The sequence below is a fragment of the Kitasatospora sp. NPDC087271 genome, assembly GCF_044744605.1.
In the GTDB taxonomy this organism is placed as follows: domain Bacteria; phylum Actinomycetota; class Actinomycetes; order Streptomycetales; family Streptomycetaceae; genus Kitasatospora.
Map to the genome: position 1 here is coordinate 1 of NZ_JBIUYQ010000040.1, position 52002 is coordinate 52002.

Annotated in this window: 47 protein-coding genes and 5 pseudogenes; 30 read left to right on the forward strand and 22 right to left on the reverse strand. The window is 71.2% G+C overall.

The genetic code is table 11. From position 1 onward, the window contains the following. The first annotated feature begins 354 nt into the window (after window positions 1-354). Window positions 355-1794 (forward strand): M14 family zinc carboxypeptidase, encoded by a 1440-nt coding sequence (locus tag ACIO9K_RS36105; protein WP_400336078.1) that lies wholly within the window; start codon window positions 355-357, stop codon window positions 1792-1794. Window positions 1795-1844: 50 nt separating this feature from the next. Here ACIO9K_RS36105 and ACIO9K_RS36110 read toward each other — a convergent pair whose 3' ends face one another. Next, window positions 1845-3506, reverse strand: a complete 1662-nt coding sequence (locus ACIO9K_RS36110; RefSeq protein ID WP_400336079.1) for an FAD-dependent monooxygenase — start codon at window positions 3504-3506, stop codon at window positions 1845-1847. Between the two features lie 86 nt (window positions 3507-3592). Here ACIO9K_RS36110 and ACIO9K_RS36115 point away from each other — a divergent pair, with 86 nt between their 5' ends. Next, a complete protein-coding gene (locus ACIO9K_RS36115) occupies window positions 3593-4201 on the forward strand; it encodes a TetR/AcrR family transcriptional regulator (RefSeq protein WP_400336080.1) in 609 nt (202 codons plus the stop codon). A gap of 306 nt (window positions 4202-4507) precedes the next feature. Further along, window positions 4508-5053: a hypothetical protein gene (locus ACIO9K_RS36120; protein WP_400336082.1), complete on the forward strand. Its 546-nt coding sequence runs from the start codon at window positions 4508-4510 to the stop codon at window positions 5051-5053. A gap of 146 nt (window positions 5054-5199) precedes the next feature. Here ACIO9K_RS36120 and ACIO9K_RS36125 read toward each other — a convergent pair whose 3' ends face one another. Then, on the reverse strand, window positions 5200-5937 hold the full coding sequence (locus tag ACIO9K_RS36125; RefSeq protein ID WP_400336083.1) for a hypothetical protein: 738 nt from the start codon (window positions 5935-5937) through the stop codon (window positions 5200-5202). Window positions 5938-6180: 243 nt separating this feature from the next. Continuing rightward, a complete protein-coding gene (locus tag ACIO9K_RS36130; RefSeq protein WP_400336085.1) occupies window positions 6181-6696 on the reverse strand; it encodes an AAA family ATPase in 516 nt (171 codons plus the stop codon). A gap of 313 nt (window positions 6697-7009) precedes the next feature. Here ACIO9K_RS36130 and ACIO9K_RS36135 point away from each other — a divergent pair, with 313 nt between their 5' ends. The 4 genes from ACIO9K_RS36135 to ACIO9K_RS36150 all read left to right on the forward strand — a co-directional run bounded on the left by ACIO9K_RS36135 (window position 7010) and on the right by ACIO9K_RS36150 (window position 12136). Further along, a complete protein-coding gene (locus ACIO9K_RS36135) occupies window positions 7010-8221 on the forward strand; it encodes a hypothetical protein (RefSeq protein ID WP_400336086.1) in 1212 nt (403 codons plus the stop codon). A gap of 178 nt (window positions 8222-8399) precedes the next feature. Further along, window positions 8400-10166: an amidohydrolase gene (locus ACIO9K_RS36140; RefSeq protein ID WP_400336087.1), complete on the forward strand. Its 1767-nt coding sequence runs from the start codon at window positions 8400-8402 to the stop codon at window positions 10164-10166. Window positions 10167-10194: 28 nt separating this feature from the next. After that, complete coding sequence (locus tag ACIO9K_RS36145) at window positions 10195-10971, forward strand: LuxR C-terminal-related transcriptional regulator (protein WP_400336088.1); 777 nt, start codon at window positions 10195-10197, stop codon at window positions 10969-10971. 463 nt (window positions 10972-11434) lie between these two features. After that, the gene (locus ACIO9K_RS36150) at window positions 11435-12136 is read left to right on the forward strand and encodes a hypothetical protein (protein WP_363623807.1); all 702 of its coding nucleotides are present in this window, start codon (window positions 11435-11437) and stop codon (window positions 12134-12136) included. A gap of 305 nt (window positions 12137-12441) precedes the next feature. On the opposite strand, the gene ACIO9K_RS36155 is transcribed toward ACIO9K_RS36150, so the two are convergent. Next, window positions 12442-13389, reverse strand: a complete 948-nt coding sequence (locus ACIO9K_RS36155) for an amidohydrolase family protein (RefSeq protein WP_400336090.1) — start codon at window positions 13387-13389, stop codon at window positions 12442-12444. A 488-nt stretch (window positions 13390-13877) separates the two neighbouring features. Here ACIO9K_RS36155 and ACIO9K_RS36160 point away from each other — a divergent pair, with 488 nt between their 5' ends. Further along, window positions 13878-14915 (forward strand): NAD-dependent epimerase/dehydratase family protein, encoded by a 1038-nt coding sequence (locus ACIO9K_RS36160; RefSeq protein ID WP_400336092.1) that lies wholly within the window; start codon window positions 13878-13880, stop codon window positions 14913-14915. A gap of 315 nt (window positions 14916-15230) precedes the next feature. Here the strand turns inward: ACIO9K_RS36160 and ACIO9K_RS36165 are convergent, their stop codons facing one another. Next, the gene (locus ACIO9K_RS36165) at window positions 15231-16439 is read right to left on the reverse strand and encodes a phospholipase (RefSeq protein WP_400336094.1); all 1209 of its coding nucleotides are present in this window, start codon (window positions 16437-16439) and stop codon (window positions 15231-15233) included. Between the two features lie 385 nt (window positions 16440-16824). On the opposite strand from ACIO9K_RS36165, the gene ACIO9K_RS36170 reads away from it, so the two are divergent. Further along, window positions 16825-18114, forward strand: a complete 1290-nt coding sequence (locus ACIO9K_RS36170; RefSeq protein WP_400336096.1) for a hypothetical protein — start codon at window positions 16825-16827, stop codon at window positions 18112-18114. A gap of 252 nt (window positions 18115-18366) precedes the next feature. On the opposite strand, the gene ACIO9K_RS36175 is transcribed toward ACIO9K_RS36170, so the two are convergent. Beyond that, entirely contained in the window at window positions 18367-18912 is a 546-nt protein-coding gene (locus tag ACIO9K_RS36175; protein ID WP_363587107.1) for a hypothetical protein, read from the reverse strand. A gap of 237 nt (window positions 18913-19149) precedes the next feature. Between ACIO9K_RS36175 and ACIO9K_RS36180 the strand changes: the two genes are divergently transcribed. Further along, the gene (locus ACIO9K_RS36180; protein ID WP_363587106.1) at window positions 19150-20283 is read left to right on the forward strand and encodes a DUF6528 family protein; all 1134 of its coding nucleotides are present in this window, start codon (window positions 19150-19152) and stop codon (window positions 20281-20283) included. Window positions 20284-20498: 215 nt separating this feature from the next. Here ACIO9K_RS36180 and ACIO9K_RS36185 read toward each other — a convergent pair whose 3' ends face one another. Beyond that, window positions 20499-20813 (reverse strand): hypothetical protein, encoded by a 315-nt coding sequence (locus ACIO9K_RS36185; protein ID WP_400336098.1) that lies wholly within the window; start codon window positions 20811-20813, stop codon window positions 20499-20501. Between the two features lie 586 nt (window positions 20814-21399). On the opposite strand from ACIO9K_RS36185, the gene ACIO9K_RS36190 reads away from it, so the two are divergent. The 5 genes from ACIO9K_RS36190 (at window position 21400) to ACIO9K_RS36210 (ending at window position 29129) form a co-directional block, all read left to right on the forward strand. Beyond that, window positions 21400-22842, forward strand: coding sequence for an MFS transporter (locus ACIO9K_RS36190; RefSeq protein WP_400336100.1), 1443 nt, complete (start codon window positions 21400-21402; stop codon window positions 22840-22842). 324 nt (window positions 22843-23166) lie between these two features. Then, window positions 23167-24150, forward strand: coding sequence for an ABC transporter permease (locus ACIO9K_RS36195; RefSeq protein ID WP_363587103.1), 984 nt, complete (start codon window positions 23167-23169; stop codon window positions 24148-24150). A gap of 175 nt (window positions 24151-24325) precedes the next feature. Beyond that, window positions 24326-25186, forward strand: coding sequence for an ABC transporter permease (locus ACIO9K_RS36200; protein ID WP_400336145.1), 861 nt, complete (start codon window positions 24326-24328; stop codon window positions 25184-25186). Then, a complete protein-coding gene (locus tag ACIO9K_RS36205) occupies window positions 25183-27345 on the forward strand; it encodes a dipeptide ABC transporter ATP-binding protein (protein WP_400336103.1) in 2163 nt (720 codons plus the stop codon). The genes ACIO9K_RS36200 and ACIO9K_RS36205 overlap by 4 nt, the downstream gene beginning before the upstream one ends. Before the next feature lie 50 nt (window positions 27346-27395). Continuing rightward, on the forward strand, window positions 27396-29129 hold the full coding sequence (locus ACIO9K_RS36210; protein WP_400336105.1) for an ABC transporter family substrate-binding protein: 1734 nt from the start codon (window positions 27396-27398) through the stop codon (window positions 29127-29129). A 384-nt stretch (window positions 29130-29513) separates the two neighbouring features. Here ACIO9K_RS36210 and ACIO9K_RS36215 read toward each other — a convergent pair whose 3' ends face one another. Together ACIO9K_RS36215 and ACIO9K_RS36220 are read right to left on the reverse strand one after the other, a co-directional pair. Next, on the reverse strand, window positions 29514-30833 hold the full coding sequence (locus ACIO9K_RS36215) for an ALF repeat-containing protein (protein ID WP_400336107.1): 1320 nt from the start codon (window positions 30831-30833) through the stop codon (window positions 29514-29516). A gap of 297 nt (window positions 30834-31130) precedes the next feature. Beyond that, on the reverse strand, window positions 31131-32270 hold the full coding sequence (locus ACIO9K_RS36220) for an alpha/beta hydrolase family protein (RefSeq protein WP_400336109.1): 1140 nt from the start codon (window positions 32268-32270) through the stop codon (window positions 31131-31133). A 487-nt stretch (window positions 32271-32757) separates the two neighbouring features. Between ACIO9K_RS36220 and ACIO9K_RS36225 the strand changes: the two genes are divergently transcribed. Further along, window positions 32758-32907, forward strand: coding sequence for a hypothetical protein (locus ACIO9K_RS36225; RefSeq protein ID WP_363623781.1), 150 nt, complete (start codon window positions 32758-32760; stop codon window positions 32905-32907). Window positions 32908-33038: 131 nt separating this feature from the next. On the opposite strand, the gene ACIO9K_RS36230 is transcribed toward ACIO9K_RS36225, so the two are convergent. Next, window positions 33039-33548 (reverse strand): hypothetical protein, encoded by a 510-nt coding sequence (locus ACIO9K_RS36230; protein WP_363623780.1) that lies wholly within the window; start codon window positions 33546-33548, stop codon window positions 33039-33041. Between the two features lie 551 nt (window positions 33549-34099). Further along, window positions 34100-35539: an alkaline phosphatase family protein gene (locus tag ACIO9K_RS36235; protein WP_400336111.1), complete on the reverse strand. Its 1440-nt coding sequence runs from the start codon at window positions 35537-35539 to the stop codon at window positions 34100-34102. Between the two features lie 402 nt (window positions 35540-35941). Here ACIO9K_RS36235 and ACIO9K_RS36240 point away from each other — a divergent pair, with 402 nt between their 5' ends. Further along, window positions 35942-36382, forward strand: a complete 441-nt coding sequence (locus tag ACIO9K_RS36240; protein ID WP_363623778.1) for a hypothetical protein — start codon at window positions 35942-35944, stop codon at window positions 36380-36382. Window positions 36383-36672: 290 nt separating this feature from the next. Here ACIO9K_RS36240 and ACIO9K_RS36245 read toward each other — a convergent pair whose 3' ends face one another. Beyond that, window positions 36673-37797 (reverse strand): FAD-dependent oxidoreductase, encoded by a 1125-nt coding sequence (locus ACIO9K_RS36245; protein WP_400336113.1) that lies wholly within the window; start codon window positions 37795-37797, stop codon window positions 36673-36675. A 95-nt stretch (window positions 37798-37892) separates the two neighbouring features. Between ACIO9K_RS36245 and ACIO9K_RS36250 the strand changes: the two genes are divergently transcribed. The 3 genes and pseudogenes from ACIO9K_RS36250 to ACIO9K_RS36260 all read left to right on the forward strand — a co-directional run bounded on the left by ACIO9K_RS36250 (window position 37893) and on the right by ACIO9K_RS36260 (window position 39882). Continuing rightward, window positions 37893-38618: a TetR/AcrR family transcriptional regulator gene (locus ACIO9K_RS36250; protein ID WP_400336115.1), complete on the forward strand. Its 726-nt coding sequence runs from the start codon at window positions 37893-37895 to the stop codon at window positions 38616-38618. Window positions 38619-38626: 8 nt separating this feature from the next. Next, a pseudogene (locus ACIO9K_RS36255) lies at window positions 38627-38788 on the forward strand (Tn3 family transposase); the annotation flags it as partial. A 98-nt stretch (window positions 38789-38886) separates the two neighbouring features. Continuing rightward, entirely contained in the window at window positions 38887-39882 is a 996-nt protein-coding gene (locus ACIO9K_RS36260; RefSeq protein ID WP_400336117.1) for a tyrosine-type recombinase/integrase, read from the forward strand. A 31-nt stretch (window positions 39883-39913) separates the two neighbouring features. Here ACIO9K_RS36260 and ACIO9K_RS36265 read toward each other — a convergent pair. Together ACIO9K_RS36265 and ACIO9K_RS36270 are read right to left on the reverse strand one after the other, a co-directional pair. Next, window positions 39914-40423 (reverse strand): annotated as a pseudogene (locus ACIO9K_RS36265) (transposase); the annotation flags it as partial. Next, window positions 40399-40995 (reverse strand): winged helix-turn-helix domain-containing protein, encoded by a 597-nt coding sequence (locus tag ACIO9K_RS36270; RefSeq protein ID WP_400336119.1) that lies wholly within the window; start codon window positions 40993-40995, stop codon window positions 40399-40401. The pseudogene ACIO9K_RS36265 and the gene ACIO9K_RS36270, both read right to left, overlap by 25 nt. Before the next feature lie 20 nt (window positions 40996-41015). On the opposite strand from ACIO9K_RS36270, the gene ACIO9K_RS36275 reads away from it, so the two are divergent. Genes ACIO9K_RS36275 through ACIO9K_RS36285 form a run of 3 tightly spaced genes read left to right on the forward strand, consistent with a single transcriptional unit; the run spans window position 41016 to window position 42105 of the window. Continuing rightward, window positions 41016-41300, forward strand: coding sequence for a hypothetical protein (locus ACIO9K_RS36275; RefSeq protein WP_400336121.1), 285 nt, complete (start codon window positions 41016-41018; stop codon window positions 41298-41300). Next, window positions 41294-41647 carry a hypothetical protein gene (locus tag ACIO9K_RS36280; RefSeq protein WP_400336123.1) on the forward strand — a complete coding sequence of 118 codons (354 nt, stop codon included), beginning with the start codon at window positions 41294-41296 and terminating at the stop codon, window positions 41645-41647. The genes ACIO9K_RS36275 and ACIO9K_RS36280 overlap by 7 nt, the downstream gene beginning before the upstream one ends. Beyond that, on the forward strand, window positions 41644-42105 hold the full coding sequence (locus tag ACIO9K_RS36285; protein ID WP_400336125.1) for a hypothetical protein: 462 nt from the start codon (window positions 41644-41646) through the stop codon (window positions 42103-42105). The genes ACIO9K_RS36280 and ACIO9K_RS36285 overlap by 4 nt, the downstream gene beginning before the upstream one ends. Window positions 42106-42142: 37 nt before the next feature. Here ACIO9K_RS36285 and ACIO9K_RS36290 read toward each other — a convergent pair whose 3' ends face one another. Next, window positions 42143-42664, reverse strand: coding sequence for an NUDIX hydrolase (locus ACIO9K_RS36290; RefSeq protein ID WP_400336127.1), 522 nt, complete (start codon window positions 42662-42664; stop codon window positions 42143-42145). Between the two features lie 114 nt (window positions 42665-42778). Between ACIO9K_RS36290 and ACIO9K_RS36295 the strand changes: the two genes are divergently transcribed. Both ACIO9K_RS36295 and ACIO9K_RS36300 read left to right on the forward strand, forming a co-directional pair. Continuing rightward, the gene (locus ACIO9K_RS36295; protein ID WP_400336129.1) at window positions 42779-43030 is read left to right on the forward strand and encodes a tyrosine-type recombinase/integrase; all 252 of its coding nucleotides are present in this window, start codon (window positions 42779-42781) and stop codon (window positions 43028-43030) included. A gap of 26 nt (window positions 43031-43056) precedes the next feature. Continuing rightward, window positions 43057-45123, forward strand: coding sequence for a tyrosine-type recombinase/integrase (locus tag ACIO9K_RS36300; protein WP_400336131.1), 2067 nt, complete (start codon window positions 43057-43059; stop codon window positions 45121-45123). Between the two features lie 16 nt (window positions 45124-45139). On the opposite strand, the gene ACIO9K_RS36305 is transcribed toward ACIO9K_RS36300, so the two are convergent. Beyond that, entirely contained in the window at window positions 45140-45613 is a 474-nt protein-coding gene (locus tag ACIO9K_RS36305; protein WP_400336133.1) for a hypothetical protein, read from the reverse strand. Window positions 45614-45767: 154 nt separating this feature from the next. Here ACIO9K_RS36305 and ACIO9K_RS36310 point away from each other — a divergent pair. Beyond that, window positions 45768-45987: pseudogene (locus tag ACIO9K_RS36310) on the forward strand (Tn3 family transposase); the annotation flags it as partial. A 43-nt stretch (window positions 45988-46030) separates the two neighbouring features. On the opposite strand, the gene ACIO9K_RS36315 reads toward ACIO9K_RS36310, so the two are convergent. The 6 genes and pseudogenes from ACIO9K_RS36315 to ACIO9K_RS36340 form a co-directional block, all read right to left on the reverse strand. Next, window positions 46031-46549, reverse strand: a complete 519-nt coding sequence (locus tag ACIO9K_RS36315) for a pyridoxamine 5'-phosphate oxidase family protein (RefSeq protein WP_400336135.1) — start codon at window positions 46547-46549, stop codon at window positions 46031-46033. Window positions 46550-46566: 17 nt separating this feature from the next. Beyond that, window positions 46567-47091, reverse strand: coding sequence for an MFS transporter (locus tag ACIO9K_RS36320; RefSeq protein ID WP_400336137.1), 525 nt, complete (start codon window positions 47089-47091; stop codon window positions 46567-46569). A gap of 37 nt (window positions 47092-47128) precedes the next feature. Continuing rightward, window positions 47129-47245, reverse strand: a pseudogene (locus ACIO9K_RS36325) (hypothetical protein); the annotation flags it as partial. Between the two features lie 16 nt (window positions 47246-47261). Next, window positions 47262-47675 (reverse strand): annotated as a pseudogene (locus ACIO9K_RS36330) (MFS transporter); the annotation flags it as partial. Further along, window positions 47672-48130 carry an SRPBCC family protein gene (locus tag ACIO9K_RS36335; RefSeq protein WP_363587086.1) on the reverse strand — a complete coding sequence of 153 codons (459 nt, stop codon included), beginning with the start codon at window positions 48128-48130 and terminating at the stop codon, window positions 47672-47674. The pseudogene ACIO9K_RS36330 and the gene ACIO9K_RS36335, both read right to left, overlap by 4 nt. Beyond that, window positions 48130-48480, reverse strand: coding sequence for a metalloregulator ArsR/SmtB family transcription factor (locus ACIO9K_RS36340; RefSeq protein ID WP_363623773.1), 351 nt, complete (start codon window positions 48478-48480; stop codon window positions 48130-48132). Before ACIO9K_RS36340 ends, ACIO9K_RS36335 begins: the two co-directional genes overlap by 1 nt. 138 nt (window positions 48481-48618) lie before the next feature. Between ACIO9K_RS36340 and ACIO9K_RS36345 the strand changes: the two genes are divergently transcribed. From ACIO9K_RS36345 to ACIO9K_RS36360, 4 genes are all read left to right on the forward strand, one after another. Next, the gene (locus tag ACIO9K_RS36345; RefSeq protein WP_400336139.1) at window positions 48619-49167 is read left to right on the forward strand and encodes a SixA phosphatase family protein; all 549 of its coding nucleotides are present in this window, start codon (window positions 48619-48621) and stop codon (window positions 49165-49167) included. 991 nt (window positions 49168-50158) lie between these two features. Further along, window positions 50159-50470, forward strand: a complete 312-nt coding sequence (locus ACIO9K_RS36350; protein WP_400336141.1) for a transposase — start codon at window positions 50159-50161, stop codon at window positions 50468-50470. Next, the gene (locus ACIO9K_RS36355; protein ID WP_400336143.1) at window positions 50467-51132 is read left to right on the forward strand and encodes an IS3 family transposase; all 666 of its coding nucleotides are present in this window, start codon (window positions 50467-50469) and stop codon (window positions 51130-51132) included. The genes ACIO9K_RS36350 and ACIO9K_RS36355 overlap by 4 nt, the downstream gene beginning before the upstream one ends. 14 nt (window positions 51133-51146) lie before the next feature. Then, window positions 51147-52002 (forward strand): transposase (locus ACIO9K_RS36360; protein ID WP_400336147.1); only part of this gene is annotated, 856 nt, incomplete at its 3' end.

Genomic DNA, 52002 nt, shown 5'->3' on the forward strand with positions numbered 1-52002 from the left:
CCGCAGGCGGTCAGGACGAGTCCGGCGCCGACGGCGAGGACGGCGGTGACGAGCAGCGGGTGACGGCGGCGGACGGACATGGTGGCTCCCCGATGACGGTGCGTGCTGGCTTGCTGGACATCCACCATGACGGTCGGTCAGTGGCTTTCGGTGGCATGCGCGGCGTCACAATCACCAGGACATCGCGAGGACCGGACTGTGACAATCGGTCGGGGCGCCGCGGGTTGACACGGCGTACTTCGGGCCGGTCAGAGCCAGCCGTGCTGGGCGGCCTTGATGCCGGACGGGTAGTGATCAGTGCGAGCCGGCCGCCGTTGGCGCGAGGCCGGGACGAGCGTACAAGGGAGGGCACCGATGTTGACCGATACGTCGACCAGCGCCGGCAGGGCGGTCCTGCTTCACGACCGGTACCCCACGCTGGAAGAACTCGCCGACACAGCACACCTGCTGGCCGCCAGACACCCGGAACTCTGCCGCGCGCGCACCGTCGGAACCTCCCGCGCCGGCCGGCCGCTGGTGCTCCTGACGATCGGCCACGCCACCGCCACCGCCGACGTGCTGATCGTGACGGGTGCGCACGCCGACGAGTTCTCCGGCCGCGCCGGCATCGTGGAACTGGCCCACCGCGTCCTCGCGCAGCCGTCTCTGCACCAGGCGGTGACCTGGAACTTCCTGCTCTGCCTCGACCCCGACGGGGCACGCCTCGCAGAGGCCGGCGCCAGCACCCGAAGCCTGCCCGAGTACTTCGAGCACTACTTCCGCCCCGCCGCCGAGGAACAGCCCGAGTGGGCGCCGGCGATCGGCGGGAAACTTCCCGAGAGCCGGATCCTCCTCGACCTGATCGACGACCTCCGGCCGTCCCTCCAGTTCTCCCTCCACAGCGCCGACGTCGGCGGGACCTTCCTCCAGTCGACCTGCGATCCGGCCGGCCTCGCCGAGCCGTTCGCGAACTCCGCCGCCGGACTGGGGATCCCGGTCGAGACCGGCCCCTACGACGCCTTCTGGCTGCGCGAAGCGGGCCCGGGCGTCTTCATGATGGCGCCGCACCACATCGACCAGCAGGAAAGCAGCACCGGAATGCTGGCGCCACCTCGCCCCGGCCAACCTCGCCCCGGCCAACCTCGCCCCGACCAACCTCGCCCCGACCAACCTCACACCGGCCAACCTCGCCCCGCCCAGTCCCAGCAGGAGACAGGAGGCGTCCGCGCCACCACCTGGTTCGCCCCCCAGCGCTACGGCGGCGAGACGGTCATCGTCGAGACGCCGGCCTGGGCCGGCGCCCACCTCGGGGACACCCGCCCGGCCGACGACCCCCACACGCGCCTGACCGCCTGCGCCGACCAGGTCCGAGAACGAGGGCGCCTGCTCACCGACCTGATGGACGAAGCTCTGCCCCACCTGGACGACACCGCCCTGCTCCGGGCCGCGCGCACGCCGCTGACGGCAGCGCGACAGCTGGCCCACGCATGGGACCCGCAGGCCGCCGGACAGCGCCTCCTCCACCCGACGCCCATGACGGAGGCGAAACTCGCCGGCATCGAACTGTGGGCCCACCGGATCCCGGTCCGCGCGGCCGCGCTGCTCCGCCGCGCCGCCGAGGCGGCCAAGGCACCCACCACACCGGCCACCGCCCGACTCGACCACCTCCTCCAGGACTGGTGCGCCCAGTACCAGCGGCGCTTCCAGCCGACCTGGCTGCCCGTCGCCCGCCAGGCCGAGCACCAGGCGAACACCGTCCAAGCCGCCGTGGCGCTCAGCCGCCCGACGACGCCCGGCGCTCGGCGCGACCGGTAGAGCACTCCGCTGCCTCGGCACCGTGGTTGCGGCCGCCGGTCGAAGCCGCCTCAGCGTGCTGAGGGGCGGTCGGCTCCCAACGCCCGTCGCGTGGCGGCGGCGAGGACTGTGAGGGGGTCCGGGGCGGCGTGGGCGGTGCGCCAGGCGATCACGTGGTCGGGACGGACCAGCAGGGCGCCGTGGTCGCCGATGCCGCAGGTGTCGGCGGGCCGTTCCGTTGCCGGGGCGATCCGGCGGGGCAGGAGTGCCGTGTCGAGGAAGGCGTTGTGCGGGTCCAGCTCGCGTGCGGCCCGGATCCAGGGGTGTCCTTCGGGTCCGGCGAGAACCAGGTAGCGGCCGGCGCGGACCAGGTCGAGCGTGGAGCGGGGCCGGTCCGTGTCGGGGAGCGGCAGGTGCGGCAGCCGGGTGCCGGGCTCGCCGTGCCAGCGTTCCGGCTCGTCGGCCGCCGGGAGGGCGGCGGCCGGGTCGTCGCCGGGGACGGGGTAGCGGTAGCCGATGGCCACTGCCGCCTCGCTGAGCAGCGGGCGGTCCTCGATCGGGACCCGGGCGCGGTCGCGGGCGCGCAGGAGTGCCTGGTCCACGGTGATCCGGCCCACTGCGCGGCGCTCGGTTTCGTAGTCGTCCAGCAGCCGCGGGTCGGCGTGGCCGCGCAGGACCGAGACGAGTTTGGTGGTGAGGTTCCAGGCGTCCTGGATGCCGGTGTTGGCCCCGAATCCGCCGGTCGGCGGGGTGACGTGGGCCGCGTCGCCGAGCAGGAAGACGCGGCCGGCGCGGTAGGAGTCGGCCAGCCAGCCGCCCATCTGCCAGGGCCGGTGTCCGGTGAGCGTGAAGTGCGATGGCGCCAGGCCGAGCGCGCGCGAGACGATGCCGCGGCAGCGCTGGACGTCGAACGCGGCTGGATCCGTGGTGTCGGGGTCGTAGGTCACCGACACCGTCCCGCGGTCCTGCGCCGTGTTCCAACTCAGGAACGCGTGCTCGGGCGGGCCGGTGAAGGCGAGGGCGAGCCGGCGGCCGTCGAGCACCTGGCGCAGGTCGGCTTCGAAGCCGATCTCCATGACGTGCGCGACCACCTCGGTGCCGCTGCGGCCGATGCCCAGGTGCTCGCGGACGGCGCTGCCGTTGCCGTCCGCGGCCAGCAGGTAGTCGGCGGCCACGGTGTAGGTGGCGCCGTCGGCGCCGCGGATCCGGGCCACGGCGTGGTCGTGGTGGCGGCGCAGTTCGAGAAGGCGGTGGCCGAGGCGCAGGTCGGCGCCGGCCGCAAGGGCGTGGGCGCGGACGACCTCCTCCAGGTCGGCCTGTTTGACGAAGGCGCTGGGGCAGGGCGAGAGGCGGCTGAAGTCCGCTGCGGCCGGTAGCCGCCAGCGCCGCAGCTCCGGGCCGTTGAGCGAGGCGACCACCGCGGCGTGGTCGGCCGGTGGAAGTCGGTGCTGGACGGCGTAGACGTCCTGGTCGGCCCCGACCGAGCGGTAGGCCTCCATCGTTCGCGGATAGAACAGCTTGGCGCGCAGCCTGGTCGAGACCGCGGAGTGCTTCTCGACCAGGACGGGGGTGATGCCCCGGGCCGCGAGGAACAGGGCGGCCGAAGCCCCGACGATGCTGCCGCCCACGATCAGGACGGGGACGCGTGCGGGCGGTGGCGGCGGGGCGGCAGCGGACGAAGCGGTCTTGCTGTCGGCCCTGGTGGCGGGAGCGATGGGACCTGGCACAGGCATGGACCCTCCAAAGGAAACAGAACAGCTCTGTTCCATTATTGCCTGCTGGCGGCCCCCTAACGCAACAGGCCTGTATCGTTACCGGCGTGACCACGGAACTCCCCGGCCGCCGCGGGGGCCGGCAGCGTGACCCCGCCACCGACACGGCCATCATCGATGCGGTCCTCGGCATGGTCGCCTCGGGCGCCACCCTCACCGGCCTGTCGCTGGTGACCATCGCCAAGCAGGCCGGGGTCTCACGCAACAGCGTCTACCGGCGCTGGAAGACCAAGGACGAGCTCTACCTCGACGTGCTGGAGACGATCAACGAACCGCGGCCCTTGCCGACCGGCGCCGACACCCGCGCCGACCTCGCGGTCCTTCTCCAGGCCCTGGCCGAGCGCGTCGTCGACGAACGGGCCAGCAGCATGCTGCGCGCTCTCAACGCCGAGGCGGCAACCTTCCCGCGGCTGCACAGCCGTTACTTCGAGGAGATCGTCACTCCCCGCCGGAATGCCATGAACCATGTCCTGCGACGCGGCATGGAACGAGGAGAGATCCGCCCCGACATCGACCTCGACCTGGTCTCCGAACTCCTCGTGTCCCCCCTCCTCGCCCGCATGGCATCGGGCAGCACCGACCAGCTGGACCCGGAACGGGCAAGCCGGCGGATCATCGACCTCGTCCTCGACGGTGCGGCGCCCGCGCCGAGCTGAGGAGAAGAGCGGACTGGGCCGCTGCCTCCGCCGCACCGACACCGCCTCCACGTGCGTACGGGCGCGCCCGTCCGGCACCGCGTCGTTCACCGGCATCGGGTGCCGCCGGGCCGGGGTGGGGCATTGCGCGCCAACTGCCTTGCTGACATCCTCAGTTGGCCGTACGGGCCCCGGCGGTCGGGCAGGCCCCGCACCGCGGGCGCGGCTCGTGCGGCTCGTACGGCTTCGTGGCGGGGGCGGTGGGCGCAGCAGCAACAACGGTGGGCGGCGGTCGTGGTGCGTGCGCGGGGAGGCGGCGTGTGGGGTGTGGCAGCGCGTGCGGCGGTGCGTGTGGCGGCGGGGATGCTGGCGGCGGCGCTCCTGACCGGGGCGGTGTGGCTGGCCTGGTGGCTGAGCGCGGAGCGGATGGGCGCGGCCATGGGGCTGGGCCCGCCGGACGGCGTGGTGCTGGTGGACCGCTGTTACGAGGTGTCCGACAGCGAGGGCAACAGCGACGGCACCGACTGCCAGGGGCGGTTCACGCCGGCCGGCGCCTCCGCGGGCGAGGCCCGCCCGATCGTGGTGAACGGCACGACCGGCAAGCACCGGGCCGGCACCCGGCTCCCGGTGCGGTTGGTGCGGGGCGTGGCCTACGAGCCGTCGTCGGCGCCCGCCGTGAAGTACGGCATCGGCGCGGGCATGATTCTCGTACTGGGCGCGGTGCCGGCCGGCTGGCTGCTGGTCGGAGTCCGGCGTGGTGAGGCCCCGGAGGCCATGACCCTGGTGGTCGGCCTCCTCATCGGGCTTACGGCCGTGGCGGTCCTGGGCATCGTCGTCGGCTTGCTCGCAGGCCTCGTCGAACTGGCGCTCTGAGTGGGGCCGGCGGGTGTCCCGTCCCGCCGAAGGCCGGGCCCGCGCCCCGGTGGTCGGTGCCCCGTCGGCTCGTTCTCCTCGGAGGCTATGGCGCGCGGGCCGTGGTCATTCCCCCCGTGTACGGGGCCGGGCCGTCGACGCGGTGCTCACCTGGTGATGTCGCCGTCCGGCACGTCCCGGACGGTGACCTCCTTGCCCTGTCGGCCCAGGATCTTGGCCACCACGTCACCGATCCCCTTCGCGTCGCCCGTCGGCTCGGGGACCGACCCGTCGGTGTACCGCTCGATGGCCTTCTGAAAGTAGGAGGGGTTCCAGGCTCCGACGGCCCCGCTGACGTCGACGGCCGCCACCCGTCGGCCACCGACGGCACGCTTGATGGCCGGCAGGACCTCGTCCGAGTAGTACTTCCCCGGGACCTGGAACAGGCTGGCGTGGCCGCCGACCTTGCCGCCGTCCCGCAGGTAGACGGTGACGACCAGGCAGCTGGTCACCGACGGGTAGGTGATCGTCCCGTGCGGACCCACCTCGCCGACCTCGCCCTCCGTGATCGAGAGGGTGGTCGCGGGCGCACCGGCCTGCCGGACCTCGGCCACCGGGCCGGACGCAGCGCCGGGCCCGGCGAGGTCCATGGTCCCGGCAGCCCTGCCGAACGCGGCCCTGACGGCCCTGACGGCCCTGACGGAGCCGACGGAGCCGACGGAGCCGACGGAGTTGAGGGAGTCGACCGCCTCGGTGGGGGCTGGGCCGTACGCCTGCTTGCCTGCCCCCGACCAACCGGCCGACGCTCCATCGCCCCCGCCTACCGCGCAGGCCGCCAACACCAGCACCGCGCCGACGGCCGGCCCGATCCTTCCAGCGCACCGCTCGGACACCACGAACCTCATGACCCCACACCCCACGAATCCGGTCTGCACACACCCGCGCACGCACGCGGCGACACATGCTCCCGGGCACGAACGATCTCGTCAACCCAACACCCAACACCCAACACCCAACACCCAACACCCAAGACCCAACAACCGACGGCCGACGGCCGGGGGTCACCGCCGCCGGTCGTGCAGCCGCCGGCAGCGGTCGCCGTGGTCGACCCGGCCGGGGGAAGGGAATCGGCTCCGATCGTCGCCGGGTCAGGCGTTGGGGGAGTCGGTGATCCACCGCAGGACGTCCTCGGCGACCTCCGCCGGGGCACGGTCGGAGCTGGTGAAGGCCATGGGGACGAGTTCGCGCAGTTCGTCGGCGTCCTGGACGGCTTCCTCGACCTGCTCCGCGCTCCAGCCGCGGGCGGCCAAACGGACGCGGCGGTCGTGGTCCGCGCAGTCCAGCCGCGCCCAGACGACCTCCGGGGCGTCCGGCACATCGGCCGCGGCGGCCTCCCACTCGGCCGGGGTGATGGGGCAGGACACCAGGACGGGCCCGCCTCCCCGCGCGAGCATGCCCGCGATCCGCACCCACAGGCGGTTGTAGTCGGGCCAGATGCCGGACGCGTCCGGGGAGGTGATGTCGATACCGAGCAACCGACCGTCGTCGTCGGGCAGTTCGTCGAAGTCGACCACCGTGACCGGCCGTTCCCGCAGCCGACCCAGAAGTGTCGACTTGCCCGCCCCCGGTGCCCCGGTGATCAACCGCACCACAGACCTGACCATGACGATTCCAGCCCCGCTTCCGTCGATGACCGGTACCCCGGATCCCGAGTGCCCAGCCGACCATAGCGGGACACCTGCCCCTCGTCCCTCAGGATCCGGCCGCAAGCCGCCCTCCGGTGCCGCAACATCCGTGTTCTGTCGGCGAGTTCGCGTTGATCCGGTGACGAACCGGTCGGGGGCAAATCACCGATCGGGCTGCGCGTCCCGGCCGGGCTGGCGGAGACTGGTGCGCGGCACGGGGGCGGGGAAGCGGCGTGCCATCGGCTCGGCGGTGCCTCCGTGACGTCAACGAGAGACAGGAGCTGCACATCCCATGAGCAAGCGCACCTCTCGCACAGTCGCGGCGGCCGTCGTCGCCGCCACGGCCGCGGCCCTGGCCGTGGGTTCGGCACCGGCGGCGGCCGCCAACCCTTACCCCGGGGGTATCTCGGTCGGGTCGCCGCCCATCGAGCCCGGTACCTACTCCAGTGAGCTCAAGGCCGCCAACGGCAACGGGGACAGCGTCTCCTTCGTCATCGTGGGGGACCTCACCCGTAACGAGAACATCAGGACGTACATGTTGCTCTGGAGGGCGGACTGGTCGACCGAACCACTCGCGCTGCTGCCGGGGGACGCCGGTGGTAGTCCGGTCGGGATCAACAACGCCCGTACCGTGGTGGGGACTTCCGCCGCGCAGGTCGGGGGCCGGCAGCACGCGGTGCGATGGACTTCCCCGTCCACACCGACCGAACTGCTTCCGCTGCCCGGCGACACGACGGCGGCCCCTGCCGCGATCGGTGACAACGGCACCGCGGTGGGTTCCTCCTGGGGCGCGGCGGCCGCGAAGCACGCCGTTGCGTGGCCGCCGAGCGGTGCCCCCGTCGTCCTGCCGCCGCTGCCGGGCGACACCGAGAGCGAGGCCGTCGCCGTCAACAGCTCGGGTACGGCGGTCGGCTACTCGTACCCGGCCGGCGGCATCGTCTCCCGGCGGGCGGTGGCGTGGAGCCCCGATGGGACCGTCACCGCGCTCGACGTGCCGGCGGGCTACGTGACCAGCAGCGCGGCCCGCATCACCGACTCCGGCGTCGTGATCGGGGCCGGCCGACCGGGCGGTGAGCCGGGCGCGGACCACGCCCTCGTCTGGAACGCCGCCGGCGCCGTCTCCGACCTGGGTGCGGGCAGCCAGGCGAAGGCCGTGAACAACGCGGGCACGGTGGTGGGCGGCCTGGGAGGACAGGCAGCGCGCTGGGCCGTCGACGGCACGCCTCTGCCGCTCGCGCCGACCACGCTCACGAGCGTCGCCACCGGCATCAACGACCAGGGCGTCATCGTCGGGTACACCAGTGACCCGTGGCCGGCCCGCGCCCAGCTCTACGCGCAGCGCTGGAACCCCGACGGGTCCGTCATCGCGCTTCCCGCGTGGTCGAAGGACTTCCCGTACTCCATGCCGTTCTTCGTCACCGACAGCGGAATCGTCCTGGGTGAGCTGCTCCTTCGAGGCCTCGCGGGCTACGGCAAGCCGTTGACCATCCGCTGGACCATGTAGCTTGCACGGCCCGGTGCCGTCCTGACCTGACCCGACCGCCGTGGGGCGTCACCCCGCCACCGGAGGAGCGTGTATCGGTGGGATGACCGATGTGCGAGGGACGGGTGCCCGGACATAGTCCTCGGGAGAGCGTTTCCGGGCGGCCGTGGTGCGCCCGGTCTTCGAAAGGGGCCTTTCTGTGCACACGTATGCGGACCTGGTGTTTCTCGACGGGAAAGTGGTCACGGTCGACGCGGAGTTCTCCGTCGCCTCGGCCCTGGCGGTGACCGGCGGGCTCATCAGTGCCGTCGGCGGGCGCGACGACGTCGCACCGCTCATCGGACCGGGCACCCGGGTCGTCGATCTGCGGGGGGCGACGCTGCTTCCCGGCATCAACGACTCGCATCTGCACGGATGCGCCTTCGGCATGGCGTCGCCGCCGCTCTCCCTCCACCTCGGCCACCCCGCCGTGCCCTCCCTCGCGGACGTGGCCGAGGCGGTGCGGGAGGCCGTCGGCCGGGTCCCGGACGGGCAGTGGATCACGGGGCACGGCTGGGACACCGGCTACCTCGACGAGTGCGTCGCCGATCCGTCGCGGCTGCCCTCGCGGCTCGATCTCGACGCCGTGAGCCCGGACCACCCGGTCGTCCTGTACTCCTTCTCCGGGCACGCCACCTGGGTCAACTCCAAGGCGCTGGAGCTGATCGGGATCGACCGGCACACCGTCGCGCCGCCCGGCGGGGCCATCGTCGTGGACGAGGCGGGGGAGCCCACCGGGCTGCTCCACGAGGGCGCCCAGGACCTCGTCCAGAACGCGCTGCCGGCGCTCAGCCGACAGGAACGGACCGACGCGGTCAGGTCGGCCCTCGCCACGCTCGCCCGGCTCGGCGTGACCAGCTACACCGAGCCCGGGCTCGGCCCCGGCGGCGACGGCATCATGCGGGGCGCGCTCGGCACGGAGACCCTCGACGTCTACCGCCGGCTGCTGGCCGACGGTGAACTGACCGCCCGCGTCGGCGTCCTGCTCCTGCCCACCGGAATGGCCAGTACCACCGAGGAGTTCACCCGCGGCCTCGCCGTGCTCACGGCCCTCGGCGAACCCGGCGAACCCGGCGGGTCCGGCGGGTCCGGCGAACCCTTCGAACCCGCCGCCCCCGGCGGCGCCGATCCGCGCCGCCTCGCGATCCACGGCGTCAAGGTCTTCGCCGACGGTGTCGTGCCCAACAAGACGGCCTGGATGCACGAGCCGTACGTCGGCGGCGGCTGCGGCTCGCTGTGCGTCGGCGGCCGGAGCGACACCGAGCGCAGCGCCGAGATCGCCGCCATCATCCGCCACGCCCACGCCGCCGGGCACCAGGTGGGCGTCCACGTCACCGGCGACCGGGCCATCGACACCGTCGCGGACGCCTTCGCCGCGGCCATGGCCGAGCACCCGCGGCCAGACGCCCGCCACTACGTCATCCACGGCGACTTCCTCACCGCGTACGGCATGAAGGTGCTGGCCGCGCACGGCTTCGGCGTCAACATGAACCCCACCATCAAGTGGACCGTCGCCGACATGGAGGAGGACTTCGTCGGCGCCGAGCGGGCCGCCTACGCCTGGCCCTACCGGGACGCCATCGACGCCGGGGTGCGGGTCGCGAGCGGGTCGGACGCCCCGGTCACGTTCCCGGACTGGCGCCAGGGCGTGGCGACCATGGTGCTGCGCGAGTCGAAGGCCGACGGCCGGGTCAGCGGTCCCGAGCAGCGCATCGGTCTGGCCGAGGCGATCCGCACCTACACCATCGACGCGGCCTGGCAGGACTTCGCCGACGACTGGAAGGGCTCCCTGGAGGTGGGCAAGGTCGCCGACCTCTGCGTGCTGGACGGGGACCTGCTCGCCGCCGATGCCCACGACATCCCGGCGATGCCCGTCGTCCTGACCGTCGTGGACGGGCAGATCGTGCACGACACCCTGCGCGATTGACGCAACCCGGGCACATGATCATCCTTGGATGATGGCAACACGGCGCGGCGGTGCGGACATCCTGGAGGCGGCCCTGCGCGTGCGCGAGGCCGCCAGGAGCGCCACGAGCGGTGCGGGCGGCGTCGACGCGGTCCTGGCGGCGCTGTCGGAGGTGGTGGAGTACGACCACGCCTCCCTGACCAGGTGGGATCCGCTGCGCCGGCGCCACACCACCCTGGCCGGGAGCTACCCGGACGACGCCACGGCCTACATCGAGACCCGCCTGCACCGCGACCCGGTGTTCCCGGTGCTCCGCAGGCCGGCCCGGGGCGCCCTGTGGCTCGGGGACGTTCCCGGGCGGCTCCTGGCGGCATCCCCGGGCTTCCGGGAGGTGCTGTGCCCCCTCGGTATCGAGGACGGCGTGGCCCAGTGCCTCTTCGCCGCCGACGGCCGGTACGTCGGCATGCTGAACGTCAGCACCCGCGGGCCGCGGCGCGCGCCCGATCCGGCGCGCGCCGTGGTCACCCTCCTCACCGAGGCCCTCGCGGCGGCCGTCACCGCCCACGCGGGCCCGCCACCCGAGGCGCTCGCCGCGCCCGGCCCGGCCGCGAACGCGCCCCGGCCCGGCGGGCTCTCGCCACGCGAACTCCAGGTGCTGGCCGAACTGACCGCCGGCCGCACCAACCGGCAGATCGCCGAGCGCCTGCACATCACGCCCCGCACGGTGGGAACCCACATCGAGCACATCCTCGCCAAGCTCGACCTGCCCAACCGCGCGGCCGCGGCCGCCCGGGCCGCCGCCTGGGGCATCGGCCCCTCCCGCTGACACGGCCCCACCAGCACGAACCGCCTCACCCGCCCCGCAGACGCACGCCCGCCCCAGCCGGGCCAGGCCGGGCGGACGTGTGCCTACGGCCGGTACTGCTCGGCGAGGTCGCCGTAGCCGCCGGCCGTCCAGACCGCCTTGCGGAAGTCCGCGAGGACGAGTGCCTGGGTGCCCTGCCCGGCGGTGGGCGGGAAGTGAGCGGTGTCGCACCGGGCGCAGTACCAGGCCTGCTTCCAGAGCCGCTCGGCCTGCGGCCGGCCCTCCAGACGCCGCCGTCGGCTGAGGAAGAGCGCGGTCGCGCCCGCCAGCAGGGCGATCGCGGCGGCCAGGATCAGGCACGACCCCCAGAGCGGGACCAGGGCGTCGTTCGCGTCGGCGAGCAGGGCCGTCCCGGTCGACCGCGCGACACCTCAGCCCGAAAGAGCCGTTCTTGAGTGCCGCTCACCCCCTGACGCGCCTTGCCGTGACCGCAGCGACCCTCGCCGTCCTGGCCAGTTGTTCGTCCTCGCACGGCAAGGAGCCGCACCGGCCCGGAGTCGAAGCCGCCACTCGGCTCGGCCCAGGCGAAGGCCCGGACCTACCGCCCCCGGCTGGCACGGCAGCACCCTCCAGCGCCGCCCCGAGCGTGGGGAGTCCGGCGGACTGGCCCACCGAGCCGGTGGCCGCCGCCGAGGCTCCGACGGTCAGGAGCCAGGTGATCGAGCCCGGGTACACCGGCGAGTCGTATCTGAACCACCTGGCCACCACCTGGGGCATCGCCATGAAGGCCCGGGAGAAGGTCGACTTCCCCGGCCGGCCGACGGTCTGGCACGCCTCGGGCGTCAAGCAGGACGGGAACACCGCGATGTGGATCGCCGCGGCGTGGACCATCGACGGCGACTTGACGACCTGGTCCTGCCACGTGACGGCCACCGCCGCGAAGCAAGCCGATTTCCTCCATGATTGCGCCGGCCTGGATCACCCAGGAGCGGAACCGGAGTCCACCAAGACCTGGCTGGACGCCATGAAGCCCCGAGTGGACACCGCCTTCGCCGCCGGCCGGGCCCCCATCGACAGCCCGCTCCACCGCTCCGGCCCGGTGGCCTTCATGCTCCAGAAGGGACCCGACGGCACGTACAGCGGCGACTACTACGAACTGCGGACCTTCGGCGTCGGTTCGAGCTGATCGGTTGACTCGGTGTGGAGGAAGCGGGTGTACCGGGGATCGGAGGCACTCTCCATTGAGCGGAGCGCGCGCGGCGTCGGGCCTGCGGGGAACCGCCCGGGCAGGACGCCGTTCTGGTGCCCGGCGCCGTGCCCGCCTGCTGTTTTGCGGTCTGCGCGGTCTGCTCACGAGTGGCGTGCCGCCCCTGGTGTTTCGGTGGTGGGTCACTTGCATGAGGCGCCCTCGTGTTTGGTCGAAGGGGATGGGTGGAGAACCCGTGCTGGCGCCGCGTCAGCCACTGCCACCTGGAAGGGCGACATCAAGTCTCAGATGTTGAACAGGCGTTCAGCGTTGGTGTGCGCGATCTTGTCGCGGTCCTCGGGGCTGAGCGGAGCGGTTTGCAGGAACGTGGCGTGTTGGACGGGGTCTCCGAAGGGATAGTCCGTGGAGAACATCAGCCGGTCGGCTCCGAACACCGTCAGTGCACATTGCAGGGGAGCGACGGTGGTGTACCCGCTGATCGTGAGGTGGACGTGGGAGCGCACCGTGTCGGCGACGGACTCGTGCCCCGGCCGCAGACGGCTGAGGACCTCATCGGCACGCAGCAGGGAGAACGGCAGGTTCTCCCCCATGTGCCCGACAATGACCTGCAGACGCGGGTGCCGGTCGAACACACCGCCCAGCACCATGCGCAGGACGTGCATCCCGGTCTCGGCGTGCCAGCCCCACCCTGCTGTCACCAACAACGCAGCGACAGCCGGGTCGAGACCTGCTCCGTATGCCTTGATGACAGCAGCCGGCGGATATGTCGGGTGCAGGTATACGGGGACCCCGAGCTCCTCCGCCGCCGCGAGGACCGGTTCGAACTCGGCGCTGTCGAGGAATCGGCCACCGGTATGGCCGTTGATGATGACTCCGCAGAACCCCAGATCGCGCACGGCACGGAAGGCTTCGACTGCGGCGGCTTCAGGGACGGGCATGGGCAGACTCGCCAGCGCGCGGAATCGCCCCGGGTACTGTCGGATCGCCTCTGCCGCCCGGTCGTTCAGCGCTCGCGCCAGGTCAACCGCACGCGGACGAGGTACTTCCTGAGCGGCCGGAGCGACCACCGACAGCACCTGGACATCGATGCCGGCCGCATCCATGACCGCTATCCGACCCGCGCCGAGATCCGCCAACGGGCCCGCCGCAGCGGGTGGCAGGCCATACCCGGCCATCACCTCCTTTCCGTGCTCGGACGGCAGGAAGTGCTCTTCGACGGCGATCAGTCGCATGGGTTCCTCGTTTCCTCGACGACGGCGGCCGCGCAGGCCCGCGCCGGCCCGCGCCGGCTTGCGCACCGAGTATCCGGATCGGCCCGGATCGGTCGCAACGAGTCCGCGGGCGTATGCCGGATACCGCGCGAGAGAGAGCCCGGATGCATGGAATCCATCGACTCCACCCGCGCACTCGCCGCCGACCCCGGCCCGGACCTCGAACTGCGCGCCGAGCTGCTTCGGGAACTGGCCTCCTGCACCTCGCCCGTGCCGGGCTCTCCTCTCCCGGCCCCCGGACCGTTCCCAAGCGATCCCCCCTGCCGCTGACCACCGCCCCCCCCGCAGTGCGGCGACGAGCTCGCCCACGGACACGGCACGCGTCACCGCCGCTGCCACGGCTACGGCCCGGCCCGGCCCGGCCCGGGCCTCGGCCACTCAGCGGGACCGGGAGAACCCGCCGGATGCCGCACGGTTCTGCGGCACGGCCTCCGGGGCACGATCGTCACATGCGAATCCTCGTTCTCGGCGGGTCGGTGTTCCTCGGCCGCGCCTTCGTCACGGAGGCCCTGGCCCGGGGCCACGAGGTCACCGTGTTCAACCGAGGCCGTTCCGGACCCGACCTGCCGGGCACCGTGACGGTGCGCGGCGACCGCCACAACGCCGGTGACCTGGCCGCGCTGGTCGAGCGGGCGCCGGGCCCCGACCGGGCCTGGGAGGCGGTGATCGACACCAGCGGCCAGCAGCCGCACGCCGTCGCCACCTCGGCCCGGTTGCTGCGCGAGCACGCGAGCCACTACGTCTTCGTCTCCTCGGTCCACGCCTTCGCCCGCTGGCCCGACCGGCCGGTCGACGAGGACTCGCCGCTGCACGACTGCCCGGCCGACTCGCCACCCGGCCTGCCATTCAGCACCGCGCTCAAGGCGGGCTGCGAGCGGTCTGTGCTCGAACAGTTCGGCACCGATCGATCGACCGTCCTCAACTGCGGTCTGCTGATCGGCCCGCACGAGAGCATCGGGCGGCTGCCCTGGTGGTTGGAGCGGACGGCGCGCGGCGGGCGCGTGCTGGCCCCCGGCAGGCCGGACCTGCCGATCCAACTGGTCGATGCCAGGGACTTCGCCGCCTTCGGGCTGGACCTGGGGGAACGCGGCGTCGGCGGCCGGTTCGTGACCACCTCGCTGCCGGGGTCGAGCACCTACGGCGAACTGCTCACGGCCTGTGCGGCGGCCAGCGGTTCGAACGCCGAACTGGTCTGGGTTGAGGACCAGCGGCTGCGTGCGGCAGGCGTCCGGCCGTGGAGCGAACTCCCACTCTGGTACCCGGAGTTCGATGACAACGGGAGCGCCGGCGCGATCTGGCGGGCGGACTCCCGGGCAGCTGCGGCGGCCGGGCTGCGCTGTCGCCCGCTCGCCGAGACGGTGCATGACACCTGGGCCTGGCTGCAGGAACGCGGCCCGCGCGAGGAGCCCTACACCCAGGGTCTACAGGGCGACGTGCTCGGCATCGATCCGCAGAAGGAGCGCCGGATCCTGGCGGGCGAACTCTGACGGCGAACCCTGGCGGGCCCGCCGAATTCCCATCGCGGCGGCGGCCCGGGCCTGCCATGACGGCCCGCCATGGCCTACGAACTGTTGCTCATCGGTGGTGGTGCGGGCGTCGGAAAGACGACGGTCGGCTGGGAGGTGTCGGCAGTGCTGCAGGAGACGAGCACGGCGCACTGCCTGATCGAGGGCGACTTCATGGACACCCGGTGCCGAGAACTGACACCGGGCACCCCGCTACGACGTCGGCAGGACCGTCCGGCGCCCCGAGGTGCTGAGACGTCGGCGGCCCCGGAAGATCCTGACGGACGGAGAACGCGCTCAGTTCGGGCAGATGCCGCGGGTGTGGTCGACGGTGGCGGTGGCCTGCGAGCAGCGCCACTCGGGTGCCAGCAGGTTCGCGTCGAGCTGGGCGGCCGCGTCCGGGCTCTCCACCAGGTAGCCGAAGTCCTGCAGCCAGGCGGGGTAGAGGTTCTTCGAGCCGACGAAGAACGCCGAGCCGTCGACCGCGACGACCTTGTGGTGCAGTGCGTACGGGTGACCGTCGGCCCAGGTCGCGGTCGGCGCCGCGAGGAAGGAGGCGAGCTGGAGGTTCCGGCACATGGTGGCCCTCGCGCCGGACGCGTCGCCGGTCCGGGCCGCCAGCCGGGCCTGGAGCGCGTCGCTGATCTCGGAGGGGGATTTGATCTGCGAGTAGCCGCCGCTGCCGACCGTGCCGCGGTTGGCCGGGTCGCTCACCACGATGCGCACCTTCACGTCGGCGGCGAGCTTGGCGGCGAGCAGGTCGTAGAGGCGCAGGTCGTAGCGCGGCAGCGGCGGGCAGGTGCCGTTCAGGTCCTGCTGGGAGATCTCGATGTGGCTGGTGGCGCCGGCCACCAGGGCCCGGAGCGCGCTCTCCTCGGGGTTGACCGTCTCGTAGTCGCGGTCGTCGTTGGTGTTGTCGTGCAGGGCGACCAGGCCGCACCTGGCGTCGGAGGCGGCCGGCAGGTCCGGCTGGTGGGTGGAGGCCGGGTCTGCGCTCCGGATGCCGACGCCCAGGCCGCCGATCGCGAACACCGGCAGGTTGCCGGTGGCCGGCACCGGGCCGGGGTTGGCGTCCTTCTCCAGGTTCGGCAGGCAGGGCGCGCCGTTGCTGGAGGCGAACCAGGTGTTCGACAGCACTCCGGTGTTCTTGCAGGTCCAGCCCCACAGGGTGTCGAGGTAGGAGCCGGCCGAGGCGGCGGCGGGGCCGGTCAGCGCGAGGTCGACGTCGGACACCGGGTGGGTGGTGTCGATGTAGTCGTCCTTCCAGTTGTTGATGCCGCCGGTGATCACGCTGCGGCCGTCCACCACCAGCAGCTTGGAGTGGTTCCAGGACAGGGCGGTCCTTGAGGTGGTCATCGAGGCGACGTTCAGCGTGACGCCGGCGGCGGCGGCCGGGCCGAGCCGGGCCAGCAGGTCGTCCCGGTAACTGGTCGGCAGCGCGGTGATGTTGTAAAGGGGGGCGGCCCCCACCAGGACCCGCACGGTCAGCTTGTTGCCCGCCGCCACCGAGGCCTTCAGGCCCGAGACGATCGCGTCCTGGAACGCGCCGTCGGGGAACGGCGCGAGGGTGGAGATGTGAGGCCCCTTAAAAATGCCCGATAGTAACTTGAGGGTGTGTCAGGGGCCTGTCGGGATCCGCCCGCTGGGGCTGACGGCCCGGCTGCGCCGAGATCGCTCGTCGTCGGCAGTGTCCGGAGATGGGGAGGAACTTCTTTCCGACCGCCTGCAACCTTTGGCCGGGCTCCACGTCTATGACAGTGAGAAGCGGGGCCGTGGTCGCCCCCCCCGGCCGCACACAAACCTGCTGCGGCCCGCTCGCCATCAGTCATTCAGTCATCAGTCATCAGCGCGCTGCTGCGGCCTGCCCGCAGAACGGTTTCAGGGGAGAACTGTGTCCGCCATCGTTCATGTTCGTCGTACCCGTCGTGCCATCGTCGTCGCCGCCGCCCTCGGCGTCGCCGCAGTCTGCGGATCGGTCGTGGCCGCCGCCCCGGTGGCCTTCGCGGGAGAGCCGTCGCACACCTCGCTCTCCGTCCAGGCCCCGGCCTCGGTCGGATTCGCCGGTGGGCCGGTCGAGTTCACCGAGGACATCACCAACTCGGGCCAGGAGAGCACCGGTTACAACCTGGAGCTGCAGACCGTCACCGACGTCGGAACGCCGTCGGACGCGATCGTCATCGACTTCAGGGACCCGGCCGACGGTACGTGGAAGTCGGTGCCCCTGGTGATGACCGGCACCTCCGGAGGCGTCGTGTACGACGGGACGGTGCCCGGGCTCACCGTCCCGGCCGGGCGGACCCTCAGGGTCGACCTGCGGATCGGCGCGCCGATGGGCCTGCCCCACAACGGCGCCACCAACGGCGGCTTCCGGTCCATCGCCCTGCATTCCGCCGTCGTCGTCGACCCCCACGAGCCGGCGCAGGCCGAGGTGACCAGCACGATCAAGGTCACCTCGATCACGAGCTCGCTCGACCACGTGCCCGCCACCGTCGTCGCGGGCGGCGCGCCGGTCGAGTTCGACGCCACCCTCGACAACCCCACGCCGTCCGACTACACCAACCTCGGCAACGTCCTGTTCGTGGACCGGTACGCGACCGTGCAGGTGCGTACGGCGGACGGGGCCTGGCGGACGCTGGACAAGGTGGCCGGAATCGCGCCCGACGACCCCTACGGCGTGTACCTCCAGGGCCGTGACTCCAGCCTCCGGTCGGGTGGCAAGGCCGTCGCCCGGGTGCGGGTGTCGTACGACGCGAAGACTCCGGCGGGCACCACCACGCTCGGCCCGTGCGTGTTCGTCAACGAGGGCCAGCCGTTCCGGGGAACCACGAACTGCGGTACCCGCTCGACGATTCAGGTGCTGCCCGCCGCCACGAAGGCGCCCGAGCCGAGCCCGTCCTCCTCCTCGGCGCCGTCGGCCCCGGCCGGCGCCGCCGTGCCGGTCTCCGCGTCCTCCCCGAGCGCCCCGAGCGCCTCGGCTCCGGCGGGCCCATCCACCACCTCCACCGCGCCGTCCATCCAGCAGGCCCGCGTCGCCGACGTCGCGCAGCCTGCCGCGCCGTCATCCGTCCAGCTCGCCTCCACCGGGACCGACCACACCGCGGGCCTCGCCTTCGGCGGCCTCGCCCTGACGGCCGCCGGGGCCGGCGCCCTCTGGCTGCGCCGGGTGCTGCGCCGGGCCTGAGCACGCACGGCGAGCCCGAACGCGAAGGAGCCCGCCATCCTCCCCGGGTGGCGGGCTCCAGCCGCGGGCGGCCCGTCGGGCGCGCGGCGTCAGCGCCGGCGCGCGGATGCGGGTGCTGGCCAGTACCCGCCCACCGAGGAGGCCCAGCCGGAGCTGCGGGCCGCTCTCTCCCGCCCGGATGCCGACGACCGGTCCGCCGCATGGGCGGCCCCGTTCCGCGGGAACGGGGCCGCCCGGGGGAGCCGGTCAGCGTCAGTCGCAGTGCGGCAGGGACTCCTGGCTGCTGTCGTAGCTTCCGTTGGAGAAGTTCCACGTGACGGTCTGACCGTTGCAGTTGTGGCCGCCGGCGGTGAAGTTCCAGTTGCCGTGGTAGAGGCGGGTGTTCGAAACACCGGTCACCGGAATGTATCCGGAGTCCCACCACCACGAGCCGACGTTCGGCTGGGGCGAGCCCGTGTTCGAGTTGTAGTTCGAGCTGGACTTCACGTCGATCAGGCCGCCGTGCCAGTTGCCGTTGACGTAGTTGGTGTTCCAGAGGTTGATCTCGGTGTAGGCCTGCTTGCTGCAGGAGTTCCAGGCGAGGTAGGCCCGACCGATCGACTGGCCGCCGGCCACGATGGTGCGGGCAGGTCCGAGCACCTGGCCGCAGTCGGCCGCGCTGGCGGTTCCCGCTCCGACCGTGGCGAACGTGAGGCTGCCCGCGCTGGCGGTTCCCGCTCCGACCGTGGCGAACGTGAGGCTGCCCGCGATGACGGTGAGCACAGCCGAGGCCGCGCGCATGCGCGTGCTGATCCGCATGACTCTCCTTGGGGAGAACTTCGAGGTGACTGTAGGTCACCCGTTGGCACCAATGCTTCCACCGGACGCGCGCGCGGTCTATACGGATGACGTCAAGGGCCCGCTGGGGCGAGTTCACCCGGACGCCGCGACGAGGATGACGCCGGGCCGGGGCGCCGGGACGCAGAGTGGAAAGTCTGAAAATAATCTCGCGAAAGGGACGCGGCAGTGTGCGCAAGAGCCGGAGCGGGCCTCAGGGTGGGATCCGTCCTGGGCGGCCTGATGCTGACGGCGTGTTCGACCCCCGCCCCGCATGCCGTGGACGGCAGCGGCGGAGAGCCCCGCGGCAGTGCGGTGGTCATCGCGGCTGATCAGGAGGCCGGGCGGGCACCCGTGCCGGGTGGTCCGCCGCTCGCTGCGGCCGACCCGGGGCCCGGGCAGACCGACCCGGGGTCCGGGCAGGCCGGCGTTCGGGGCAGTGCGCTGATCGTCGCGGTCGATCAGGCGTCCCGGCAGGTTCTCGTCCTGGACGGCGAGACGGCGCGGGAGGCCGAACCCGAGGCCGACCGGTTGCCGGTGGTGTGGTCGTGGACCGCTGACGGCGACGATCGGCTGGCCGACCTGGAGCCGGCCCGCAGCTGGGCCAGGCCCACCGAGGCCAGGGACGTGGTGCTCGACGGTGAAGGCTCCCTCCTGGTCACCGCCTCGGGTGGCCTGGCAGCCCTGGTCGACACGGCGACCGGCACGCCGATCTGGGCCACGGACCTCGGCACCTCCGTCAACCCCCACAGCGCGGAGCTCCTACCGGACGGCAACGTCGCCGTGGTCGCCAGCACCGGTGGATGGGTGCGGCTGTACGCGGCCTCGGAGGGGCCTCGCAGCACCACCTATACCGAGCAGGAACTCGACGGGGCCCACGCCGTGCAGTGGGACGAGGGCGCGGAGCTGCTCTGGGTGCTCGGGGACGACACCCTGCTGGCCCTCCGGGTCGGTGGCACGCCCGACATCCCGTCCCTCACCCCCGAACGCAGCGTCCCCCTTCCGGAAGTCGGGGGACACGACCTCGCACCTGTGCGCTCCGTGCCGGGGACGTTCTGGGTCAGCACCGGCGACCGCCTGTGGCGCTACGACTCACACCTCGACCGCTTCGAAGCCGTCGGGCTGGGCGCGGAGGACTCGGCCCGCGGGATCAAGAGCGTGGGCAGTGAGCCCGTCACCGGTCGCCTGCTCACCGTCACGCCCGATCACGCGGGGCCCTGCTCCTGGTGTACCTCCGCCGTCACCTTCCACCACCCCGACGGGACGCTCGCCCTGACCGGAACCGAGCTGTACAAGGCCCGCTGGTGGACCACGCCGCTTCCAGGTCTGGGCCCGACGAACCGACCCCGGTAGCGCGGTCCTCCGGCAGCCGCGGGCCACGCTCGACGCCGAGGCGGGGCCTGCGGCGTCCTCGCCGGTGCGGCGGCCGGCGCGGGCGTCCGACCTGGCGGCAGTCCGACCCGCAGCAGTCGCCGTGGTCGTGCCGCGGGTGTGCGGGTCCTCAGCTCCGCGGCTCCTCAGCTGATGTACACGGCGGCCCCGCCCCGGCTTGCCGCGCCTCGCCCGTGTCAGCGGGGGAGAACGGACTTCACCAGGTCGTTCGCTGAAATGAGCCCCAGCCCCGGGACGGCGTCCCGCAGCACCTTCACGGCCCGGACCGGGTCCAGCACGGGGTCGACGTCCGCCGCGGACAGGATCCGGCTCGCCCACCGGCGGACACGCTCCTCGTCCGCCACGATCATCTGGCGATCCACCACACGCAGGGCTGCCTCCAACCCGGGTCGCTCCGCCGCGCCCGCCGTCTGTATTTCCGCCAGGAGCTCGGCGCGGACGTCGTCCAGGTCGTGCAGGACCACGACGGGGTGTGTGTTGTTGGTGAACACGCGAGTTCTCCGATCAGAGCACGAAGCTGAGCACGAAGCAGGGCAGGAAGCAGGGCAGGAAGCAGAGCGGGAAGCAGGGCTGGAGGCGGGCGACTGCTTGGTGGGCTCTCGTGTGTTGGACCTGTCGCCGGCTCCCCGTGGATTCCAACCTAAACCACCATGCGAACCTCCCGCTGCTGCGCCAGTGGCAGACTTCCTCGCCACGGAAACGGCCAGATCATCCGCACCACCGCGAAGTCGGTTCCGGTGAACTGATGTTCCCTCAGCTTGCAAGTCCCATATCCTCGCGTACGAGGGGAGGCCAACGGACCGTCATGACCGCCTCCCACCTCCGCACACCGCCGTCGCACCACTGCGCGACACGAATCCACTCGAACGAACCACGCCGTCAGCCGTGCAGGCCTTGGTCCGGCGTGCGCCGTGCGCCGTGCGACGCCTCGTCCCGCCGCCGTCACCTTCGTCGACCACGTCGCCGACGTCCTGGGCGAGTCCTCCACCAGCGATGAGACCGCGACCCCGGATGCCGCCACGCTGTCGCCCGGGCGCCTCGCCGAGTCTCTGCGACCACCATGTACTGGAGATTCCGATGCCAGCCCCCGGACCGACGACCAACGCCCCTCCGGTGAACGGGATACCGCCCGGGCGTCCGTTCTCCTGGCGATTCACCACCCCGTTGTTCGTAGGTTCGGCGCTCAACCCGATCAACAGCTCGCTGATCGCCACGGCCCTCGTACCGATCGCCCACGGACTCGGCGTGTCGATCGGGCAGACCGCCGCGCTGGTCACGGCCCTGTACCTGGCCAGCGCGATCGCCCAGCCCACCGCGGGCAAGGCCGCCGACGTGTTCGGCCCACGACGGGTGTTCCTGGCCGGAATCGGACTCGTCATCGTCGGAGGACTCATGGGCGGCGCCGCCGACAGTCTTCCGATCCTCCTGATCAGCCGAGTACTGATCGGGTCGGGCACCTCGTGCGCCTATCCGACGGCCATGCTGCTGATCCGCCGCCGCGCCGAGGACGCCGGTCTGGACAAGCCGCCGGGCGGAGTGCTGGGCGGCCTGCAGATCGCCGGCATCGCCACCGCCTCGCTCGGGCTGCCCCTGGGCGGTGTTCTGGTGGCCGCGCTGGGCTGGCGGTCCGTGTTCTTCATCAACGTTCCGGTCGCACTCGTCGCGCTGGTCACGACAGTGGCCTGGGTCCCACCCGACAGCCCACCGGACAGCCCGTCCGACAGCCCACCGGACCGCAGCCGACGCGCCCGTGACGTCGCGGCCGCCCTGGATGTGATCGGCATCGCCGGGTTCGCCGCCGCGATGATCACGCTGCTGCTGTTCCTGTTCGCCCTGCCCGACGCCCACTGGTACCTGCTGGCGATCTCCGCCGTGCTGTGGATCGCCCTGGTGCTGTGGGAGCTGCGAGCCGGCACCCCGTTCCTCGACCTGCACCTGCTCGCCGGCAACCGGGCCCTGACCAGCACCTATCTTCGCTACGGCCTGGTCCTGGTCTGCGCGTACGTCGTGCTCTACGGCGTCACCCAGTGGGCCCAGAGCGTCCGGGGCCTGTCCGGGACCGAAGCCGGACTGCTCCTGTTGCCCATGACGCTCATGTCCGGCCTGGTGATCTCGCTCGTCTCCCGGCACAACCCGGTGCGCGGACCGGTCATGGCAGCGGCCCTGGCCTGCCTCATCGGATCCGCCGGCGTACTGCTGCTCAGCACCTCGGGCTGGATCGGATGGGTCGTGGTGGTCACGCTCATCTTCGGCGTCGCCATGGGCACGTCCGGCGCGGGCAACCAGACCGCCCTCTACGAACACGCTCCCGCCGAACAACTCGGCACCGCCTCCGGCCTGCTGCGCACCTTCGGCTACCTCGGCTCGATCGTCGCTTCCGCAATCACCGGCATCGTCTTCCGCACCCACGTCTCCGACCGCGGCATGCACCTCATCGCCTGGATCATGGTCGGCGTCGGCGTCGTCCTGGTCCTGACGACCCTCGCCGACCGCACCCTGCGCACCCGGCCCGCCCCCTGAGCAGGTACCTGTGCTCCATGGCCCCACAGGTTCGCTCGACTTGTGTGTGGGGGGAGTCGAGGTGTTTCGGGAAGACGTCGTCGACCCGGCCACCTGCGAATGTGAACGGGGGAGTGGGTTCAACGCCTCTTTGCTGCGGGGGTGTTTCGTTCCCATGTACATATGCCCAGATCACTGGCGTCGCGCACCAGTCGTACACAGACTCGCATCTGCACGATCGTGCACCCGGCTCTCGCCCCAGAAGGTTTCCACCTGCATGCGTACCTCCTCCAGACCCGACGTTCCCCAGGCGCACCCGCCGCACCTGGTGGGGAGGTGCCGCCCGTGCTCCGGTACGTGACACGCAGGGCGGCGGGCTGGTTCCTGGTGATCGCCATGGCCACCAACGCCACCTACTTCCTCGCCAGTTGGTTCCTCGACCCGCGCTCGAACTTCAAGGAACTGCGTCCGGTCCGCACCGAGGAGCAGATATCCCGGGCCCTGGCCCCCTACAACCTCGACCCGCACGAGCCGCTGCTCCACCGCTGGTGGGACTGGCTGACCAGCGTGGTCCTGCACTTCGACTGGGGCCGCTCCCCGGTCGGGGTCCAGGTGAACGGGGAGATCGGCTACCGCTCCCTCGTCAGCGCCGAACTGGTGATCGGCGCGACGGTCCTGTCGGTCGTCGTCGGTGTCGCCCTCGCGGTCCACACCGCCTCGCGCCAGTACGGCTGGAGGGACCGGGCCGCCCAGGCCCTCTCCATGGCGCTGTTCAACGTCCCGGTGTCCATCGCCGCCCTCGCCCTGGTGCTGCTGGCCATCCGGCTGAACGAGCAGGCCGGTTGGCACTTCCTGTACGTCGCGGGGGAGAACTCGCCCGGCGTGGAAGGGTTCTGGGCGACGGTCGGTGACCGGCTGCTGCACCTGATCCTGCCGACGCTGACGCTCACCCTGACGGGCTACGTGGGCTACCACCTCACCCAGCGCTCCCTGCTGCTGGACGTCATCGGTTCCGACTTCGTGCGCACCGCCCGGGCCACCGGGCTCACCCGTGCCCAGGCGATCCGCCGGCACGCCCTGCGCACCGCCCTGATCCCCACCGCACAGTCCGTGGCCTTCAGCATCCCGGCCGTCTTCACCGGCGCGGTCCTCACGGAGACGATCTTCGGCTGGAACGGCATGGGCCAGTACTTCATCCAGACCATCGGCAAGAACGACGTGCACGGCACCGTGGCGACCGCCGCCTTCGCCGCCGCCCTGACCGCGATCGGCGCGATCCTCGCGGACATCGCCACCGTTCTCCTCGACCCGAGAGTGCGGGTGAGCTGAGATGGGCACCCCTGTGAGCCCCGACGCGACCTCCGAAGGCGTACTCGCCATCGCACCCGCGCAAGCCGCCGATCCGCCGCCCACCGGGCCCACCGGGCACGCCGGGCACGATGGGCGCGACAGGCATGACGGGCACGACGGGCACGACGGGCACGACGGGCACGACGGGCACTATCTGGGCCGGCGCCGTCTCTACCTACGGCGCTTCCTGCGCAACCGGATCGCCGTCGCCGGCGTGGTGATCTTCCTGCTGCTCGTGCTGTTCAGCGCGCTCGGCGACCTGTTCACCCCGTACGGCTACGCGGACGCCGACTTCTCGGCACTGACCCAGGCCCCCAGCGCCGAGCACTGGTTCGGCACCAACCAGGGCGGCAACGACGTCTACGCCGCCGCCGTGCACGGCCTCCAGCGCTCGCTGGTGATCGCGGTGAGCGTGTCCGTGCTGACCGTCGCCATCGCCGCGGTCGTGGGCGCGGGCGCGGCCTACTTCGGGGGCCGGGTGGAGAAGACCACCCTCGCCGTCATCCACTTCCTGCTGATCGTGCCCTCCTTCCTCATCCTCGCCCTGGTCTCGCACCGGCTGGCGGGCGACTGGCGGGTCCTCATCCTCGTGCTGACGGTGTTCGGCTGGATGTCCACCGCGCGCGTGGTCTGGTCGGTGTCCACGTCCCTGCGCGAGCGCGACTACGTGCGCGCCGCGGAGTACATGGGCGTGCGCCCCCTGCGCATCGTGGTGCGCCACATCATCCCGAACCTGGGCTCCCTGCTCATCGTCAACCTCACCCTGGGCGTGGTCTCCACCGTGCTCAGCGAGACCGCCCTGTCCTTCCTGGGCTTCGGCGTGCAGACCCCGGACGTGTCGCTGGGCACGATGCTCGCCGACGGCGCGGGCACCATCACCAGCGCCCCGTGGCTCTTCGCCTTCCCCGCCGGGCTGACCGTCCTGCTCACCGTCTCGATGACCTTCGTCGGCGACGGCCTGCGCGACGCCCTCGACCCCACGTCCACCACCGGCGCGGCAGGAGGCCGACGATGACCCTCGCACCCGCCCACCACACCGGGCCCGTGGCCGGCTCCCCGGCCGGGCCCACCGAGCCCGCACCCGTCCTGTCCGTACGCGACCTGAGCGTCTCCTTCCCCTCCGAGGCCGGACCGGTGGAGGCCGTGCGCGGCATCGGCTTCGATCTGCTGCCAGGGCGCACCCTGGGCATCGTCGGCGAGTCCGGCTCCGGCAAGTCCGCCACCGCCCTCGCCGTCATGGGCCTGCTGCCGCCCACCGCGCGCCTCGGCGGCCGGATCCTGCTGGGCGGCCGCGACCTGGCGGCGATGGACGACAAGGGCCTCTCCCGGGTGCGCGGCAAGGACATCGGCATGGTCTTCCAGGACCCGATGTCCGCGCTCACGCCCATCTTCAGCGTCGGTCGGCTGCTCTCCCAGGCCCTGCGCGTGCACCGGGAACTGTCGAAGAAGGACGCGTGGGAGCAGGCGGTGGAACTGCTCGACCTGGTCGGCATCCCCGACCCGCGCGAACGCGCCAAGTCGTTCCCGCACGAGTTCTCCGGCGGCATGCGCCAACGCGTCGTCATCGCCCTGGCCATCGCCAACAAGCCCTCGGTCCTCGTCGCCGACGAGCCCACCACGGCGCTCGACGTCACCGTCCAGGCGCAGATCCTCGACGTGCTGCGCCTGGCCCAGCGCGAGACCGGCGCCGGCCTCGTCCTGATCACCCACGACCTGGGCGTGGTGGCGGGCCACGCCGACGACGTCGCCGTCATGTACGCCGGACGGATCGTCGAGCACGCGAGCGTCGACGAGCTCTTCCGCCGCCCCACGATGCCCTACACCGCCCGGCTGCTGGCCAGTGTCCCCACCGTGGACAGCGGCGTCGAACGGCCCCTGATCCCGGTCGGCGGCGAGCCGCCCTCCCTGGTCGGCCTGCCCGGCGGCTGCCCCTTCGCGCCCCGCTGCGCGGTGGCCCAGGACGTGTGCCGGACCACCGAACCGGACTTGACCGCACTGGACCTGACCGCACCGGACCTGACCGCACCGGACTCGACCGCACCGGACTCGACCGCACCGGTCGGGCAGCGCGGCCGCGTCGCCTGCCACCGCGCGCGGGAGATCGCCGACGGAACCCTCGACCCGGCCGGGCGCGCCGCTGCCGTGCCGCCGTCCCGCGCCGGAGAGCGGACCGCGGGCGAGGTGGTCCTGCGCGTGGAGGACCTGGTCAAGACCTTCCCCGTCACCAAGGGGGCCCTCCTCAAGCGCCGGGTGGGAACCCTGCACGCGGTCAACCACGTCAGCTTCGAACTGCGCGCGGGCGAGACCCTGGGCCTGGTGGGGGAGTCCGGCAGCGGCAAGACCACCACGCTGCGCGAGGTGCTGCGGCTGCGCGCCCCCGAGGGCGGTCGCATCGAAGTGGCCGGCACCGACGTCGCCACGCTGCGGTCGGCCGCCCAGGTGCGCGAGCTGCGGCGCGACGTCCAGATCGTCCTCCAGGACCCGACGGACGCCCTGGACCCCCGCCTGACCGTCTTCGACCTGCTGGCCGAACCGCTCCAGGCCGCCGGTGCCGACCGGACGGCCATCCGGTCCCGGGTCACCCGTCTCCTGGACCTGGTGGGCCTGGACCGCGCCATGGGCGACCGCTTCCCCGCCGCCCTGTCCGGCGGCCAGCGCCAGCGCGTCGGCATCGCCCGCGCCCTGGCCCGCGAGCCGAAACTCCTGGTCCTGGACGAACCGCTGTCCGCGCTGGACGTCTCCGTGCAGGCCGAGATCATCAACCTGCTCGCCCGGCTGAAGCGCGAACTGGGCCTGGCATACCTGGTGGTGGCCCACGACCTGGCCGTGGTGCGCTACGTCTCCGACCGCATCGCGGTGATGTACCTCGGGCACATCGTCGAGTCCGGTGCCACCGAGGAGATCTTCGCCCGACCCCGGCACCCGTACACCCAGGCCCTGCTGTCGGCGATCCCGGTGCCCGACCCGGAGCGCGAGCGCCACCGCGAGCGCGTCGTCCTCGCGGGCGAGCAGCCCAGTGCCACCCGGCTGCCGGAGGGCTGTGTGTTCGTCGACCGCTGCCCGCTGTACCGGGAGGCCGACGAGAGCGTACGGACCCGCTGCCGCACCGAGCGGCCGGCGACCGTCGGCGCCCCGGACGGCTCCGACCACCAGTACGCCTGCCACGCGGTCTGACACCCGCCCCGTCCCACCCCCTTCTCACCGATTCCCACCAAGGACAACCCATGCGCCGGAAGCTCGCCCTGCCCCTCGCGCTCGCCGCGGCCGTCTTGGTCGCCGCCACCGCGTGCTCCTCCCCGTCCTCCTCCTCGTCTGCCTCCGGCGGATCCCCCGGCGGATCCCCCGGCGGATCCCCCGGCGGATCCTCCGGGCCGAACGCCGAGAACGCCGCCAAGGTCGCGTCCTCGGTCACCGACTACAACCCCCAGCCGTACGAGAACATCAAGGACGGCGGCACCTACACCACCGCGGGGACCTTCGACGAGCAGGGCAACCCCTTCAACGTCAACGGCACCCTGAACTCCTCGCGGATCTGGTCCTGGTACAACGCCCACGCCATCACCTACTCGCCCACCGGCGAGGTCCAGTACAACCCGGACTACTACAGCGACGTGAAGGTCTCGGTCGAGGGCGGCGACCAGAAGGTCGTCATCACCCTCAACCCCAAGGCCGTCTTCAACGACGGCACCCCCATCGACTGGCGGGCCATCGAAGCCACCTGGAAGGCCAACAACGGCTCGGACAAGGACTACGCGGCCTCCTCCACCGACGGCTACGACCGCATCACCTCCGTCACCCGGGGCGCCGACGACAAGCAGGCGGTCATCACCTTCAAGGGCGTCAACGCCTCCTGGTCCGCGCTGTTCACCACCTTCCTGCACCCCCAGGCCGCCACCGTCGACAACTTCAACAAGGCGTACGTCAAGACGGCCCACCCCGAATGGGGCACCGGACCGTACACCGTGGGCACCTGGGACGAGCACTCCGGCAACATCACCTTCGTGCGCAACCCCAACTGGTGGGGCCGGCCGGGCAAGCTCGACAAGCGCGTCTACGTCAACCTGGAGAGCGCCGCCTCGATCAACGCCTTCAAGAACGGCGAACTCGACTACGCCCCCGTCGGGACCGCGGAGAACCTCAAGCAGGTGAGGACGGTCAAGGACGCCGAGATCCGCAGCGGCGGCAGCCCCTTCGAGTACGCGCTGTACCTCAACGCCAAGTCCCCGTTCCTCGGTGACGTCCAGGTCCGCAAGGCGGTGCAGGAGAGCATCGACCGTCCGCAGATCACGAAGATCCGGTTCCAGGGCCTCGACTACACGGAGCCGCTGCCCGGCTCGGCGGTGCTCTACAGCTTCCAGCAGGGCTACCAGGACAACGTCGCCGCTGTCCTGAAGTACGACCCGCAGGAGGCGCGGAAGACCCTGGACGCGGCCGGCTGGAAGCCCGGAGCCGACGGCATCCGCGCCAAGGACGGCAAGCAACTCGAGCTCGGCTACACCGTGCTCGGCGACGACCCCATCGAGAAGGCCACCGCCGGCGCGCTCACCGCGATGCTCAAGGCCGTCGGCGTGAAGGTGAACGTCAACAAGGTCTCCGAGAACGACTTCTCCAAGGTGCTCAGCGACCGCCGCTTCGACCTGTTCATCTCCGGCAACCGCTCGACGGACCCCTTCGGCGCGCGGTACCTGTGCGACTTCTACTGCTCGGACCGTGACTCCAACATCACCGGAGCCGGAACTCCCGAGCTGGACAAGGAGATCCGCGCCACCGGCGAGATCGCCGACCTCGGCCAGCAGGTCGCGGCCGTCAACAAGGTCGAGCAGAAGGCCCTCCAGCAGTACGCCTTCCTGCCGCTCTACAGCGGCCCCTCCACCTACGGCATCAGGAAGGGCCTCGCCAACGTCGGTGCCACCATCTTCTACAGCCCGCTGCCCGAGACCATCGGCTGGCAGAAGTAGCACCGGCGTTCCGGCGCCCCTGCGGGGCCCGCTCGTGAGCAGCACCACTTGACGAGCGGGGCCGAGGACGCCGCGGCCCAGCAGCTCGCCGCCGCCCCCGGGCGCTCCAGCCCGGGGGCCGTCGCGCCTCAACATCGGCCGCGCGCCTCCGGGAGGACGGCGCCGGGGGTGTGGAGCAGTGGCCGGGTGTCCGTCCCGCGTGCTGGAGAAGAGGGGATCTGCACCACGGGGGACGGGGGAGCGGGTACGGGCGGGGGCCGGGACCGAGCGCGGCGCGCGCGGCCCGTCCGTGGGCGCGGGACGGGGTGCGGGTGCAGGTGCGGGTGTGCAGGGAACGCTCCGCCGGCCGGCGCGAGGTGTGGACCGGCCCGCGGAGGAGGGTGATCAGGCCTGCGAGCGGCGGCGCGAGGCGACGACCGCGCCGGCGCCCAGCACGACGGCCGCGCCTGCGGCGGCGCCGAGCTGCCCGAGCGGGGCGGTCGAGCCGGTGGCGGCCAGCGAGCCACCGGCGGCGCTCCGGCCGTCCGTGGTCGCGGTGGTCGTCGTCGCGGTGGTCGTCGTGCCGCCGGCGGCCGAGACGGGGGCGACCGTGGCGTCGGGGGTCACGGTGGTGACCGCCCGGGTGGTACCGGAGCCGCTCCGCGAGGTCTCCGTAGCGGTCTCGGCAGTGGTCTTCGCGGCGGCCTGGTCCTTGGCCCGGGCGGTGAACTGGCCCTCCTTCAGGAAGGCCCGGACCTCCGCGATGCCGCCGTCGAGCGCGGCGAGGCCGGCCTTGCGGACCTCGGGCCCCCCGGCCTCGACGAGCTGCGAGACGTGGATCCGGTCGTCGCTCGCCCGCAGCGGCTCCAGCTGCGTCTTCAGGAAGTTCTCGACGTCCGCCGCGCTGCCGGCGAGCGCCTTCTCGGCCGCCTCCCGGACGTGGCGGCCGGTGCCCGCGTCGGCGAGGACGTCCTGGACCTTGGCGCGGTTCTCGTCCTCCGCCCGGGCGACGTACTGGCCGGTCTTCAGGAAGGCGCGGACGTCCTCGATGGTGCCGGACATCGCGGCGTTGGCGGCCTTCTTCACCGCCGGGCCGCCGTGGGACATGATCTGGCTGAGCAGGACCCGGTCGTCGTGCTCGGCGGCCGTCTTCAGCCCCGTGTCGAGGAAGCGCTCGACATCCGCGGCGGTTCCCGCCAGCGCCTGCTGGGCGCCCTCGCGCACACCCGGTCCGCTGTTCGGGTCGTCGAGGAGGTGCTGCAGCTTGGCGCGGTTCTCGTCCTCGGTCCGGGCCGTGTACTGGCCGACGTTCAGGTAGGCGCGGAACACGTCGAGGTCGTTCGAGCCGAACACGGCGTTGGCGGCCTTCGTGACGGCCGGGCCGGCGGCGTTCATGGTCCGCAGGATCGCGATCCGCGCGTCGTCCCGGCGGATCCTGTCCGCCTCCACCGCGAGGAAGTGCGCCCGGTCCGCGGGGGTGCCGGCGAGGGCCTGGCCCGCGTGCTCGCGCAGGTAGTCGCTCGGAGCCGTGAGCAGGTAGTCGTTCGGGTAGACGAGCAGCCTCTCGATCGCCGCCCGGTTCTCCTCGTCCGCCTTGGTCTCGGCCGGGTCGGTCTGCTCCTGCCCCGTCGGGACGGTGTCGGCGAACGCCGGGGCGGCGCCCAGGGCGACGGGCGCGGCGGCTGCGGCGAGGAGGACGGCAGCGAGCGAATGACGGATCTTCAACGGTCCCCCGGGATCTGCAACGCGGATGAGCCAGTCGCGGCCTCGCGACGGTCGGCCGAGTGATCGTATAGCAACGGTACCCCCCGCTGGCGAACACATTTCCGTCACGTCCCACGCTTCGGCTTCGTCGCGCACCGCCTGGTCACACCAGCCGGGAGAGCTGCCCGGCGTCCCCGTCCCCACCCGTTCGGGACGCCGTCCCGGTCCGCGCCGTCCACACCCCGGGCCCGGTACACCTGCCGCCCGCTCCGCACCGGCCCGGTCGGTGCGGAGCGGGCGGGGCGGGCCGGCGGGATCTCAGCGCAGTCGACTGAACCAGCGCACGACGGCGGCGGTGCCGACGACGTTGGAGCCGAGGTGTCTGGAACCCGCGAAGTCGGGGGTGCCGAGGTCGACGACCGCCGCGTTCACGCCGTGCGATCGCAGCGTGGCCTCGCAGTGGTCGGTGTTGGCGTTGGCCGCCTGCTCGTCCGCGTCGGCCGCGTACAAGCGGACCGGGACGCGTGGTGCCCAGTCGCAGGTGCTGTCGGCTACCCGAAGTGCCTTGGCCAGTCGGCCGGTTGGGTGGCGCAGCATCTCGAAGCCGTGTGGGGTGAGCAGTGCGTCGATGGTGTCGGGTGTGCCGGCGAAGAGTTGCGGGCCGGTGTGTGAACCGTCGAACAGCACCTCGACCGTGCTGTCGTACGGGGCCTGGAAGACCTCGCCGGGGGAGTCGTAGAGACGGTGCAGCCGGTTCCAGGCGACGAGGAGGTACGCCGAGTACAGCACACTTGATTTCGGGTCGAGAGAGCCGTCGAGCAGCGCCGGCAGCTCGGCGTGCCGGAAGTCGTAGGCGCCGCTGACCGGCGCGACGGCTTGGAGCCGGAACCACCGGTCGTCGCCGGCCTGGAGTGCCCGTGCGAGTCCCATAGCCGCCGAGGCGCCCTGGGAGAACCCGGTGACCAGCACGTCGTGTCCCAGCGCCCGGCCCGTACGCGGGACGAAGGCGCGGGCTGCCCGGAGCATGTCCAGGGAGGCGGTGGTCTCCGAGGGCACGTCCATCCAGGGGTGGAGTCCCGGGCCGGCGCCCAGCCCGATGTAGTCCGGGGCGACGGCGGCGAACCCGGCGGACGCGTACGTGACGGCGGGTGAGGACACGAACCCGGCCTCGGCCGTGGAGGACGGGGCGTCGGACCGGTGACTGGTCGTGCCGTGGGTGAATGACACCGTCCGCAACTCGTGTTCGCCGCCGCGGGGCAGCACCAGCAGTCCGCTGGCGGTGATCGGCCGGCCGCTGGGGTCCACGGTGCGGTACACCAGCCGGTAGGCGTCCACTCCGAACCGGACTGCACCCGCGTCATACCCGGCGGCGGCCAGCGCGGCGGTGACGTCCTCCTTCGCGGCCAGGGTGGTCGTCTGCTGAACGGAAACCAGCCGTCCGCGATCGCTTCGATGCACCGTGTCCGCCGAGGCGGCTCCCGTCGTCACAGCCGCGGTAGCCAGCACGGCCAGGACTGTTCCGACGTTCCGCCGGCCAAGCACGGGCCGTAGCGTGCCTGCTAAGTAGGTGGATTCCATATCGCCGACGCTACGTACGGTCACCCTCGTGCCACAGCCCGGCCAGCGGGTGTATCCGTCCTGTGGCTAGCCCTACCGCGACACCGAAGAACTCGACCGGGAGGCCCACGCCCGCTTCGACCGCCCCGTCGACGAACTCTTCGGACCGAAATCGCGCTGACAGTCCTGTTGTGGACATGTCTCCATGTCCGACCCCGGACAGTCCGGTGGGCGACAGCCGGAACATCTTCCGGCGCCGTCGGCGAGCGGAAAAGCTGGTGATCGCCGCCAGGGAGAACACCCCGGGACGGCAACCGGACGAGGCGCCAACCGCGAGGCGCCTGCCGGTACCGGACAGCCACACCATCAGCAGCGAAGGACACCCGCCGTGATCCGCACCCGTATCGCCCAGGCCCTCGTGGTCGCCGCCATCGCCCTCACCGCCATCGCCTTCGCGCCCTCCGCCGCCACGGCCTCGGCCCCGGTCGGTGCCCCCGTTCCTACCGTGACCCTCGACAGCTTCGGCTGGGGCGGCTGAGCCGGCCGTGGAGATCGTCTACGCCGGCCTGATCCCCCGACAGCCCGGCGAAGGCGTCCGGCCGAGCGGCGAGGCCGAGCCGAGCGACCCGAAGGCGGCCCGACGCCCCGCGCACCACCGGGGAGGTGCCGTCAACCTCGCCCGCCGGGAACGGAGGCGAGGCGGCCGAGCATCGCCATCACGGTGATCCGCGCGTCCTTGTCGTTCGTCACCGCACAGTGGGCATCGACGCCTCGCTCGTCCGGTGCTTCATCCGGCTCGGTCAGGCCCACCCGGACCAGGTCGACGGCGTACTCGCGGCACCGGGAGTAGTCCGCTACGGCGCGCACCGCCTCGACGTGGTCGATGCGGCCGGGATCCGCAGCGCGCAGCAGCGCGGGGGTGGGCAGCGGGCCCAGCACCTCCCCGATCCACCCCGCGACGGTCTCCCGGGGGCAGCCCCGCTCCAACCGCGAAGCGCTCGCCGCGGCGAGCGCCAGGTGAATGAGGAGCGACCCGAACCAGCTGGCGGCCTCTGCCGGAGGCGTGTCCGTGCCCGCCGGCGGCATCACGGCGCGGTACAGCGCAGCCGGGTCATCGGCGTGTGCGGCGGCGGCGACTGCCTTCACGGCGCTGCCGAGGGCAGCCTGGTCGATGGTCACGTCGGTGCTTCTTTCCATAGTCGGCAGCCGTCAACTTACCGCTCCGGCACGGTCGAAGGACCGTCAACCGCACCATTGTGTGGAATCGGCTCCGTCAAGCAGCGGTCGTCATCCGGTGGCTGTCGTGATCTGCTGTGCGGCTGCTGCTCGTGCAGCGGCCTCTTCCACCTGGCGTCGGCCGGATTCACCTCGGCTCCGGATGAATGCGCGCCGACGACGTGGCGCGTCGCTGCTCCGGTTCCGGAACTCCTCGACCGCGACGCTGTCGGACAGCCGCCATCGGCTGGTGCGGCCTGATGCTTCGGGGACGTCGGTGAGGCTGTCGAGTTGCTCGGCGCTTCGGTGCAGTTCGAACCCCCGGTGGCCGTGGCCGTCGCGGGTCCAGCACGGACCTCCCGGACCGCACTCTCGGGGACGGGCGGTCACGTTGACGATCGGCAACAGCGTCGCGGTGGTTGGGAGGCCGGTCTGACGCGGCGTAGGCCCCGCCGGCGGTGCGCAGCGGCCTTCGGCCCGGGCCCTGGCCGAAGACCGCCGGGTGCTACTGGGCGCTATCGGGGTCGGTGCGGCCGGTGCGGCCGGTCGCCGGGTTCCTGGGTGGGGAACTGTTGGCCCGCGCCCGGAAGGGCGGGCGCCGGATAGTTCGACACCTCGTACTTGGCCAGTTCGAGCTGCTCGGCGGTCGGGGGCAGCGCCGGGGCCTTGCACACGCCGCCGTTGAACTGGAAGGCCGAGGTGAGGTCCCCGAAGGCGTTGCGACGCCAGTCGGTGACGGTGGCCGACCGGACTCCGGTGAACCGTTCCAGGAACTGCAGCACCGAGGTGTGGTCGAAGGCCTCGCCGGCGACCCAGCCGCCCACCGTCCAGGGCGAGATGATGATGCACGGCACCCGGAAGCCGCCGCCGATCGGCAGACCGCCGACGAACTCGCCCGGCGTCGCGGCCGGGGGCACCGGTGGCGGCACGTGGTCGAACAGCCCGTCGTTCTCGTCGTAGTTGAGGATGAACACCGTCTTCGCCCAGACCTCGGGGTTCGAGGCGACCGCCTCGATCTTGGAGGCGACGTAGTCGGCACCGGCGGCGGGCAGGTAGTCCGGGTGCTCGGACTGGTAGCCGGTCGGCAGGATCCAGGAGACGGCGGGCAGCCGGTTGTTGCGCGCGTCGTCCTCGAAGGTGCCGGCCGGCCGGGCCGTCATGCCCTTGCGGTGCAGCGCGCTGCCGGGCGCGGCCTGCTGGAAGCTCTTGAAGAGCGAGAGCATGTTGGTGCCGTAGTTGTCGGCTTCCTGGTAGACCTGCCAGCTGACGCCGGCCGCCTCCAACTGTTCGGGGTAGGTCTTCCAGGTCAGCGGCTCGGGCGCCGAGTTGCTGATGATCGGGCCGCCCTGGCCGCCGTCGGCTCCGATCGAACCCGTCATCCAGTACAGCCGGTTGGGCCAGGTCGGTCCCTGGACCGAGCAGAAGTAGTTGTCGCAGATGGTGAACGACTCGGCCAGGGCGAACTGGAAGGGGATGTCCTCCCGGGTGTAGTACCCCATCACGTACGGGCCGTTGACGCCGTCGGCGGACCGGTGCGCGGACAGCCACCGGTCCATCTTCCCGCCGTTCCAGGCCCGGTGCTGCACCGACCAGGAGTGGCTGGTGGACGGGATCGCCTGCGCGCTCGTGGTGAGGGTGTCCAGGTGGAACGGCAGCAGGTAGCCGTCCGGGTTGACGCTGTCGGGCTGGTAGAACACCGAGCGCCCGTCGTCCAGCCGCAGCGCGTTCGGGTCCGCGAAGCCGCGGACACCGGCCAGCGTGCCGAAGTAGTGGTCGAAGGACCGGTTCTCCTGCATCAGCAGGACCACGTGCCGGACGTCCCGCAGCGAACCGGCCTTCGGTACCCCCGCCGCTACCGCTCGTTGGACACTCGGTGGCAGCAGGCTCATCGCCGCTGCCGCTCCCATCGCGCCGGCCGCCGATCCCAGCAGCCTCCGTCGGGTTATTCCGGACATCAGCCCCACCCTCTCCGTCGCGCCGGTGCGCGTGCGGGATGTCACCGCACCGGACCACCTGTGGCCTTCCCCCGGGAGCTTCGAGGCAGTGGAGACGGCGGATGAACAGCAAAGGAAATGTCAGGTACCCGCCAGGCGCTGCGGGCGCCCCCGCACCACACTGCTGACGGCCCTGAAGGGACGCCCGAACGCCGGGCGGGGGGCGGTCCGTACGCTGTTCGAAGCCGGGCCTCCGGGGCACGGTCACCACGGTGACCTTCCACCAGAGGCCGGCAAAGTCGGGTGGTGACCGCAGATTCCCGATCATTCGCCCGTTGTTCAGGGAACAACGTGGACCACCGCTCACCGGGTTGCCGAGGCCCTGGTGCGCGGGGTGGCGGCCGGGCAAGCTAGTTTGTCCGGGTGAGTCTCCTCGATGATGTGGCTGAGCGCGACGGCTGGCGATGCTGGGTGTGCGACGAACCGGTCGACCCCGACAAGTCGGTGAACGACCCCAGGGGGCCCAGCGTTGACAGCCGGACCGCCGACCGGAAGGCCAAGGTCGCCGAGCGGCTCGCGCACCGCGGGTGCAACACCCGCAAGGGCGCGGTCAAGGTGGTCATCGCCTGGCCGGACCGCCTGTACGTGGCCGAACCCGCGCCGCTGATCACCGTTGCCGCGAGGCTGGAGCGCAAGGGGGGCCGCGAGATGGTGGGCCGTTGTCCGACCAGGCAGGACGCCCAGGAAGCGGCGGATTGGCTGGTGGACCGGTTCTCCCGACTGGCACCGGGGCTGCCGGTGACCGCCGACATCGAGCCGGGCGGCGGCCAGTTCCTCGTCATCCTGGCCACCGGCCGCCGCTGACCGGGGACCACCAGCGCACACTCGCGTCGAGCCGAACCGTCGACCCACGTCGACCCGCCCTGACAAAGGCTGAGCCACGGGCGCGTGACGGGCTGCGACTGCTCGACCGGCGGTCGACCCAACCGAGCGAGCCACCCCCGCGCGTGCGGGGCCGACGCGCCACCGTGCGCTGCCAACGGCCGAACGATCTTGTCGCTGGCCTCCAGTAGTCGGCCGCGTCGTCAGCTGGCGGGGATCAGGATGTCCACGAGCGGGCGGGTCCGGTTGATCGCGCAAGGTGAATTTCGACCTCAGGACAGTTTCGCTTCGGGGGCGAAGGCCGGCAGCTTCTCGAGACTGCTGCGCACGGCCTCGGCGCCGTACTCGAACATCTGCCGCTCGTAGTCGTCGACCGCACTGAGCAGATCCTGGCGGCCTTCGCGTGCCTCGATCAGGCAGCGGCGCAGCAGGTCGGCGTCGCGCAGTGCGGTGTTCGCGCCGTTGCCGCCGGTCGGGGAGGTGGCGTGGATCGCGTCGCCGAGCAGCGTGACCGGGCCGGACGCCCAGCGCTCACCGGGCCTGACCACCCGGATGGACAGCAGGGTGCTGTTGTCCGGGTCGGCCTGCTCGATCAGCGTGCGTAGCCGCGGGTGCCACCCTTCCATCCTGGACAGCACGGTGTCCTGCGCGGTCAGGTTCTCCGGTGAGCCGTTCGGCGGCAGGATCATGGCCCAGCGCACGTAGTCGCCGATGTCGGGCAGCGTGACTTCGGGGGCCAGTTGCTCGGCGGCCTGCTTCGGCGGGGTACGGAAGCGCATCGCGCCGAGCAGCAGGCTGACGCCGTCGCCCGCGATCTTCGAGCCGTATGCCTTGGACAGGCCGGCGAACTCGTCGGTCAGCGGGGTGCGGCCGATGACGAACCGGACGCCGGTGTCGGTCGGGGTGGTCTGCGGCGACAGCACCCCGCGGACCGCGGAGGTGACGCCGTCCGCGCCGACGAGCAGGTCGGCGGTGGCCGAGTCGCGGCGGGCGAACTGGGCTTGGACATTGCCGTCGGCCAGCACGTCGTAGCCGGTCAGCGCGGCATCGGTGTGCACGGTGAGGCCGGTCAGCAACAGGTGTCGCAGCACCTGCCGGTCGACCACGATGCCGGTCCGGCCCGCGCCGAGCCTGCCGATCTCGTTCAGCTGCGGGTCCAGGATCAGCTGCTCGGCGGAGGCGTCCATGACGATCTCGTCCAGCAGCGGGTGCCAGCGCGTCGGCAGGCAGTCGCGCACCGCCTGGAAACCGATCGGGTCCAGCACGAGCCGGTAGCCCTGGAATCGTGCGGCGATCCCCGGGTCGCGCTCGAACACGTCGGCCTCGATCCCGGCACCGCGCAGACCCTGCGCGAGGGCCAGGCCTCCCAGGCCTGCTCCGACAACGGAAACTCGCATCGCATACCTCCGGAACATCGGCACGAACTTAGTTCGTTTCGGCGATCTAAGTTCTACTCACCGAACTTAGATCGCGTCAAGGTATGGTGGTCGGCATGTCCGCCGATCCCCGCCAACGCCGCGCAGCTCGCCACGCCCAACCCGCAGCGGAGGTCGCCGCGTCGGCGCCACGCAAGAAGCCGATCACCGTCGAACGGATCACCGACGCCGCCCTGGAGGTCGTCGCCACCGAGGGGTATGACGCGCTGACCATCCGCCGGGTCGCCGCCGTGCTCGGCACCGGTCCGTCGTCGCTGTACGCGCACATCGTCAACAAGGACGACATCGACGACCTGCTGATCGGCAGGCTCTACGCCGAGGTCATGCTCCCCGAACCGGACCCGGCCGCCTGGCGCGAGCAGCTGCTCGGGGTGTACACACAGATCCGCGACCTGTACCTGGAATACCCTGGAATCTCGCGCGCCGCGCTGGCCATGGTGCCGACCAACCTGGAAACGCTGCGAGTCGGCGAAGGAATCCTGGCGATCCTGCTCGCGGGCGGCATCGAACCGAGGACGGCCGGATGGGCCCGCGACGCGCTCTCCCTCTACGTCAGCGCCTATGCACTGGAGCAGTCGCTGGTCCGGCAACGGCGCCGGCACCAGGATCACGAATGGGTGCTCAGCCACGAGGAGTTGCTGGACCGCTTCACCGCACTGCCCGCCGAGAAGTTCCCGCACACTCGACGCCATGCCGCCGAGCTGATCTCCGGCACCGGACACGACCGCTTCGAGTTCGTCCTCGGCCTGCTCATGAACAATCTGCGGCCCACATCCGGTTGACCCGCGGCGTGCGGTGGCCACATGGCGCCGAGACGATCACAAGGCACGTGGAGAAGAAGTCCCTGGCCATCCACTCCCAGCTGATCAACTGCACCGCCTCCGAGGTCGCTGCGATGATCGAGGGCACGATGCGGCACGGCACCACCATGGACGTGGAGGCCAACTACACGGACTCGCACGGCCATTTAGTTACCTGGACACCTTGGCCCTCGTTGAGGGGCGGGGGCGGCCGGTCGTGCCGTCAGGTGCGATGGCTCCGGGGGCTTCCGTGCGGGTACAGCAGCAGCGTCACGAGGACGGCTCGACCTTGGTCCAGCTGGTCGACGAGGACGGTGTGCCGGTCGAGGTCGTTGCGGGGTTCCTACGGTTCCTCGGCGCCCGGGACTGCTCGCCGAACACGCTCGTCTCGTACGCCTACGACCTTCGGCACCTGTGGCGCTTCTTCGCAAGCAAGGATCTGAGCTGGGAGCGGTTCGGGCCGCCGGACGCGATCGCGCTGCTGGAGTACCTGCGGTCGGTGCCGTCCCGCGGGCCGCGCCGCCGCATGACGCTGTCGGTGGTCACGATGGACGCCGAGGGCCCGGCCACCAAGCTCGTGGCGAGCACCGTGAACCGGATCCTGGCCGCGGTGTCCTCGTTCTACGAGTACGTGATCCTGGCGGGGCTGCTGGAGCGCGCCAACCCGATCGAGAAGCGCCCGGGCCCTGCGCTGCAGCGTGTCTCCGACCGCCACCGCCCGTTCATGGGACGGGCCAGCCGGCAGCGCCCCGTACGGTGGGCTGTGCGTGTCAAGACCGTTCAGCGGGTACCGCGCCCCCTGGACGACGACCAGGTCCAGTTGCTGCTCGCGCAACTGCGTGGGTTGCGCGACAGGGCGATCGTGCTGCTGATGCTCCACGGTGGTCTGCGGCCTGGCGAAGTCCTCGGCCTGCACCTGGACGTCCTGGCCTACGGACGGCGCCGAGTGGTCGTCCGGCACCGTGACGATCATCCCAAGGGCGTCCGGTCAAAGTCCCGGTTCGAGCGGGTCGTCGACCTGCACGAGGCGGAGACCCTGGCCACGGTCAGCGCCTACGTGATGAACGAGCGCCCGCAGGACGCCGACAGCCGGCTCGTGTTCCTGATCGGCGGCCGCGGCACCCGGCGCCTGGAAGCTCTCGGCTACGACGGGCTGGTGCGGATGTTCTCCCGGGCCTGCGCCCGCGCCGGGATCCGCGAGCCCTGGGTGACGCCCCATCAATGGCGCCACATTGTCTCTGCTTAGCTCCCGTGTGGCGATTACTGACCTCGGCGTTTCAAGGTGATGGCGGTGGGAGGTCGAGGGAGAGTCCGGTTCCGCTGAGGAAGCCGTCGAGGATGTCGGAGCGGTACTGCAGTCGTTTGAGGCGGTTGCGGACGAGGGCTTCGAGCCGGTCGAGGGCGACACTGGCGAGGTTCGCCAGACTTCGTTTGACGTGGGCCCACAGGTACTCGACCGCGTTCAGCTCGGGTGCGTATGCGGGCAGCACGAACACCGTCAGCCAGTCCCGCGCGTCGATCAGGTCGCGCATGGCGTGGGAGACGTGGGTGTTCAGCCGGTCCCACACCAGCACGATCGGCGCCTTGACCAACTGATGGACCCCGTCGATCAGCCCGATGTAGTCGCGCTCGGACAGGCTGCGGCGTTCACCCTTGCGCCCGGTGTGGCGCCGCAGCCTGTGGCACAAGCGGGTCCGCGAGCCCGGGCGCATCGCGATCAGCCCGGCGATGGAGATCCTCCCCGAGCGGCTGCCGCTCACCTTCACGACCGGGGTGATGCCGCGACGTCCCCAGGTGCGTCCTTTGGGCGGCCTGCGGGTGAACCCGGCTTCGTCCTCGAAGCAGAGCCAGCCGTCGCAGGCCGCCCGGGCGCTTTTACCTCCGCCCAGGTCGCCTCCCTCCACGCGGCCACGACCTGCTCGTCGCGTTCAGCGGCCCGGCGCGCGGGAACCTGCGGGGTGAAGCCGAGCCGACGCATCAGCCGGGTGGCCCCCGAGACGCTGTAGGACACGTGGAACCTGCGGCCGATCAGCGTCGCCACCCGCGCACCGGTCCACACCTGGTCCTCGTCCCAGCCGTGCACGGCCGGCCCCTGCCCGAGGTATTCGGCCAGCTTCTCCCGGCACCGCGCCGACAGCTTGCACCGCCGCCCACCCGGTCCCCGTGAAGCCAGCGCCCCGACCCCGTCCTCCCGCCAGGCCCGGTGCCACTGGTAGGCCGATTTCGCGGTCACCCGCAGCCTGCGGGCAACCTCCCTCGGCGGGACACCTTCGTCGAACAACGCGGCGGCCTCCAGCCGCACCGCCTCTCGACACTGACGTGCCTTCGCCGTCAGCCCGCCCCCATCCGCATAGCGCATACCAACGGCATAGCGCACAAATGACTGTCAGTCAGCTACACAAACAGGCCAATCACCTTGAAGCGCCGAGGGCAGTATCGCGCCCCGGCGGGGCCCAGGCCGAACTGCTGGCCGAGGTCAACAAGTACGAGAGCGAGCGCAACCTGGACCTGGTCCTGGCCGAGTTCCGCAACTACCAGCAGGGCATCCTGCCCGCCGGCCCAGGCGCCCGCAGCCTCACCGAGTTCTTCGCCAGCGTCGACGAGAAGCTCGAACCGCCGCAGCAGCGGCGCCGCGGACCCGGCGCAGTGACAGGGACGTGCTGAACCTGCTGACCAAGCGCGCCAAGACCCTGCACATCGGCCCGGCGAACTTCTGCTGGTTCACCGACCCCTCCCGCGCACTCTGCCTCAAACTCGCCGGAACCCCCACCGCCGACCGGCCACTGATCGGGATGTGTGACTCCGCCCGCTGCCCGCAGGCCACCCACCACCCCTGCCACCGGCCCGTCTGGACCGAACACGCCGAACGCGCGAAGACGTTCCTCGGCGACCTGGGCAAGACCCGCAAGACCGAACACGCCCGCCTGCGAAGCGACTACGACCGGGCCCTTCGAGTCGTCGCCGAGATCGACGCAGCCGCCACCGACCCATCCGACAAGGACTCCGCATGAGGATCACCGCAGTCCAGCGCGCCGAGAACGAGAACCGCATCCGGGCCGCCATGGACCGGCTCCTGCGCGGCGAGATCCCCACCGGCGGCCGATGCGACATCAAGACCCTGGCCAGCGAGGCAGCCGTCGACCGCACCTCGTTCTACGGCACCCGCCCCTACGCTCACCTCCGCGTCGATTTCGAACAACGCCTGCGGGCCCTCCAAGATGCCGGCGACATCCCCGACCCCCGCGAAGCCCAGATCGCCCGCCTCAAGGCAGAGAACGCCAAGCTCAAAGCCCGGATTGCCCCGTCTGAGGAGACGATCGACGAGCTCACCGACTTCCGCTCCCAGTCCCTGGCTCGCCTCGCCGCGCAACACGAAGAGATCGTCCGGCTCCGCGAAGCCTCCGCTGGAACCACCCAAGTCAGGCGGCTTCCAGCACCACGAACCACGGTGATCGGGTCCTGCAGCTGAAATGCCCGCCCTGGACCGAGGCCGCCCGCACCGTCGATCACCCAGCTGCCAGTTCGCCCGCACCGCTGCCGGATCCGGACTCCAGGTATCGACGCAGAGCTTCCCGCCCTCCCGGAACGAAGCACCATTGATCAATCACGTCGCGCAGTTCGTCCAACGTCAGCCAGTCCAGCCAGCCGATCTCACCCGGGTCCGGGACCAGGGGTTCCGCCACGACAGCCTCATGCACCCCAAACCACACGGGGCTAATCCCCAGCCGGCAAAGGAACTTGAACATGAAGCGCACGGGCACACGAACGCCCAGCTCTTCGGACAGTTCCCGGGCCGCGGCTTCCTCATACGACTCGCCCACGTTCACGGCGCCACCGACCATCACGTCGTAGTAGCCCGGGAACCGGGACATCGTCTCGGACCGCCGCAGCACCAAGATCCGCCCTGCCTGATCACGGCAGATCGTCGTTGCAATGCGATGCGGCCAGTTCTCGCGCACCGCCTCGTCTCGCTCGACTATCCCCAACACGCGGTCATCCTCATCGACATGCTCAACCAGTTCACTCACGGAGGCACGATCTCAGCCCCCACTGACAACACGGCCCCACGAGCACCAGCAGCGAGTGATCCGCATCACAGGAAACCCCGTGGAAAGCAACACGCCCGACGATCTGCGTCGCGAATGCGGCCTCGACACCTGGCCTGCTCAATCGCGACACGAGGTCATCCGCACACGGCCTCTGCGGACACACGTCACACCCACGCGACCCGCATGTGGGAGGGCGGAATGCGAGAGTTGACGCTGCAGAAGCGACTCGGTCACGCCTCGCCGGAGTCGACGCGTCTTTACACCCGGGTCTCCGACCCTGCCGTCGTCGCCGACTACCACCGGGCCCTGGACACCCCGGGCAAGCCGCGGGAGGCCACTTCATGAGGGGTGGCCCGATCTCCACTGCGGCCATGGCTGCCAGCCCGGACCTGGTCCGCCGACAGAGCCCCCAACACTGCCCCGACCATGAGTACGTGCGATTCGTCCGCGCTCAGGACGGCTTCAACCACCACTACCTCAACGCCAAACTCCGCTTCTACCGGGCCTTTCGCGAACGGTGGCCGGACCTGTCCGCGTGGTTCGCTGAGCCGCTGGCCGACCGGGTGGGCCGACTGCCCGGCGAGTCCTTCCACTCCCCGTCGTTTCCCGCCTCGCACAAGGCCCGGCCCTACCTCACCTACCTCGGCCTGCGCGGATATGCGACGTTCGACTACCCGTGGATGTTCGCTGTCGGCCAGTTGCATGTTCACGACCAGGCCACGCTCGCCGGGATCGACCTGGGCACCACAGCGCTGGTCGAGGAGGCGATCGCCCTCGGCTACAGCGGACCGGCGGCAAAGCAGGCGATGCACTGGTCGGTGGCCCGGATCGTGCTCCGCAACGGCCTGACCGACGTCGCCGACATCACCGGCGAGCACATCGCCGAGGTCCTCGAAGCCATCCGGCTCTTCCCGAAGAATCCAGAGTTCGGGGCCTTCTACCCCTCAGCCGAGCAGTTCTACGAGGGCCCGGCCAGGTGCTGGATCACGCACCTGCACCAGCTGGAGGTGGTGCTCTTCCACCGAGGCCAGGTCGCCGTCCAGCCACGCAAGCTGATGCCGTCGTGGAAACCGCCCCTGGCCCTGCCTCCCCGGATGCAGGCCGTCGCGGAGAAGTGGCTCGCGGCCCGCAGACTGACCGACGCACCCTCGACGGTGGAGAAGCTGGAGCTCGCGGTCCGGGTCTTCGGGCAGTGGCTCGGCGAACAGCACCCCGACATCACGACCTTCGCCGACGTCAGACGTCAGCACTGCCTGGACTGGATCGGACACATCGCCGAGGCCCCGGCCCCGACCACGGGCAAACCGCTGGGCGTCATGTCACGGATCCAGCGGATCTCCGGGCTGTCGCAGTTCTTCCGTGACACCGCGCTCTGGCAGTACGACGACGTGCCAGGCCACACCATCATCGGCGCCGGCGACGCACCGAAGTACACCGAGAAGGTGCCGCGGTTCATCCCCGACCAGGACCTCGACCGGCTGATGCCCGCCATCGACGCGATCGCCTGCCCGTTCCAGCGAGCCGCCCTGCTGGTCGCCCGCTGGTCCGGAGCCCGCCGCACCGAGATCCAGCGCCTGCCGCTGGACTGCCTGGACCGCTACCCCGACGGAACCCCGCGGCTCCGCCTGTCCGGCCGCAAAACCTACCAAGAGCGCGTCGTTCCGCTGCACGAGGACGCCGCCGAGGCCCTGCAGAAGGTCATCGACCTGCGCAGACACGCACCGGAGCAGCCGTTCACCGACGAGCGGACCGGCGAGGAGATCCGCTACCTGTTCATGAGCCACGGCAAGCTGCTGTCGACGTACTACCTGTTCGAGACCCCGATCCAGGCCGCCTGCAAGACCGCCGGCCTCGTCCGCCCCGGCGGCCGTGGCGGCACCGGCCGCGGCACCGTCTCGGCCCACCGCTTCCGCCACACCGTCGGCACCCAGCTCGCCGAACGCGGCGCGAAACTCCACACCATCATGAAGGTCCTCGGGCACACCTCCGTGAACATGGCCCTCGTCTACGCGCAGATCAGCGACCAGGAAGTCCTGCGCGACTACCAGGCCGTGCTCGGCCCCGGCGCCACCATCGCTGGCCCTGCCGCCGACGAACTGCGCAACGGCACGTTGCCGGATGCGTCGGTCGACTGGCTCAAGACCAACTTCTTCAAGACCGAACTCGAACTCGGCCGCTGCCTCCGGCTCCCCGCCGAAGGCCCCTGCGAATGCGACCTCTACCTGACCTGCGCAAAGTTCGTCACCACGCCCGAGTACGCACCACGACTGCGGGCACGGCGCGAGGTCGAGCTGACCCTCGCCCGCGACGCGGCCGAACGCGGCTGGGACCGCGAGGTCGAACGCCACCGCTGCACCAGCGAACGCATCGAAAGACTCCTGGCCGACCTCAGTCAGCCGGTCAACGCGGAAGCAGAGGAGGACGGCTCCAGTGCGTGATTACCCCATGGCTGAGCTACCGGAGCGGTCCTTGCTCGTCAACGTGGACAGTGGGATCCGACAAGAACACGTCGGCATCCACCGGGCCATAGGCGATGTTGAAGGTGTCCAGCCAGTACGACCAGCCCCGCACACCCGCCGCGCTGCTGAAACGGTAGTTGAGCTGCCAGCGGACCCACTGGCCGGAGGCAAGGCGCACAGCTGGGGGCCGTCGCGGCCGAGGTGGGATGGCGAACAGGGGCTGCACTCGGGGAAGGACGCGCAGTCGGCCGTCGGCTTCGCGAAGCTGGACGTCGACCTTGCGCAGGTCTTCCTCGACGCCATGGGGCTCGAAGCCGTCTCGCTCATGCATGCGGACCACGTGCGCAAACGAGGGCGGCATATACGGGACAGTGAAGCCGACCGGGGCCGCGTTCCTACGGGCGGCAGCCTCTCCTCCGCGGGACTGCTTCGTCCAGGACGTCCGTATCCACTGGACGGTGATTTCCACGGCCTCCACCCCTGCCACTCCATCGAAGATCTCACTCTATGCGCGCGGCTTCTCCGGCCCGCACCAACACCGCCAACGCCCCGAGCGGCAAGCCGAAGGAAGATCAACTTGAACTGTCCACATAAAGTCGGAAATCGGGTTCGGCGTCACGAGGCTGTTGAACTTTGATCTGCTGCCGAGGACCAAGCGGATCAACAAGGTGAAGCTGTACCGGCCGGGCCGGCGAGCCGGACGCCTACCCGCAGCTGGCCCCGGCGCCGACCCGCCCGATCCGCTGGGAACTCATCACCCAGCAGCACGATCAGATAGTCAAGTACGCGACCGCGATCCGGACCCGTACCGCGTCCACCGAGGTGATCCTGCGCGGGTTCACGGGCCAGCGCTCGGCCGTCTGACACGCGCCCGCGGAGTCAGCGGTCAGTGTTGAAAGCGGTAGCGGGTCTGGCTGTACGTCTCGCCCTTGCCGAAGGCGAATCCGGCCTCCGGGTCGATGCGGTACAGCAGGACCTTGCCGGAGCGGATGGTGCCACCGAGGCCGTGCCAGGTGCCGTCCGGGCTCGTCAGCAGGTCGCCGTACTTGCTCTCGTAGGCGTCGGCGGTGGTGCTGCGTTCAGCCGGATCGCACACCAACTCGGCACGTCCCTCGATGGTGATGTCGATACCGTCGAGGACGTTCGTGCCGGTCGTCATGACGCAGTGGTCGTTCGCGTGGAGGTTACGCGTCTTGCGCTCTTGGTCACCGGTGGCGAAGTACAGGGCGCCGCCGGTCCAGACGGCCAGCAACGGTGTCACGTGGGGCCGGCTGTCGGGCCGGACGGTGGACAGCCAGAACAGTCGCGCCTGCTCCAGCTCACGCAGTGCGGTCGGCCAGGGGGTCGCGTCGGCGCCTGAGTCGCTGAAGGGTCCGATCTCGGCGACCGGGTCACGGTCTGACATGGAAGCTCCTCAATGGGTCAGTTGGAAATGGGGTCGGTCACGATCTGGTCGACGGGAGGCGCCGCGGTCTCTCTGGTGACCGGTGCCGATCGCTTGCCGAGCACGGCCGGAGCGATGACCACGCCCACTGCCGCGACGAGGCCGATCACGGCGAACGCGGCCTGATGACCGGGAACCAGCGTCTGCGGCGCGGCGATCCCAGGCGTGGGTGCCTGCGCGGCGACAACGCTGCCGGCGATGGCTACGCCGAGGGCGGTACCAACCGCGAAGCAGGTATCGGCGAGTCCGGCGGCCAGACCGGAGTGCCGTTCAGCGACACCGGTGAACGCCGTGATCTGCGTACAGACGGTGGCGGTGCCCATGCCCGCCCCGAAGACCAACAGGGCAAATGTCAGCAGTTCCGGTGAGCTGTGCTCGGGCACCACCAGGGTGAGTAGCAGGCAGGCTCCACCGAGCAGGGCAGTGTCGACGGTCGCGACCGGACGCACGCCGATCCTGGTCACAACCCGCTGGCAGACCAGAGCGCCGACGACGGCCGCCACGGTCATCACCCCGGCCGTGAGGCAGTATCACCGGCGCGAGGATCAGCACCACCACCCCGACCGGGACGTCGGTCCAGAAGACCCACTGCCAGCCGAGCGTACTGGTGATCAGGCCGCCGAGCAGCAGCCCGGCGGTGGCACCGAACCCTCTGATCCCACCCCCAGATTCCCAGTGCCCTGTTCCGCTCGCTGCCTTCGGCGAAGGCGTTCGTCACCATGGGCAAGGCTGCGGGGGCGATGATGGCGGCCGACACACCCTGCAAAGCGCGGGCCGCAACCGGGGCTTCGACCGTCGGGGCGAACCCGCGTCCCAACGAGGCCAACACGCGCAGCGACATCCCGGCCAGGAAGACCCTGCGGCGGCCGAGCAGATCCGCGGCGCGGCCGCACAGCAGCAGCAGGCCGGCAAAGGCCAGCGCGTAGGCCGTGACCGCCCAGTGGACGGCGGTGCCGTGCACCCGAAACTCCCGCTCGACGGCCGGCAGGGCGGTGAGCAAGCTGGTCCCGTCCAGGATGGTCACGAAGAACGCCGTGCCCGGCAACACCAGCGCCCGCCACCTCAAGGCGGCCGCCCGCGGGCTCACTCGCGCCCTCCCGTACCCAGCTCGACGCCCAGCGCGTCAAGCCAGTCGCCCGTGCCGTGCTTCCGCCAGGAGGGCTCCTCCCGGCCGTCGAGGAAGGCGCCCTGCTCGGTGAGGACCAGCCGGGTGCCCCCATCGGCCGGGCAGAACGCCACGGTCGTCAGCGATACCGTCGCCAGGTCGTCTTCCACGTGCAACACGGAGGTGTAGACGATGCGCTCGTCCCGGACGATGTCGCGGTACAACGATTCAAACGTCATCGACAGGCCGTTGTCCGGGTGGCTGCGGTTGACCTCCCGGCCCCCGACCCGGAAGTCCAGTTCATGCTCCGCGTCGGGGGTGGAGAACCAGCGGGCCTTCGCCTTCGGGTTGGCCCATGCCGCGAACACCCGGGCCGCCGTGGCCGGGTAGAGGCGTTCGAGGGTGAACGTGGCGTGCGTGACAGAACGGTCGATCATCACAAGTTCCCTTGCTCCGGTGTGCCGGGATCATCGAGCAGGTAGTCGCCGAGCCGGTCCAGGCGCCATTCCCAGGACGTGCGCTGCTCGGCAAGCCAGTCCTCGGCCGTCCGCAGTACCTCCGGCTCGATGCGGCAGGTGCGGACGCGGCCGACCTTCTCGGATCTGACCAGCCCGCACGCTTCCAGCACCTGGATGTGTTGCATGACCGCCGGTAGCGACATCTCCAGTGGCCTGGCCAGTTCGCTGACCGGCGCAGGCCCACGGATCAGGCGCTGCACCATCGCCCGGCGCGTTCCATCCGCCAGCGCCTGGAACACCCGGTCCAGCGATCCAGCATAGTTAGGCATGTACTTAACTATGAGTCGGCACATATTTACAGTCAAGTACTTCCTTGCTGCGTAACTCGCGCCGGATAGTGTTCGGATGCAAAGGATCAAGCGATTCCGCCGGGCGGCGCCACGGCCCGCGGACAGGGGGAGGTCAACGTGATCGTGGGTACCGGCCGGAGGCTCGTCCTGATCCGTCATGCGCAGGCCGAACGGGAGACGGCGGTCGACAGGGAACGGCGTCTCGACGAGTGGGGGCGGGAGGAGGCGTCCCGGGCCGGACGATGGCTCGCGGGTTCCGGCATCACGCCCGATCTCGCGCGGGTGTCCGGCGCCCGCCGGACCAGGGAGACCTGGGAACGCGTGGGCGCCGCGTTGCCGCGGCTCCCCGAGACGGTCCACGAGCAGGGGCTCTACGACCTCAGTGTGGAGATCCATCGGGGGGAAGCGGGGATCGGCGAGCTGGCCGCGATGGTGCGGGGGAGTTCGGACGACGTGGGCGACCTGGTCGTCGTCGGACACGATCCGAGCCTGTCCGAGCTGGTCCGGCTCCTCGTCGGAACGGCCGACGGCGACCTCTCGCGGCGGGTGGAGGAGTCTGGGTTCCCGACCGCCTCCGTGGCCGTCCTCGAGTTCGACGGTTCCTGGCAGAGGATCGGGCCCGGAGCCGCGAGGATCACCGCGTTCTGGACGCCGTCGCAGAGTTGAGACGGTGCACCTCGAGGCGTCGGTGCGTCCGGCGTCCCCCGCCCCACAACCCTGGCCGGGCCCGCCGGCGGCCGGAAGGTCTACCGGTTCCAGACCGCCCGGTGACCTCGTCGCCAGCGACATCCGGCGGTCGACGTCTGTCCGATGAGGTGTTCAACTGCTCATTTGTCTGGTCATTTGTCGGACAGGACTCAGGGCCCGACGCCGTCGTGCCTGGACGACAGCGTCGCAGGCGTGCCGTGCTGAGCCTCACTGCACGGCGGGGGCTGCGATGCTGTCGAATCGTCGGCAGACCGAGGAAGACCGGCGAGGCTGCGTTCCTGCCGAGCCAGTCTCCAGCGTGTCCGCCTCGGTGCGAAAGACCCAGACGGTGAGGGCCTGGACACCCAGGCCGCCGCGATGGGCCAGCGTCCACAAGCCCGGCCATGGCCTGTTCCGGCGCGCCACCGGGCGGGAGCTGCGGCATCTGGTCCTGCCGGGACAGCGCAACGATCGGGCGACCCGCGACGCCGTGGTCGACCTGGAGGCCGCGGGGAGGGTGCGGGAGGATCTGCGCCTGCCGGACAACCGCAAGCTGTGGACCCTGACCGCGACCGGGCGCCGCGAGGCCACCGCCCCGCCCCAGCCGGGGCGAAGCTGTCCGCGCTGCGCCCCGAGCGGGACGCCCAGGGCAGGGTGTTCTCCGAGCACGCCCTGGACGTCGTCGCCACTGCCGGTGGCTTTCTGCGATGCCTGGTGGTTTGCGGGGGCGGATCGGGGTGAGAAGAGGACCGGTGGTCGAGAGCGTGGTTCGGACGGTGGACATCCCCCTCTTCATCGTCCGGACCCGTGCCACCGGGGTTCAGAGCCCGGCCACCGTGGCGGTCACACACCGGTGGCCGGGCGCCCCATGGCCGGTGTCAGGGCCGCCGGCCGTCTGAGCTGAACCGGATTTTGTAGAGGCCCTGAAGCCAGGCATGATCGCCCTGGCAGATGGGAGAACACAGGTCCGATGCCTGCTCCACGTAAGTACCCCGACGAGCTCCGCGAGCGTGCGGTCCGCGAGGTCCGATCCTCCGGACGTCCGGTCGCGTACGTCGCTCGTGACCTGGGCATCCACAAGGAGGCCCTGCGCAACTGGGTGCGCCAGGCCGAGGCCGACCAGGGTGAACGGTCCGACCTGCTGACGAGCGCCGAGAAAGCCGAGATCGCGCAACTCCGCAAGGAGAATGCCGAGCTGAAGCGATCGGTGGAGATCCTCAAGGCCGCCTCCGTGTTTTTCGCGAAGGAGCTCGACCGGCCCCGCACGAAGCCGACGCGGTGATCGACCACCTGCGCGAGGACTTCGGGGTCGAGCCCGTGTGCCGGGAACTCGATCTGTCCGTCTCCGCCTACTTCGCCCGCCGCTCCCGGCCGCGTTCCGCCCGATCGGTGCGGGACGAGGTGCTGCTGGAGCGGATCCGCGCAGTCCACGAGGGCTCCGCCGGGACCTACGGGGTCAGGCGGATCCACCGCCAGCTGCGGCGTGAGGGCATCCATGCGGCCCGCTGCACGGTTGAGCGGCTGATGCGCGAGGACGGCCTCGAAGGTGTCATACGCGGCCGGCGCCGCCGCACCACCGTCCCCGAACCGGCCGCTCCCAGGCCGCCGGACCTGGTCAACCGCGCCTTCATCGCCCACCGGCCGAACCAGCTGTGGGTGGCCGACCTGACCTACGTGGGGACCTGGGCCGGCTGGGTCTACGTGGCGTTCGTGCTGGACGTGTACTCGCGGATGATCGTCGGATGGCAGCTCGCCACCCATATGCGCACCGATCTGCCCCTGGACGCGCTGGAGATGGCGCTGTGGCGGCGGGGCATCAACAAGGGCTCCGGTCTGATCCACCACAGCGACAGGGGGAGCCAAGGTGGGTTCAACCGGTCGTCGCAACACCTCGATCGTGGAGGTGTCGGGTGGGGCGGCCTGTGGGGTGGACAACGAAGGTGACGGGGCGTCCGGCGATGCGTTCGCCGGGTCGGCCACCGGTGCGTCGGGACGTGGAACGCGCGTTCTGGTTGAAGATCGCCGAGGGGCTCACGAGCGAGGATGCCGCGCTGGCATGCGGGGCGTCCGGGCCCGTCGGTTCGCGGTGGTTCCGCGATCGTGGCGGGATGCCTTCAATCCAGCTCAGCCCATTGTCAGGCCGGTATCTGTCGTTCGCCGAGCGCGAGGAGATCTCCCTGTTGAGGGCCCAGGACGCCGGCGTGAGGGAGATCGCCCGCAGGCTGGGGCGGTCTCTGTCGACGATCTCCCGTGAGCTGCGACGCAACGCGGCCACTCGGTGCGGGCAACTCGACTACCGGGCCTCGATCGCGCAGTGGAAGGCCGAGCTGGCCGCTCGCCGGCCGAAGACGGCCAAGCTCGCGACCGACGAGCGGCTGCGTGAGTATGTCCGGGACCGGCTGGCCGGCGTGATCCAGGCGCCGGACGGCAAGACGGTGGCTGGTCCCACGACCGAGCAGTGGAAGGGACGGAACAAGCCCCGCCGTCAGGACCGGCGTTGGACGACGGCGTGGAGTCCGGAACAGATAGCCAAACGGCTGCCGATCGACCACCCCGATGACGAGTCCATGCGGATCTCGCACGAGGCGATCTACCAGGCCCTCTACGTCCAGGGCCGCGGCTCGCTCGACCGTGAGCTGGTCACGTGCCTGCGGACAGGGCGTGCCCTGCGGGTTCCTCGCTCCCGCGCCCGCAGGAAGGCGGCCGGTCACGTCACGCCCGACGTGATGATCAGCGAGCGTCCCGCCGAGGTCGAGACCCGGGCCGTCGCGGGCCACTGGGAAGGCGATCTGATCATCGGGGCGAACCGGTCCG

Excerpts from the sequence above, each read along its gene's own strand:
- ACIO9K_RS36105 (WP_400336078.1), top strand. The coding sequence starts at position 355 with ATGTTGACCGATACGTCGACCAGCGCCGGCAGGGCGGTCCTGCTTCAC.
- ACIO9K_RS36110 (WP_400336079.1), bottom strand. The coding sequence starts at position 3,506 with ATGCCTGTGCCAGGTCCCATCGCTCCCGCCACCAGGGCCGACAGCAAG.
- ACIO9K_RS36125 (WP_400336083.1), bottom strand. The coding sequence starts at position 5,937 with ATGAGGTTCGTGGTGTCCGAGCGGTGCGCTGGAAGGATCGGGCCGGCC.
- ACIO9K_RS36130 (WP_400336085.1), bottom strand. The coding sequence starts at position 6,696 with ATGGTCAGGTCTGTGGTGCGGTTGATCACCGGGGCACCGGGGGCGGGC.
- ACIO9K_RS36135 (WP_400336086.1), top strand. The coding sequence starts at position 7,010 with ATGAGCAAGCGCACCTCTCGCACAGTCGCGGCGGCCGTCGTCGCCGCC.
- ACIO9K_RS36145 (WP_400336088.1), top strand. The coding sequence starts at position 10,195 with ATGATGGCAACACGGCGCGGCGGTGCGGACATCCTGGAGGCGGCCCTG.
- ACIO9K_RS36155 (WP_400336090.1), bottom strand. The coding sequence starts at position 13,389 with ATGCGACTGATCGCCGTCGAAGAGCACTTCCTGCCGTCCGAGCACGGA.
- ACIO9K_RS36160 (WP_400336092.1), top strand. The coding sequence starts at position 13,878 with ATGCGAATCCTCGTTCTCGGCGGGTCGGTGTTCCTCGGCCGCGCCTTC.
- ACIO9K_RS36175 (WP_363587107.1), bottom strand. The coding sequence starts at position 18,912 with ATGCGGATCAGCACGCGCATGCGCGCGGCCTCGGCTGTGCTCACCGTC.
- ACIO9K_RS36190 (WP_400336100.1), top strand. The coding sequence starts at position 21,400 with ATGCCAGCCCCCGGACCGACGACCAACGCCCCTCCGGTGAACGGGATA.
- ACIO9K_RS36205 (WP_400336103.1), top strand. The coding sequence starts at position 25,183 with ATGACCCTCGCACCCGCCCACCACACCGGGCCCGTGGCCGGCTCCCCG.
- ACIO9K_RS36210 (WP_400336105.1), top strand. The coding sequence starts at position 27,396 with ATGCGCCGGAAGCTCGCCCTGCCCCTCGCGCTCGCCGCGGCCGTCTTG.
- ACIO9K_RS36235 (WP_400336111.1), bottom strand. The coding sequence starts at position 35,539 with ATGTCCGGAATAACCCGACGGAGGCTGCTGGGATCGGCGGCCGGCGCG.
- ACIO9K_RS36245 (WP_400336113.1), bottom strand. The coding sequence starts at position 37,797 with ATGCGAGTTTCCGTTGTCGGAGCAGGCCTGGGAGGCCTGGCCCTCGCG.
- ACIO9K_RS36250 (WP_400336115.1), top strand. The coding sequence starts at position 37,893 with ATGTCCGCCGATCCCCGCCAACGCCGCGCAGCTCGCCACGCCCAACCC.
- ACIO9K_RS36270 (WP_400336119.1), bottom strand. The coding sequence starts at position 40,995 with ATGCGCTATGCGGATGGGGGCGGGCTGACGGCGAAGGCACGTCAGTGT.
- ACIO9K_RS36275 (WP_400336121.1), top strand. The coding sequence starts at position 41,016 with ATGACTGTCAGTCAGCTACACAAACAGGCCAATCACCTTGAAGCGCCG.
- ACIO9K_RS36285 (WP_400336125.1), top strand. The coding sequence starts at position 41,644 with ATGAGGATCACCGCAGTCCAGCGCGCCGAGAACGAGAACCGCATCCGG.
- ACIO9K_RS36295 (WP_400336129.1), top strand. The coding sequence starts at position 42,779 with ATGCGGCCTCGACACCTGGCCTGCTCAATCGCGACACGAGGTCATCCG.
- ACIO9K_RS36300 (WP_400336131.1), top strand. The coding sequence starts at position 43,057 with ATGGCTGCCAGCCCGGACCTGGTCCGCCGACAGAGCCCCCAACACTGC.
- ACIO9K_RS36315 (WP_400336135.1), bottom strand. The coding sequence starts at position 46,549 with ATGTCAGACCGTGACCCGGTCGCCGAGATCGGACCCTTCAGCGACTCA.
- ACIO9K_RS36335 (WP_363587086.1), bottom strand. The coding sequence starts at position 48,130 with ATGATCGACCGTTCTGTCACGCACGCCACGTTCACCCTCGAACGCCTC.
- ACIO9K_RS36340 (WP_363623773.1), bottom strand. The coding sequence starts at position 48,480 with ATGCCTAACTATGCTGGATCGCTGGACCGGGTGTTCCAGGCGCTGGCG.
- ACIO9K_RS36350 (WP_400336141.1), top strand. The coding sequence starts at position 50,159 with ATGCCTGCTCCACGTAAGTACCCCGACGAGCTCCGCGAGCGTGCGGTC.